Annotated in this window: 47 protein-coding genes, 3 pseudogenes and 1 other annotated feature (1 of these 51 running past the window's edge); of the genes and pseudogenes, 25 read left to right on the top strand and 25 right to left on the bottom strand. The window is 63.1% G+C overall.

From position 1 onward, the window contains the following. From ABMA59_RS26225 to ABMA59_RS26210, 4 genes are all read left to right on the top strand, one after another. Positions 1 to 6,112, top strand: the 3' portion of a protein-coding gene (locus tag ABMA59_RS26225; RefSeq protein ID WP_349008331.1) for a hypothetical protein. The gene continues 1,424 nt to the left of window position 1, outside the view; the window shows 6,112 of its 7,536 coding nt (coding positions 1,425–7,536); its start codon lies off the left edge, out of view; its stop codon occupies positions 6,110 to 6,112. Positions 6,113 to 7,257: 1,145 nt separating this feature from the next. Beyond that, positions 7,258 to 12,858: a hypothetical protein gene (locus tag ABMA59_RS26220; protein ID WP_349008330.1), complete on the top strand. Its 5,601-nt coding sequence runs from the start codon at positions 7,258 to 7,260 to the stop codon at positions 12,856 to 12,858. 35 nt (positions 12,859 to 12,893) lie between these two features. Then, entirely contained in the window at positions 12,894 to 13,163 is a 270-nt protein-coding gene (locus ABMA59_RS26215; RefSeq protein ID WP_349008329.1) for a hypothetical protein, read from the top strand. Between the two features lie 12 nt (positions 13,164 to 13,175). Further along, a complete protein-coding gene (locus ABMA59_RS26210) occupies positions 13,176 to 14,090 on the top strand; it encodes a hypothetical protein (RefSeq protein ID WP_349008328.1) in 915 nt (304 codons plus the stop codon). A gap of 313 nt (positions 14,091 to 14,403) precedes the next feature. On the opposite strand, the pseudogene ABMA59_RS26205 reads toward ABMA59_RS26210, so the two are convergent. Next, a pseudogene (locus ABMA59_RS26205) lies at positions 14,404 to 14,706 on the bottom strand (integrase core domain-containing protein); the annotation flags it as partial. Positions 14,707 to 14,749: 43 nt separating this feature from the next. Between ABMA59_RS26205 and ABMA59_RS26200 the strand changes: the two are divergent. Then, a complete protein-coding gene (locus ABMA59_RS26200; RefSeq protein ID WP_349008327.1) occupies positions 14,750 to 16,123 on the top strand; it encodes an IS30 family transposase in 1,374 nt (457 codons plus the stop codon). Between the two features lie 40 nt (positions 16,124 to 16,163). Here the strand turns inward: ABMA59_RS26200 and ABMA59_RS26195 are convergent. Continuing rightward, a pseudogene (locus tag ABMA59_RS26195) lies at positions 16,164 to 17,088 on the bottom strand (IS3 family transposase); the annotation flags it as partial. Beyond that, positions 16,691 to 16,807, bottom strand: a sequence feature (AL1L pseudoknot). (Overlaps the previous pseudogene by 117 nt.) A 69-nt stretch (positions 17,089 to 17,157) precedes the next feature. Here ABMA59_RS26195 and ABMA59_RS26190 point away from each other — a divergent pair. Next, entirely contained in the window at positions 17,158 to 17,820 is a 663-nt protein-coding gene (locus tag ABMA59_RS26190) for a hypothetical protein (protein ID WP_349008326.1), read from the top strand. Positions 17,821 to 17,875: 55 nt separating this feature from the next. On the opposite strand, the gene scpB is transcribed toward ABMA59_RS26190, so the two are convergent. Both scpB and ABMA59_RS26180 read right to left on the bottom strand, forming a co-directional pair. After that, positions 17,876 to 18,565: an SMC-Scp complex subunit ScpB gene (gene scpB, locus ABMA59_RS26185; RefSeq protein WP_349008325.1), complete on the bottom strand. Its 690-nt coding sequence runs from the start codon at positions 18,563 to 18,565 to the stop codon at positions 17,876 to 17,878. Positions 18,566 to 18,570: 5 nt separating this feature from the next. Continuing rightward, complete coding sequence (locus ABMA59_RS26180) at positions 18,571 to 19,521, bottom strand: DUF1403 family protein (protein WP_349008374.1); 951 nt, start codon at positions 19,519 to 19,521, stop codon at positions 18,571 to 18,573. 195 nt (positions 19,522 to 19,716) lie between these two features. Between ABMA59_RS26180 and ABMA59_RS26175 the strand changes: the two genes are divergently transcribed. Then, complete coding sequence (locus ABMA59_RS26175; RefSeq protein ID WP_349008324.1) at positions 19,717 to 20,955, top strand: site-specific integrase; 1,239 nt, start codon at positions 19,717 to 19,719, stop codon at positions 20,953 to 20,955. 39 nt (positions 20,956 to 20,994) lie between these two features. On the opposite strand, the gene ABMA59_RS26170 is transcribed toward ABMA59_RS26175, so the two are convergent. Genes ABMA59_RS26170 through ABMA59_RS26160 form a run of 3 tightly spaced genes read right to left on the bottom strand, consistent with a single transcriptional unit; the run spans position 20,995 to position 21,936 of the window. Continuing rightward, positions 20,995 to 21,309: a hypothetical protein gene (locus ABMA59_RS26170; RefSeq protein WP_349008323.1), complete on the bottom strand. Its 315-nt coding sequence runs from the start codon at positions 21,307 to 21,309 to the stop codon at positions 20,995 to 20,997. Between the two features lie 16 nt (positions 21,310 to 21,325). Further along, positions 21,326 to 21,685, bottom strand: a complete 360-nt coding sequence (locus ABMA59_RS26165) for a nucleotidyl transferase AbiEii/AbiGii toxin family protein (RefSeq protein WP_349008322.1) — start codon at positions 21,683 to 21,685, stop codon at positions 21,326 to 21,328. Next, complete coding sequence (locus tag ABMA59_RS26160) at positions 21,685 to 21,936, bottom strand: hypothetical protein (RefSeq protein ID WP_349008321.1); 252 nt, start codon at positions 21,934 to 21,936, stop codon at positions 21,685 to 21,687. The genes ABMA59_RS26165 and ABMA59_RS26160 overlap by 1 nt, the downstream gene beginning before the upstream one ends. Before the next feature lie 209 nt (positions 21,937 to 22,145). Here ABMA59_RS26160 and ABMA59_RS26155 point away from each other — a divergent pair, with 209 nt between their 5' ends. The 5 genes from ABMA59_RS26155 (at position 22,146) to repC (ending at position 27,314) form a co-directional block, all read left to right on the top strand. Further along, on the top strand, positions 22,146 to 23,057 hold the full coding sequence (locus tag ABMA59_RS26155; protein WP_349008320.1) for a hypothetical protein: 912 nt from the start codon (positions 22,146 to 22,148) through the stop codon (positions 23,055 to 23,057). Between the two features lie 38 nt (positions 23,058 to 23,095). Further along, on the top strand, positions 23,096 to 23,230 hold the full coding sequence (locus tag ABMA59_RS26150) for a hypothetical protein (protein ID WP_349008319.1): 135 nt from the start codon (positions 23,096 to 23,098) through the stop codon (positions 23,228 to 23,230). 495 nt (positions 23,231 to 23,725) lie between these two features. Beyond that, a complete protein-coding gene (repA, locus tag ABMA59_RS26145; protein ID WP_349008318.1) occupies positions 23,726 to 24,940 on the top strand; it encodes a plasmid partitioning protein RepA in 1,215 nt (404 codons plus the stop codon). Continuing rightward, a complete protein-coding gene (gene repB, locus ABMA59_RS26140; protein WP_349008317.1) occupies positions 24,937 to 25,950 on the top strand; it encodes a plasmid partitioning protein RepB in 1,014 nt (337 codons plus the stop codon). The genes repA and repB overlap by 4 nt, the downstream gene beginning before the upstream one ends. A gap of 155 nt (positions 25,951 to 26,105) precedes the next feature. Then, the gene (repC, locus tag ABMA59_RS26135; RefSeq protein ID WP_349008316.1) at positions 26,106 to 27,314 is read left to right on the top strand and encodes a plasmid replication protein RepC; all 1,209 of its coding nucleotides are present in this window, start codon (positions 26,106 to 26,108) and stop codon (positions 27,312 to 27,314) included. A gap of 166 nt (positions 27,315 to 27,480) precedes the next feature. Here the strand turns inward: repC and ABMA59_RS26130 are convergent, their stop codons facing one another. Beyond that, on the bottom strand, positions 27,481 to 27,633 hold the full coding sequence (locus tag ABMA59_RS26130; protein WP_349008315.1) for a hypothetical protein: 153 nt from the start codon (positions 27,631 to 27,633) through the stop codon (positions 27,481 to 27,483). 296 nt (positions 27,634 to 27,929) lie between these two features. On the opposite strand from ABMA59_RS26130, the gene ABMA59_RS26125 reads away from it, so the two are divergent. Continuing rightward, positions 27,930 to 28,529, top strand: a complete 600-nt coding sequence (locus ABMA59_RS26125; protein WP_349008314.1) for a cold-shock protein — start codon at positions 27,930 to 27,932, stop codon at positions 28,527 to 28,529. Positions 28,530 to 28,803: 274 nt separating this feature from the next. Here ABMA59_RS26125 and ABMA59_RS26120 read toward each other — a convergent pair whose 3' ends face one another. After that, positions 28,804 to 30,000, bottom strand: a complete 1,197-nt coding sequence (locus ABMA59_RS26120) for a DUF1173 domain-containing protein (RefSeq protein WP_349008373.1) — start codon at positions 29,998 to 30,000, stop codon at positions 28,804 to 28,806. Positions 30,001 to 30,213: 213 nt separating this feature from the next. On the opposite strand from ABMA59_RS26120, the gene ABMA59_RS26115 reads away from it, so the two are divergent. The 9 genes from ABMA59_RS26115 to ABMA59_RS26075 all read left to right on the top strand — a co-directional run bounded on the left by ABMA59_RS26115 (position 30,214) and on the right by ABMA59_RS26075 (position 37,740). Further along, the gene (locus tag ABMA59_RS26115) at positions 30,214 to 31,410 is read left to right on the top strand and encodes a DUF932 domain-containing protein (RefSeq protein WP_349008313.1); all 1,197 of its coding nucleotides are present in this window, start codon (positions 30,214 to 30,216) and stop codon (positions 31,408 to 31,410) included. A 181-nt stretch (positions 31,411 to 31,591) separates the two neighbouring features. Beyond that, positions 31,592 to 31,966 (top strand): DUF2958 domain-containing protein, encoded by a 375-nt coding sequence (locus ABMA59_RS26110; RefSeq protein WP_349008372.1) that lies wholly within the window; start codon positions 31,592 to 31,594, stop codon positions 31,964 to 31,966. Continuing rightward, positions 31,966 to 32,742, top strand: a complete 777-nt coding sequence (locus ABMA59_RS26105) for a hypothetical protein (RefSeq protein ID WP_349008312.1) — start codon at positions 31,966 to 31,968, stop codon at positions 32,740 to 32,742. Before ABMA59_RS26110 ends, ABMA59_RS26105 begins: the two co-directional genes overlap by 1 nt. Continuing rightward, positions 32,739 to 33,080, top strand: a complete 342-nt coding sequence (locus ABMA59_RS26100; protein WP_349008311.1) for a hypothetical protein — start codon at positions 32,739 to 32,741, stop codon at positions 33,078 to 33,080. The genes ABMA59_RS26105 and ABMA59_RS26100 overlap by 4 nt, the downstream gene beginning before the upstream one ends. A 217-nt stretch (positions 33,081 to 33,297) precedes the next feature. Further along, positions 33,298 to 33,498, top strand: coding sequence for a hypothetical protein (locus ABMA59_RS26095; RefSeq protein ID WP_349008310.1), 201 nt, complete (start codon positions 33,298 to 33,300; stop codon positions 33,496 to 33,498). A 118-nt stretch (positions 33,499 to 33,616) separates the two neighbouring features. Beyond that, on the top strand, positions 33,617 to 35,764 hold the full coding sequence (locus ABMA59_RS26090; RefSeq protein WP_349008309.1) for a ParB/RepB/Spo0J family partition protein: 2,148 nt from the start codon (positions 33,617 to 33,619) through the stop codon (positions 35,762 to 35,764). Between the two features lie 72 nt (positions 35,765 to 35,836). Further along, entirely contained in the window at positions 35,837 to 36,313 is a 477-nt protein-coding gene (locus ABMA59_RS26085; RefSeq protein ID WP_349008308.1) for a hypothetical protein, read from the top strand. Between the two features lie 85 nt (positions 36,314 to 36,398). Next, complete coding sequence (locus ABMA59_RS26080) at positions 36,399 to 36,791, top strand: hypothetical protein (RefSeq protein WP_349008307.1); 393 nt, start codon at positions 36,399 to 36,401, stop codon at positions 36,789 to 36,791. Positions 36,792 to 36,879: 88 nt separating this feature from the next. Further along, complete coding sequence (locus tag ABMA59_RS26075; protein ID WP_349008306.1) at positions 36,880 to 37,740, top strand: DUF1419 domain-containing protein; 861 nt, start codon at positions 36,880 to 36,882, stop codon at positions 37,738 to 37,740. Between the two features lie 292 nt (positions 37,741 to 38,032). Here the strand turns inward: ABMA59_RS26075 and ABMA59_RS26070 are convergent, their stop codons facing one another. From ABMA59_RS26070 to ABMA59_RS37295, 15 genes are all read right to left on the bottom strand, one after another. Next, complete coding sequence (locus ABMA59_RS26070) at positions 38,033 to 39,250, bottom strand: SfnB family sulfur acquisition oxidoreductase (protein ID WP_349008305.1); 1,218 nt, start codon at positions 39,248 to 39,250, stop codon at positions 38,033 to 38,035. 34 nt (positions 39,251 to 39,284) lie between these two features. After that, a complete protein-coding gene (locus tag ABMA59_RS26065) occupies positions 39,285 to 41,207 on the bottom strand; it encodes an ABC transporter ATP-binding protein (protein ID WP_425475988.1) in 1,923 nt (640 codons plus the stop codon). 4 nt (positions 41,208 to 41,211) lie between these two features. Beyond that, positions 41,212 to 42,051: an ABC transporter permease gene (locus tag ABMA59_RS26060; RefSeq protein WP_349008303.1), complete on the bottom strand. Its 840-nt coding sequence runs from the start codon at positions 42,049 to 42,051 to the stop codon at positions 41,212 to 41,214. Further along, on the bottom strand, positions 42,048 to 43,094 hold the full coding sequence (locus ABMA59_RS26055) for an ABC transporter permease (RefSeq protein WP_349008302.1): 1,047 nt from the start codon (positions 43,092 to 43,094) through the stop codon (positions 42,048 to 42,050). The genes ABMA59_RS26060 and ABMA59_RS26055 overlap by 4 nt, the downstream gene beginning before the upstream one ends. Before the next feature lie 4 nt (positions 43,095 to 43,098). Further along, on the bottom strand, positions 43,099 to 44,697 hold the full coding sequence (locus ABMA59_RS26050; protein WP_349008301.1) for an ABC transporter substrate-binding protein: 1,599 nt from the start codon (positions 44,695 to 44,697) through the stop codon (positions 43,099 to 43,101). Between the two features lie 265 nt (positions 44,698 to 44,962). Next, on the bottom strand, positions 44,963 to 45,934 hold the full coding sequence (locus ABMA59_RS26045; RefSeq protein ID WP_349008300.1) for a Bug family tripartite tricarboxylate transporter substrate binding protein: 972 nt from the start codon (positions 45,932 to 45,934) through the stop codon (positions 44,963 to 44,965). Positions 45,935 to 45,938: 4 nt separating this feature from the next. After that, positions 45,939 to 47,489, bottom strand: coding sequence for a tripartite tricarboxylate transporter permease (locus ABMA59_RS26040; RefSeq protein ID WP_349008299.1), 1,551 nt, complete (start codon positions 47,487 to 47,489; stop codon positions 45,939 to 45,941). Continuing rightward, positions 47,489 to 47,944, bottom strand: a complete 456-nt coding sequence (locus ABMA59_RS26035) for a tripartite tricarboxylate transporter TctB family protein (RefSeq protein ID WP_349008298.1) — start codon at positions 47,942 to 47,944, stop codon at positions 47,489 to 47,491. The genes ABMA59_RS26040 and ABMA59_RS26035 overlap by 1 nt, the downstream gene beginning before the upstream one ends. Before the next feature lie 5 nt (positions 47,945 to 47,949). Continuing rightward, complete coding sequence (locus ABMA59_RS26030; RefSeq protein WP_349008297.1) at positions 47,950 to 49,044, bottom strand: ABC transporter substrate-binding protein; 1,095 nt, start codon at positions 49,042 to 49,044, stop codon at positions 47,950 to 47,952. A 14-nt stretch (positions 49,045 to 49,058) separates the two neighbouring features. Continuing rightward, positions 49,059 to 50,282, bottom strand: a complete 1,224-nt coding sequence (locus tag ABMA59_RS26025) for an SfnB family sulfur acquisition oxidoreductase (protein WP_349008296.1) — start codon at positions 50,280 to 50,282, stop codon at positions 49,059 to 49,061. Further along, positions 50,279 to 51,352, bottom strand: coding sequence for an LLM class flavin-dependent oxidoreductase (locus ABMA59_RS26020; RefSeq protein ID WP_349008295.1), 1,074 nt, complete (start codon positions 51,350 to 51,352; stop codon positions 50,279 to 50,281). Before ABMA59_RS26020 ends, ABMA59_RS26025 begins: the two co-directional genes overlap by 4 nt. Then, positions 51,349 to 52,347: an ABC transporter substrate-binding protein gene (locus ABMA59_RS26015; RefSeq protein ID WP_349008294.1), complete on the bottom strand. Its 999-nt coding sequence runs from the start codon at positions 52,345 to 52,347 to the stop codon at positions 51,349 to 51,351. Before ABMA59_RS26015 ends, ABMA59_RS26020 begins: the two co-directional genes overlap by 4 nt. 23 nt (positions 52,348 to 52,370) lie before the next feature. Continuing rightward, positions 52,371 to 53,111 (bottom strand): ABC transporter ATP-binding protein, encoded by a 741-nt coding sequence (locus ABMA59_RS26010; protein WP_349008293.1) that lies wholly within the window; start codon positions 53,109 to 53,111, stop codon positions 52,371 to 52,373. After that, positions 53,108 to 53,974: an ABC transporter permease gene (locus ABMA59_RS26005; RefSeq protein ID WP_349008292.1), complete on the bottom strand. Its 867-nt coding sequence runs from the start codon at positions 53,972 to 53,974 to the stop codon at positions 53,108 to 53,110. The genes ABMA59_RS26010 and ABMA59_RS26005 overlap by 4 nt, the downstream gene beginning before the upstream one ends. A 933-nt stretch (positions 53,975 to 54,907) precedes the next feature. Then, positions 54,908 to 55,111 (bottom strand): hypothetical protein, encoded by a 204-nt coding sequence (locus ABMA59_RS37295; protein ID WP_425475987.1) that lies wholly within the window; start codon positions 55,109 to 55,111, stop codon positions 54,908 to 54,910. 443 nt (positions 55,112 to 55,554) lie between these two features. Between ABMA59_RS37295 and ABMA59_RS25995 the strand changes: the two are divergent. The 3 genes and pseudogenes from ABMA59_RS25995 to ABMA59_RS25985 all read left to right on the top strand — a co-directional run. Beyond that, a pseudogene (locus tag ABMA59_RS25995) lies at positions 55,555 to 55,776 on the top strand (toprim domain-containing protein); the annotation flags it as partial. Positions 55,777 to 56,021: 245 nt separating this feature from the next. Further along, positions 56,022 to 56,963 (top strand): DUF2493 domain-containing protein, encoded by a 942-nt coding sequence (locus tag ABMA59_RS25990; protein WP_349008291.1) that lies wholly within the window; start codon positions 56,022 to 56,024, stop codon positions 56,961 to 56,963. Between the two features lie 310 nt (positions 56,964 to 57,273). Continuing rightward, the gene (locus ABMA59_RS25985) at positions 57,274 to 57,498 is read left to right on the top strand and encodes a hypothetical protein (protein WP_349008290.1); all 225 of its coding nucleotides are present in this window, start codon (positions 57,274 to 57,276) and stop codon (positions 57,496 to 57,498) included. 47 nt (positions 57,499 to 57,545) lie between these two features. Here the strand turns inward: ABMA59_RS25985 and ABMA59_RS25980 are convergent. Beyond that, the coding region (locus tag ABMA59_RS25980) for an ATP-binding protein (RefSeq protein WP_349008371.1) at positions 57,546 to 57,671 on the bottom strand (126 nt) is incomplete at its 5' end.

The following is a 57,671-nucleotide window of genomic DNA, read 5'->3' as shown; positions in this document are numbered from 1 at the left end:
CGGATTGCCGCATTCCTTCCTGCCAACGCTGACGTCGAGCCCGCAGACCGTCCGTCTCACATTATGCTCGCCGCCCGTGCCGGTTCCGCTCTGGGGCAACTCCCGGCGGCGGCGCATGCAGCTCAGCCTGGCCGATGCCGGCGACCTCGTGGAAAGCGTCGGCACAGAGGCGATTTCCCCGGCCCTTGCTATACAACTGCAATTTGACATGAAGGCCGCCGAGCTTTCCTTTTTCGACACATCGGGCGCAACGCTTTCGCTCACGCTTAGGAAGGCAGCCCGGCCGGCGCTGGGTGCAGACGACCGCGCCGAATTCTATTTCGCATCCTACAAAATGCGTACCACCGCGGTAATCTCTGCCGCGCCGTGGATGGGTCGGCTCGCGTCGCTGGCTTTTTCGGGCGGCACTTATTCAAAACTGACGGAGGGGTCCGGGCAATTGCGCATCGGCGGCCACGGGCAGGGGTCCGGAGCTTCCGCGCGCGGATTGGTGCTGCTTTATCCGAACGGTCGCGTCGCTTCGCAATTCGACGTGGCGATCCCGCTCGACGCCGTTTCTCAGGTTGGCGTCGACACCGGACGATTCGATCGATCGGGACGCTCCGCGCCGCTGCTCATTCCTCTGGTCGACCCCGATCAGCAGAAGCCAAAGTCGATTGAGCCCGCCGCTCCCACGTTCTGGCTCCAAGCGATTGAAACGATCTATCCGCGCGAAGACAGGCAACTTCACGCCAAACTCACGGACACCGCCACGGCGCAAGGCGAACGCGCCTTCGTCGTGCTTTCAGCCGAACCCTTCTCGATACTGCGTTATGCCAGCCGGCCACTCAGCGATCGCGGCGATGAAAGCTCGGCGTCGGTCGCTGACTACAGCGGCGACACCCGCATATGGGAATTCAAACGGACAGCGGACCATTACCACTACATGCTGCCGCCGCAATCCGTCGGCGAAAGCGCCGACAAGCCTCGGCGCCTCGAAATCCATGATCTGCCCGAACCGTGGGGTGAATCGCCTCCACGTCCGTTCGAAACGATCAAGAAGACAGATGGATCGATTGACGTCACCTGGGCCGACCTGCACCGGCGCGCCGTCGAGCTTCGCTATACACCGTGCGCCGAGTTCTGGATCAGGCCGAGCGATGTCGAGCGCGGCTATTTCATGCCTGAATCGCAAAGTTACGAGATTTTTCGCCAGAGCGGTGCATACGGTCTCGGCTCCGCGCTAGCCTACCTCAAGGCAGAATTCCTCTATGGCATGCCGGTCGGGCTCGACATATCCAAGGAAGACGGCATCGCGCGCGGCGCCCGCGTGGCGGAGATCGAGGCGCTTACCGGTCGCCCGCCGGGGGAAGCCGGCCCGGAAGCAGACCCGGCTTTGTCCGGGCGCTGGAACGCCTTGCGCGCGGCAGCTGCTTCTCGCCCGGAGCGGCTCGAGATCTGGGCGCGCGACCTCGACTCCACGGTTGACTTCACGCCTGCACGTTTTTCCGCCGGTGCCCGATTTGCCCTGCGTGCCACGGCCCTGCACCGTGCAGCGTTGAAGTTCGACGACAACGAGGATCGCGATCTCGAATTCGTGCCGCGTGTCGGCGGCGTCTTTCCCGAGGCCGGGGCACCCCAGGATCCATCGCTGCTGCGCCACCATCCCGCCGGCCTGAGCGGAGGTGCGCTGTGGCCGGTCGAGTCGCTTAACCTCTTCAACATCCTGTGCAAACAGCCGCAATCGCGCGGCGGCGTCATCGAGGGCATCGCGCTGTCGCCACTGGGCGGCGACGCGGCGCAAAGAGCGGAGTTCCTCGGCGGCAAAGTCACGATCATCAGCAAGACCCGCAACGGTCATGTCGAGCGGCAGCAGGTCGAGGTGCTCGGCCGCATCTGCGCCTTGTGGCACCGCGCCAAGCACGTCGTCGTCTATGAGCGCACGACCAACCCGTCGGCGCAGTTCGCGCCCAAGGTGAAGGACGACCCCAATCGCACGCGGTCGCGCCGTCCGATCTTGCGCAAGGTGCGCGAGTACATCGAATTGTTGCAGCCCGAGCGCGCCTATCCGGACTTTTCACAGGTCGCGCCGCGCGCTTCGGGCTTCCTTGACCGCGTGCGCTTCAACGCCGCCATCATCAATGTCGACAGCGCCTGGAGCAGCGACGTCGGCGACTTCGGCTGGCGCATTCCGCTGTGGAATCGGCAGAGCGCGCGCGAGCGCCCGCAAGTGTACCCTCTGCCGGACATTGCTTTCGTGACGAGCGCCGAGGGTGACGGCGACCGGCCTGTGGTCGCGCAGGCATGCCTCGATCCCGACTACCTGACATTCTTTGCCGATTTCAAAGTCAACACCAGCGACACCGACAAGTGGATTCCGCGCCTCGATCTCGACTATCCGAACATGCCCGCGGCGAAGGCGATCGCCGCGGTCGCGGACAAGCGATCCGTTGATCCGAAGGAAAATGCTGGCGATCAAGCCGAGGGCCGCCGCCGCGCGGTGGGACGGTTCCTCCCCGGCCTGCGCCAATTTACCTGGCGCCTGACACCGGCCGCCCGCAAGACGGCCATCAATGCCGGCCGTGCGAGCAAGCCTGTGTTTGTCGGCCTGGATTCGGTCAGCTTCATGCGTGCGGGCCACGCCGAGGAAAAGCAGCAGGCTCTTCCGGCGGATTTATCCACGCTGCTGACGGCGGGCACCGGCTTCAAGCCGGCAGCGCCCGCCATTCCAGGCGGCCTTAATTATTGGGGGCCGGACGGCACCGGCGCGACATTCGACGGGGCTGCGGAGTTCGCCGCTTTCTTAAAAGAGGGAGGGGCCTTCCTAGACGCGGTGAGTAAAGGGAATGGTAAGGAGGCGAAAAAGCTGCTCACCGACTTCGAAACCGACGTCAATGGCTGGGCAAAAATCAAGAACGGTCTTCCCGCCATCGCCAAGGATTTCAAAGACACCAGTCTCGGCGCCTTCACGTCAACGCTGAAGTCGGGCGGCGCGTTCTGCGACAAGCTGAAGACGGACGCGATCGGCACGCTCAAGCGCAAGCAGATGCTGGTGCGCACGGCGCTGGCCGACTGGCTGCGCGACCTCGAAGACGCGCTGGTCGATGTCGACAACGCATTGGGTGGCCATGGTACCAAAGAAGCTGCTATCGATGCTCTAGCTGAGAACATCACCGACTTCATCAGACCGATCTTCACCGAGGCATCGGCCGATATCGGCGACCTAAGCGAAGGCGTTGAGAAGGCGCGCGGAGCTGTCGCCGACGTCGAAGCCGAAGTCGAGGCTGTAATGCGGCGCGCCCGCCAGCGTGTCGAGCAGTTCGCGGTCGGCTATGACGAGGACAAGCCCTGGTCGGACAACCGGCGCAAGGCCTTCCGCGACGGCTTGCGCGCCTGCCTGAGCAGCGTTGCCGACGATGTTCTGGCCGCAGTCGAGGAGACACGGCAACGCCTCGCCGTGGAACTCAACGACATAAGCCAGTCGATCGCCGGCCATGTCGCCAAGCTCGTCGCCGAGGCTTGCCAGATCGCAGACGACGCGCATCAGAACGTCACCGAGTTGTCGAAGCCGCTCGACTCGTTCCTTGGCCCGATCGATACCGTTCTGGCGAAGCTGGTGGCTGATACCGGCAGCGGCACGCTCAAGATCGATGCCTTGATCGCCGACACAACAAAAATCGTCGACGCAGCGCTCCAGACAACCGTCAAGGCCCTGCTCGAAAAGGTTAAGGCCGGCATCGCCACCGCCCAGCAGGCGGTCATCGATGCACGTGGCGCGGTTCAAAAGGCGGACGAGGCGGCCAACGCTGCGGCTGGAGACATCGCCACCGCGATTGATCAGCTGAAAGTGGCCGTCAAAGCGGTCTCGGATGTTCTTGAGGAGGACGCCGGAAAGTTGGTGGCCGCCGCCGAGCAGATCGATAGCGGCGTTGCCGCCCTGCGCGACGACATTCGCAACCTGTTCGGGTCACTTGTGGGTTCCTTCGACGGTCTGTTGCTCTGGTCCGATCAAGTGCTCGGCAGGATCGGTCTTGCCACCGATGCGGTGGTACTGCCGGCGATCGACTGGACGCGCGCCGAAATGGAGCGAATCCAACTCGCCCTGCGCGCGGTGCCGCCGGTGGTCGACGTGGTGGCCGCGGACGCGCAGGCAGCGCTGTCGGCCGCGCAAGACCTGCTCGCCCCCGGCGCGCTGGTTGAGACGGTTATCCGCGATAAGGTGCTGATCCCTCTGCTGACACGACTCCTGCAGGGTTTGCCGGACCCGCTCGATGCGGGTCTTGTGGCCGAGGTCGAGACGGTTCGCAACGCGCTCGTGGACTTCGAGGATGCCGTCGGCGATGCGCTCGATGGTCTGACCGAAGCAGCTCTCGGCGCGGTCGACGCGGTCTCGGCAGCTTGCGGCGAGGTGTTCGAAGGCATCACTGAAGCCGAAAACTACCTGAAACAAATGGCGCAACGGGCCGAAACCTACCTCGCCACAAAAGTTTCCGAGGCGATCAAGCCCCTGGAAAAGGTGCTCGCGGCCGCAGGCGATGTCATTAACGACGTCGAGGACATACTGGCCACCGCCAGAGCCTTCGACCGCACGGTGCGGGCCTTGCACAACGACTTTGCGCGTGTCTATGCAACCGCCGGTGCTTTCACGGACCGCGTGTTCGACGCCGCGAGCCGGATCGACGAAGGCGGCATCCTTGCCGCGCCCAATAATGTCCTCAAGCTCTATTCGGCCGTGACCAGCGCACCGGAGCTGGCGGCGCTCAAATCCGACATCGATCGCATCCGGTCCGGGTTCGACGAACTCAGCGATATTATCGACACCACGCAGGCCAACGCCCTCTTCAACCGGCTCGGCGACGAGTTGAAGGCGCTTGGCCTTTCCTTGCCATTCGACAGGATCGGCGAAACGCTGCTGCCGGCGGATCTGTCCGGCATCGACATCGGCAGAGTGTTCAGAAGCTTCGGCGGCGCCAAGCTGGACACCGTGCTCAAGAAATACAAGCTGCCGGCCGGCGTCCGCGACGCGATCCGCATAACGCATGACTTCGACAAGAAGCAGGCGCGCGCTTGGGTGCAGGTCGACGTCAACGCGCCGATGCTCGGCCGCCGGAGTTTATTTTCCGTCGGCATCTTCTCAGCCGACTTCGTCGATATGGTTCTGACCGGCCAGGTTCGCTTGGAGGCGTCAAAGGATATCGACCATGTGACTCTCACCGGTTTCGGCCGCATTGACACCGTCATCGACCTCGTGGTCGGCGGCCAGACGATGGTTTCTTTCACCAAGTTCGCATTGAGCTTCACCAAGGAGGGCGGACTCAAGATCGATTTCGATCCCACCGGCATTCGCCTCAACCCGCAGTTCAAATTCATTCAGGATTTCCTGTCGACTCTGTTCGGCGATCTCGATCCGGGCGGTGTGAAGCTAATCAAGGAAAACGGCATTCCGGTCGGCGTGGAGCATGAATATATCATCCCTCCAGTGGCGCTGAATTTCGGCACCAGCGGCGTTTCCAACATCTCGATCGAAAACCGATTCAGGCTCGTTGCTTATCCAGATTTCATGATTGCCGACCGGTTCAACCTGTCGACGGTGGAGCGTCCGTTCATCTTTTCGATCTTCATCATCGGCGGCACCGGCTACATTCAGATCGAGGCGCAGTACCGGCCGTTCGATTCTGAACTTTCGGTGATGGTTGAGGCCGGGGCGGGCGGCTCGGCCCAGCTCGCCTTTTCGTTCGGCCCGTTTTCTGGCCAAGTCTTCATAACCCTTTCCGGAACGCTGAGCTATCGCAAGGTGATCGGCAAACCCGGCGGAGGTCTTGCGATCTCGGTGGTCATCGTCATCGCGGGCCATGTCGATGTCGCGGGTATTGTCACGGTCGGCATCACGCTGATGCTTAGGCTCACCTATCGCGACAATGGACAGGTGGACGGCGACGGCTCGCTCTCTGTCACGATCCGCATCTCCCGGTTCTTCAAGCTGACCGCGCGCGCCAACATCAAATACAAGCTGCGCGGCGGGCAGTCGCAAACGCAGGTGTCGTCCGGAGTCGGCGTTTCTCCCGTGGTGGCGGCCGGCAACTCCCATCCCATCGTGGCCGCATCGCAGCGGCTCCAACAGGCGGGAATGTGACCATGGCGCTTACCCCGATCCTCTACTGCCAGGTCGATCCGGAGCCGGAGCGTTTCTACGCTGCCGACATCGCCGACCCAAAACTGCACTTTGCCGTAAATTTGAGCTTCGAGGTCACCGACGATACGCCGATGCCGATCGATGAGGCCATTCTGGCGATCATCGAGGACGATTCGAAGGAACGGTTCGACATCGTGCTTGGCCGGCTCGCAACGGAGCTGACGCTCTGGGCCTACGAGCTCGTCAGGGATGCCAGCGGACAGCTGCATCTGACTGATCCGCAGGCGTTGGCGCCGATCTCGGCGCCCCAGCAAGGCAAGGCCGGACAGATTTTTCCCTGGCTGAACGAGGAAGCGCGAAAAGTTTCGGCGCGAGACCGCTTCTGGTCGGCGCCGCCGCGAGAGGTCGATCGGCCGGTCGACGTAAAACAGGCCGGCGCCGCGGCGCGTCTTCGCGCCGTGCAGTCCTGGAACGCGCCGGTTGGCCACGTTCACAACCTGACGCATGTCGCGCCGATGCCGGCTTCGTGGTTCGCGCCGCCGCTTCTGCCACTGCCCTCGCCGCAGCCGGATGAGCGGTTGGGCATCGTCATTGTTCCAATCCTCGGCGGCAATGCGCCGCCCGACCTCTCCGCCTGGGATGCCAGTCCCTCGTCAAGTGCGTCGACACCTCTCCTGGCCGCTTTCAAATACCCGATCGACCAGACGCTACCCGATTTTACCGGCATCGCCTCAGTAATGCCGTTGGGAAACACCGACGGCCTGGACCCTTCGAAGGTCGACCCCGGGATCGGCCCGGACGGCTATATGTTCGTCGAGCCTGATGCCGAGAATGTGCGGCGCTTTCTGCAATGGTTCGAGGGGCGTGCCGCCTCGCTGCTCGCGGCAAATACAGCGCTTTCGCCGCGAAGGCACGAGGACGAGGACCAGTTCGCCACATTTCTTGGAATTCGACCCCCTCCAGGCATTCCGCCAATTCCAAAAGTAGTTTTCTATTGGGACCACCTTATGTGGTTCGCGGTTTCGCGCCTGCTCGCCGCGCTCGATGCACCGCTGACGGCGCTGCTCAAGCCGGTTCTCGACCCGGATTTCGCCAAGAAGGGTCACGACCTGCAACTGACTTTCGACGCCGAAGGCGAAGGTCCGTTGCTCGCCCCGTTGGTGACGGCTATCCGCGTTCAATTCGACGGGCTGGCTAGCGAGGGTCGCGGTTCATTTTTCAGTTCCACCGACACCGATCCGGTCAAGATCTGCGCGGCGATCCGCACGATCCTGCGCAAGCATTGTCCATTGATCGCAGGCGCCCCGGACGCCGGTGCGCTTGCCTCTGTCCTGCAGTCCATTTTCGATTTGCCCGATGTCCCCGCTAAGCCTGCTACGGTCAACACAGACCGCCAATTCCTGTCGGCCATGCTTGCGGCCTATACGACGTTTATGACGGCGAGCGGGCAGCCAAAGGAGGATGCCCGGAAGATCTCAGACGAGGCGCTCGGCCACATCAATACGATGTCCGCCGACGGCTTCCAGACAATGGCGCGGCTGGTCGCGGAACTGGAACAGTCGCTGCTCGATGAGAAGGGGGCTGAGCGGGCGATCGTGGCTATCCTTCTCAGCACGGAACATGGCGGCAAAACCCTTGCCGGCTTGATCGTGGACAATCTTGCGGGGACACCAACCGCCGAAGAGCGGACATCGGCGGTGACGGCCATCGGCGATGCCTGGACCGCCTATCGAGGGTTGCTCGACGGACCCTTCAATGGTGCGGAAGCGGTCCGCCAGGCGTCCAGCGATACGGCCGTCAAGGCGCTTCTCACCTACTCGATCCAGCGCGCCAGCAAACCTTCTGGCCAGTCGCCGTCCGGCTACCTTGCCGGCATAGCCAAGCGTGGCGCCTATTACGAGCGGCGTTTCCTAAACGACGAAACGACCGCGCAATGCTTTGACCCGATGCTGCTGGCCTTCGTCAGGCCACCGATCGAGTTGCTTGCCGACCCTGACGGCGTCGTTGATTTCTTGCGACAGCAGCTCCAAGACGCCTATAAGGCGGCCCTTGCACCCATCGATCTGCTATTTGACCCCAAAGCCCGCTTTGTTCCGGATGGCGCGCCGCAGGCCCTGCCGATCCAAATTGCAGGACATGTCGACGGGTCGCACATCGATGCCTTCGCAGCAGCCTTTAACGGCATAGGCTTGGCCATCCGCAGGCTGGATGGCACGCAGGACCGCTGGGCGCATGCCAACCTCACCGATCTGACCTGGCAATGGCCCTCCGAAGACGACGCCCATCCCGGACCCGAGGTCGCTTTCAAGAATGCCATCCATCCCATGCTGCCGGCCGTCTCAGATGGCCGGGGGCCGATGTTCATCGACTACGACGGCGTCCCCTTCGCGGCATCCGTGGATTCCTCCTCCGCGGTCGAGAATGGCAATGAAACGGCCGATCCGCGCAAACCCTTCTATTGCCACGACCCGCATTTCTTCGAGAAAAAGGACGATCCTTTCGCCAAGCTGCCTCGCCTCGCCTATGGCCGCACCTTCGAAAGTTTCGCCTTCATCACCAGCAATGCCGGCGCGATGCCGCTACAGCTGCAGTTCGCGGCTGACTCCCCGTGGCTTCCCAGGCCGGACTTCGACAATCTACCCCTGGACAAAAAGTTCGTCGGCCGGAGCGACTATCAGCGTCGAACGGCGATCGCTCAGGTCGCTGTCGAAGAAACGGCGCCAACCGCCAAGACGCCGCAGCCCGACGGCGTTGCTCCACTCTCCGAAGACTATCCACGCATTGTCGTGGTCGCCGAGAAAAGCACTCCTGGGCGGCGGGACATTTTTCGCAGCGGCGATGGCATCGGGACGATGGAACTGCCTGCGGACGGGCAGAAGGCAGCGTGGCCGCTTGCCAATGCGTGCCTTGGAGGAAAACCCTCGACTTTAACGCTGACCTATTTTGACCGGCCCGCGCTTGGCCCCGAGGATACTGGGACCGCCTCGGTTCAAATCGACCTGACCGGCATCGCCGGCGGCGGCGAGATAGGCATCGAGATCGCGCTCGCACGCCGCCAGGACGGCCGCTGCGACCTCGTCGTGTCTGTCGACGATAAAGAAATCGATCGCAAGGATTTTCCCATTTCCGACGGTTTGGGATGGCTTCGCCTGACCCTCGAAACAAAGGACAACGCGGCCGCGTCCCTGGCGTTTGCCGACCCCGCTGGCCAGAAGCCGGATAATGTATCCGCGCCGTTGTTCCTTCTTGCGCCGGAAAGCATAGGCTGGCGCTCTTGTCCTGTGACGCGGAACTTCTCAATTGCGACGCCGCGCGTGGGCTATCCAAACTTCATGCGCTGGCTGAGCAATGCAGACCTTAGCAAGCGGGCGCTGCCGGGACGGGATCTAGAAGACGAGACTGATAAAGCCTTCAAATTTCTGACGGCGCTTCGGCTCGCATACGATCTGCGCCATCTCGACGAGAAGCTGGCGGCCGCTCTTGCCAATCTACCGGACCTGGCGGTTGTAGCCATTCGCTTCGAACTGGCGACGACAGATGCCTTGACGCCGGACGTTCCATCGGCACGCACGACTTATGTACGTCTGGATCAAGGGCTCGAGGACCCAACGAAAACAGCACTCAACGACTTCCTCGACACATGGGCCTGGACGCCGCCCGCCGACGGCACCCCGCCAAGTGAAATCGTCAAGTTGCTAATGAAGAATGTCCTGCAACCTTTGGACGGCCGCTTCCGGCGCACCCTGAACGTGTCCGCGGGTCAGCCGTTGTCCATCGCTGCAACTCCAAACGGGTCGACGGTTACGGCGACCATTCCTGGCGGCATGTCGGCCCGGCTGATGCTCGATGCGGAGGTTCTCGCGGAGGACTTTCTGCCGCAAGGCGGTCATCCATCCGTATTCCATCCGGGGCTCAAGCAATATGCGGCACGCGTCGTCGAACTCGATGGCAAAGCGCCGTTGGCATTTCCCGCCGCGGCGCTGCGTTTCGAGGTGATGTGGGACGGTATCGGCAAGCCGGAAACATGGGCCCAGACTTGGCTGCCCTTGGCAGCGGCAGCGATAGCAGCGCGGCCATTGCAGCGGGCACGCCGCTATGACCTGGTGGCCGCCGAGTCTACGTCATGGAGTAAGGACGAGCGTCGCCGCTGGCGGCTGATCGGCGAGATCGACACGGTGACACAGCGCTGGCGTCCGACAGGCCGGCCGATCTATCACCACATTGCTCCCGCGACGTATGCAGCGGACAAAAGCGCGCCCGGCAGCGCTGCAGCCATGCAGCTGCAACTCGACAAGCTTGACCGGCTTGCTCAATTCGAATCGGATGCGTTCTTCGATCGGCCGGACATCGACGCCAACGCAGTTTCCCAAAGGCTTCTGCCGCTGCCTTCCGCCACGGTGCTTCAGGAGCATCCATGGGAGGCGCCATCGGCCACCTACTTCCGCCACCGCTTCACGCTGCGTTCGCGCTACGCCGGCGCTCTGACCGATGCGGTCAAGCGCCAAACCGACGCTTGGCCCCCAAAGACTCCCGCCGAGCCGAACACCGTTCACAATCGGGCGAGCCACTGGACGATGCGGGTGGCGGTCTTGGCCGAACTCTCCCGCGCTCTGCTCCCGACACCGCAGTTGCGTGCGCTGATCCCGCTCACGACTTCCGTGAGCGGCGATGAAACGGCGAACCCGGCGCCGCCGGTCGCCGCAATCCTGCAGGAGCCGCCTTTTGCGCGTGGCGGCCTGGCCGACCGCATATCCGCCGAGATCAAGACCGGATTCGGCTATGGCTTCCTGCCTGACGCCGAACGGGCCGAGCCCGACAAACGCGTCGCGGCCGCAAACCATGTTGAGATCCTGGATTCGCGGAAGGAAGCTGGGCCGACCCCCTATCTCGATTACCGGGCGATAAAGCCCGAGATTTCGCGCGGCATGGCGCTGGTGGCGGAAGGCCCCATGGGTCTTACCTTCGACAATGCCGACTCGGCGGCCCCGGCGCTGCCGAATGCCATGATCAACTTGCGGCCGGTATCGCTCGCCGGCAAAGAACCGCCCCTAGAAGAACTTTTTCTCGGCGTCTCGATGCGTCGCTATTTCGATCCATACTGGATCGTGGGCGGCAGAGACGCGGATGTTCGCGCCGGTTGGATCGACGCCGAAGCCTGCTGGTGGATCGACCTCGGTTCGCCGACGCGCTGGACGCACGACATTGTCATCAACATGCGTGTCGGCGGCAACGTCCCACAGAACCTGCTGATGTTCACGCCGACAGCGGACAGCGAGCCCCAAAATGTCGAGGCATTCGCCGCCAAAGTATCGCCCGCCGCCGTCGACGGCGTCGGCGGAACGAACACCTGGATCGAATTGCTGCGCGCCATCAAGGCGGAGGTCGGCCGTGTTTCGGTTCTCCATCAACCGGTTGCCCCTGGCCGCTACTGCGCTACCGTGTTCGCGGAAAGACAGGCCGACACGGCGACCGGACGTGACAACGCCCCGCTGGCGCTCGCGAGCGTGGAATGGTCTCCACCGGCACTGGCGCAGGGCGAAACGTCCCCGGACAGAACGGCGGCGCCCGTTGAGATCTTTATCGGCGAGGCCGGTCTCACCGCGCGTGAAACGTCCGCCAGCCCGTCCACAATGCTGAAATGGACACGGACCAACCGCGATTTCGAGATGATTGACGTCGGCGCTTCCAAAAAACATCCGTGGCCTGGGCCGGGCCGTGTCAACGTTCAGGATTTGGTCGGCGCATTGACACCTGATCATTACCAGGTGAGCCTTTACGAGCGCCGGGGGACGGAGCCGCTATGGCTTGCCGCCTCGACGCTTCGCAGCCAGTTTCCGCTCCACGCGCACAGGCACCTGGCCTTCCTCTCGATCCGCTATCTGAAAGAGATGGGGCGTCCCGCGGAGATTTTCTGCCGCACCGCGCTCGCCCTGGACAAAGCGCCTTTTCTCGTCCGGAACGACGGGCGATATAAAGAAGGAACGACGGCAGATCCCAAGACACTCTTCCAGCCGCCCGAGCGCGCCGTGCGCGTCATTGAATTCGAGACGCCCGCTCAGATCCTTTGCAGCACCGATTTACCGATGCCGGCGCGCTATCGCTCCGCCTATTTCGACCTCGTTTCCACAGGATTCGGTTTCGACACGCCCGAGGCGATAACGGCTGGCGATGTCATGAATCGCAGCCTGCGCTTCTTCCTGCGGCCGGTCGGGACGGACGCCCACCTCGCGGCGCTGCGCGATCTGACGATCAGCCTCGGCCAACCCTATAAATCCGATACTGAGCAGGGCACCAAGCCTGCCGAGTACACCATCTCCATTAAACCCGAGGAGACCAACAAGCCGGTCACCCTCGGTGTCGTCATGGACATTGACGCCGGAAAAAAGGATGGAAACATCGGTCCTCCCACCGTGACCTTTTCCCTGCTGCGAGCCGATGGTTCGCTGGTCAATGTCGCGGCTAAGATTGGCGAACCGCTCGTCATCCACGACAGCACCGCGCAAACGCCAGGCCTCGTAATGAAGCTCGAGGCGACGGGCGGCACCGGGGAATTCTGGGCCGATGTCTCCCTGCTGCATTCGCGCCGACCGTCAGCACCGGCACTGTTCGACTTCGACTGGCTGTTTTCCCAGTCGTCGGAAATCGATCCTGTCGCCGCGGTCAATGCGGATGGCCTTGCGACAATGGCGGAGGCCCAGGCGCGCCTTATCAGCGTCTCGCCTGCAATCCCTATCCTCCGGCACTAGCAAGGCATGTCGATGATCTTGCCAGGCGATAAATCATGAATCCCGAGGCGGCCATATTGCTGGGAAGCGCTGCGAGCGGGGCCGTGAACGGGTGGCTGTGCTTCATGGTGGCCGGCTCGGGGTGGAGGACCATCGGCAGGCAAACGCTGAAATCGACGGGTTTCGCCGTCGCATTGGTTGGGGGCAGCGCGGCCTTTGCTTTTCTTTTCGGTGGCGCCGCGAGCGCACTGGCGGATGTTTTGGCCGCAAGCAGTAGCGCCTTCGCACGCCTTGCATTTGACGAGAAACTCAAAGGATCAACCTAGCGGAGGGTGGCTATGTCGGCAGTCAATCTGGGGGCCCTTGGCTTTGGGCTCATTATTGGGTGGTATGTTTACTACATAAACCGATACCGCAAGGGCGACGTCCAGCTTGGCGACATTACCACGCTTATCGCGGCGATCGGTGGAGCGGCCGTGCTTGCTCTGTTTCCAGAGAAGACAGACCTCTTCGGCTTCTACGGGATCGGTTTGGCGATCGGATTTTTCGGCTATTTCCTGTCGCTCATCTTCATGGTCGGCTCGTCTAAGAATTTTTCCGTTGACTGGTTTCTGGACGGCCGGCGCAAGGATCCGGAGCCGGGCTATTCCATCCCTGGGGATGTCGCCCCGACGGTCCATCCCATGATTGCGCCTCTGGCGCCAGCCGCGACGGCGGGCGGTGCGGTGACGCAGCAATTTTTCATAGGTCAAGAGCAATCCCGGCCTTCGGCGCTGCCCAGCATTGGCCTCGCGCATCTGCGCCTCGCCGCCTCAACCATCGACCAGCCTACCTGTCAGGCGATCGTCTATGCGGAGAGCGGCACGATCGAACTCCTCAAGGCCGGCGACGCCGCGGGTCTCCAGGAAGCGCGCCGCTTCATCGCCGGCGTTGCCTATAAACGGAACGGCTCGGGCGTTGCATCGCCGAAATATCCCACCGACGATGAACTCAAGCAGCCATTCATTAAGAAAGCCTGGGACAGTTGCGGAAGCGCCGCAACGGCCGCGGCCGGCGACGACGTCGGCGATTGCCGCCACTTCGTCATCTGGTATTCGGACGATGGCAAGACACCGTCAAAAACTCCGAGCGCGATCCCAGCCAGTTGGCCTTACGACTATACCGACAAGATCACAAAAGACTGGGGCCCGTACAAGGTCAACGTCCTCGGCGGCAGCAACATCTACATCATCAAATATTGTGGCGTGCCGTGACCACCCGAGCGGACCAACGGCAAGCTGCTTAGGGGTAAGACAAGACGCGCTACTGGTCGTCGATGATCAATTGATGGTGCGTGCAACGATCTCAAACAACACGAAGAAGGTCTCGGCCGCGTTGCATTTGTGTCTCGGTTTCCGTCGATGCCATTTTCGCCGGGATGACAGGCCAAATGGCAAACAGAATTAGCAATGCCGTATGGCCGACATCGTCGACACAGCTGTTTGCGCAGACTTGCCATCTGATCGGGCCTGGACCAAGCTTCGGGAATGAACCGCGCCGGGTTTGCCGGAGGCCGTTTCGTTTGAGTCACGCCGCCATGGCCGGTTCTTTCAGCATGGCGTAGTAGCGTTTCTCGGCTTCGGCCGGCGGGATGTTGCCGATGGGTTCCAATAGCCGGCGTTTGTTGAACCAGTCGACCCAGTTCAGCGTGGCGAACTCGACGGCCTCGAAGGATCGCCATGGTCCGCGCCTATGGATCACCTCGGCCTTGTAGAGGCCGTTGATCGTCTCGGCGAGAGCGTTGTCGTAGGAGTCTCCGACGCTGCCGACGGAGGGCTTGATGCCTGCTTCCGCCAGTCGTTCGGTGTAGCGGATGCTGACATATTGGGCGGATTCAAGCGGTCGTCGCAACACCTGAATGAAGGAGGTTGCGATGGGCATTCGGAAGCGACGATCACACCGTTCTGGACGAGCGCCGTTGCCGTCGCCGGGACGGCCGCCAGTAGCGGGGCGATCTGAACTCCAACGATTCTGGTTGGGGATAGCGCAGGGGATGACTAGCGAGGATGCTGCGCTGGCGGCTGGTATGTCGCAGCCTGTTGGAACCAGATTGTTCCGACAGGCGGGCGGCATGGCACCAGCGATGTTCAGATTTTCGACCAAGCCGCCATCCGGGCGGTACCTCTCGTTTGCGGAACGTGAAGAGATCGCACTTCTTCGCATTCAGGGTCTTTCGAGACGCGAAATCGGACGCCGACTTAGCCGATCCGCCTCGACCATCTCCCGTGAGCTACGACGCAATGCCGCGACGCGCAGCGGCGGCCTGGAATATCGTGCATCGACAGCCCAATGGCACGCCGAGCGATCGGCACGCCGGCCCAAACCGACCAAGCTTGCGCTCAACACAACCTTGCGCACTTATGTGGAGGAGCGACTGGCCGGCGTTGTCATAACCCCGAATGGCGCTGCCGTTCCTGGTCCCGCCGTTGCGTGGAAGGGCCGCCGGCATGGCCCGCGAAAGGATCGGCGATGGGCCAGCGCTTGGAGCCCGGAGCAGATTGCCCGACGTTTGCCGATCGACTTCCCGGACGACAAGACGATGCGCGTCAGCCACGAAGCCATCTATCAAGCCCTCTTCGTTCAGGGTCGGGGAGCGCTACGCCGCGAACTGTCGGCCTGCTTGCGAACGGGACGCGTGCTGCGAGTCCCCAGGGCGCGCGTACGCAGGCGAGGCAAGAGCTTTGTCTCGCCGGAGATCATGATCAGTCAACGCCCCGCCGAAGCGGCCGATCGCGCCGTGCCTGGTCACTGGGAGGGAGACCTCATCCTTGGTCTTGGAAGCTCGGCGATCGGCACACTGGTTGAGCGTACGACACGCTTCACGATGTTGCTGCATCTTCCCCGGCTTGCGGGTCATGGCGAAGCTCCGCGGATGAAGAATGGTCCTGCTCTCGCGGGACACGGAGCTGAGGCCGTGCGCGATGCGATTACGCGCACCATCATCACTTTGCCCGAAGAGCTGCGTCGTTCGCTAACCTGGGATCAGGGAGCCGAAATGGCTCAAAACGATCGTCTTAAGATCGACGCGGGTGTCCAAGTCTACTTCTGCGATCCGCAAAGCCCATGGCAGCGTGGCACCAACGAGAATACCAATGGGCTGCTGCGTCAGTACTTCCCGAAAGGCACCGACCTGAGCGTGCATAGCGCCGACGAGATCGCCGCCGTGGCCGCGGCCCTTAATGCCCGACCGAGAAAGACCCTGGGCTGGAAAACGCCGGCAGAGGCGCTTGACGAGTTGCTGCCATGAGGGAAGACAATCGGTGTTGCGACGACCGCTTGAATCCGCCTTGAGAGCCCCTGTCGGAGTGATGCACGAGGCCACCACGATGGACGGGCCGCCGTTCGTGCAGGGCCTGTTCGAGAGCATCAAGGACGAAGCTCGCATGGGCGGTCCGGCTTACTCGCCAGCCGACTATGCGACGGGCATAGGCATCGATGACGAACGCGACGTAGACGAAGCCCGACTAGGTGCTGACATAAGTGAAGTCCGACAGCCAGAGCCGGTTCGGCGCCGGGGCATGGAAGACCCGGTTCACATGGTCGCGCGGACATGGGGCGGCCTTGTCCTGCACTGTGGTTCGGACGGGCTTGCCGCGGATGACGCCTTGCAGGCCGAGATCAGCCATCAGGCGCTCGACTGTGCAACGTGCGACACTGAGGCCTTCGCGCTGCATCTGACGCCAGACCTTGCGCGCGCCATAGACCTCGAAGTTGTCGGCGAAGACACGCTCGATCTCCGGTTTGAGCTCCCGCTTGACCCGGGCCGACAGCTTCTCCGGATCGGCGCGCTTGGCGACATGTCGTGGTAGGTCGACGGGGCGATCGGCAGCACCTTGCAGATCGGCTCGACCCCATAGACCTCGCGGTGACCATCGATGAACGCGATCATCGTTTGAATGGGCGGTCGAGCTCCGCCTGCGCAAAATAAGCGCTCGCCTTGCGCAGGATCTCGTTGGCCTGCCGAAGCTCCCGGTTCTCCCGCTCCAAAGCCTTCAGCTTCGCGGCCATATCGGCCGGCACACCTGCCCTCTTGCCGGCATCGACCTCGACCTTCTTAACCCACTCATTCAGCGTCTGCCCCGTGCAGCCGATCTTGGACGCGATCGACAGGATCGCCGCCCAGCGAGAGGGGTGTTCATGTTCGTGATCCAGCACCAGCCGCACGGCGCGCTGGCGTACTTCCGCGGAAAACCTGTTCGTCGTCTTGCTCATGATGGCTCCACCTTCTCAGGAGTTGGAGCCTTCGGCAAACCCGGGGCGGTTCAGGAGACGGAGACGGGCATGAGCGGAAAAAAGATCAGAAACACTAAGCAGCCGAATAGAGCAGGCTCCTTGACATCTGAACCCGCCATAGTCCCTTCCGAAATGGAGGGGCTTCAAGTTGAGCTCGCAAGGGCACAGCTTGCCAAGACAAAGACTGAATGGGAGCAGTTAAAGAGGCCTTGGTACAGAAATGGGCTAGAGATTTTGAAAGTCGCTGGTGCTATTGCCGCCTTGGTAGTTGCTCTTGCAGGGGGCGCACTCCAGATTTGGACAGGGGCGTTGACGGCACAGAACGCCAGCCTACAGGCGCAGACCGACCGGGCTCAAATTCGTCTCAATTCGGTAAGCTTGTTCGCCTCTCCACTAAAGGAAGTTCCTGACGAACTGATTGGCGACCTTCGGGATCCGACTCTCAAAATTACCGTCGTTGGATGGAATAAGGGGGATAGCGAAGCGTGGAAAAAGGAAAAGATTTCTGACGCCCTTTTAGTTCGCGCAGCTCTCGATGTCGGATGCAACGATTTTGGGTCGGCGCAACAGGATTTGGATGGAGCGAAAGATAATGACGTAGATCATGCAACCAATATCGACGACTACAAAAAGGAAGTGACGGATCTACAGATCCAATACGACGATGCCGTCGCCAACGGTCAAAATTTTGATGCGTGTTCATCGCCTTGAGTTCGATACCCCGAGCCAATCCCAGGAGGCCGCACTTTCATCGATTTGCTGCGGGTCACACAATATCGCCATCGTTGAGCGAAGTTGCTTCTGCCGCGAATAGGATATCGCCTGCTAATAGTCTTTCCTTGCTCAGCAGCCCGGCATCTTCGAGTGCCTCGAAATCCGGCAGGTCGCGCAGCGTGTCGAGCCCGAACCCCAGCAGGAATTCCTTCGTCGTGACGTAGGTGTAGGGCGCGCCGGGCGTTGGGCTCCGCGGACCCGAGGCGATCAGGCCGGCGCCGCGCAGATGGCCGATCAGGTCCCGAGAGATCTCTTTCCCAAAAAACGACGACAGTTCGGCGCGGGTGATCGGCTGAAAATAGGCGATGCACATCAGCACCAGCACCTCGGACTGCGTTAGATCATCTGCGCGTTCTTTGCCGCCAACGGCCGCACGGATGGCATCGGCATAGGCCGGCCGGGTGAGATGCTTCCAGCCGCCGGCTACGGACACCAGGTCGTAGGGCCGGCCGCGCAGCTCTTCACGGATATCGTCGATGAGAAGGTCGATACTACAGCTTTTGCCAACGATCCGCGCCAGCGTTTCTCGGCCGACCGGCTCGCTGGCAGCGAAGATTGTCGCTTCGACCCGGTTCATCCATTCGCGCCAGCGCGCCTCCGGCGGCAGGTGATCCAACTCCCGATCAAAGAGGCTTTCGCCTCCCTGCTCCCCCCTTTGTCGCCTGGCCGCAGTCTCCGCCATCGTCTTCACAACCCGTAAATACGGAAGGTCGGCCGGCCCGACAGTTCACGCACCCCGCCGAGCTCAACCAGCCTATCGAACAGGCGGCGCAGACCGCGATCGCTCATGCCCGAGATCTTTTCCGAACCGACGATCGCGTCGTCGGACAGGAGTCTCTCGACGACGGCGTCCGCCGCCTTGGCTCTGAGTTTGGGCGCGACGGCGAGCAGCTTATCCGCCCTGCGCCCGAGCTCGGCCGACAGGTCGATGGCGTGCAACGCGGCACGCGTCTGTGCCGCGAGCAGACTCTTCGCCCGGTCAGCGTCATCCTCGATGCTCACCGCCGCAATGTCGATTCCTGATCGGCGCAAACGCCTGATACCGATACCCGCAATCACCTCCGCACCCAGCAACGGCACGGCATTCGCCCAGCCCAGTCGCTGCGCCAGCAGGGCGTCGGCGAACCAGGCTCCAAGGGCGCACCCATAGCCGCGACGCTCAGCGCTCGCGACGGCGCCGATCATCATTTCCACCGTACCGTCACTGGCAGCCAGCTGGCGAAGCTCGTCAGCTAGGTCGCTAACCGACGCATCTTCGGCGATATGGCCAAATTCCTCCAGCACCCCAGCGAGGTTTCGCTCGGTCACCAGATCCTCTGAGTGCCCGCCTGCCAGCCGGTGCCAGACCAAGAACATGCGGCCTGCAGGGCCGACATCGTCGCCCGGTCGCGTCAGCAGCACGGCATCGCGCAGCGCCGCTTCATCCTCGACGCGCCCCGCCTGCTTTGCCGTCACCGCGGCCGACGAAAGGGCCAGACGTTGCCGCCAGGCGCCGGCCCACCGCTCCTGCCGGCGGACCACCGTGTCGAGTGCGCCGATGGCAACGCCCGCAACGAGTGCCACATCCTCAACGTCTTTGCCCGTAACGCTTTGGCCATCGGCGACGGCGCGGCGAAGCCAGGCTGGCACGGTCGTCATCGGCATGGCCGTACCTGCGCCAAGGACCGAGGCATGGTAGCGCGGAGTGGATTTGGGACGAAGAATCATCGCCCGCAGGATGAATCGCGGCGGCGCTTTTGGCAATCATTTCGCACTCAAACCGCCGCACCTGTCGCGATTCAATAATGACCGATAATGTTGCATTATCGTTCGTTTTGTTCTTTATAGAAGATAATGGCCCAAAACGTCGAGCAGAAGCCGGAAAATCGCCTCGTGCGACCCTCCGGACCGTCCCACACCACGGGGGCAGCGGATGATGTTTCCGCCCCGCCGGTGTCGGCCGAGACTGCGGCGGCCCAGGGCGCAACCGACGAATTGCCTGACATTGTCGATCTCGTCATGGAGATGGGCCGGGCGCCGGAGGAGCCGCTGGCCGAAGCCCAGGCACCCTCCCCTCCCCTTCCGGCCGTCCCGATCGCGCGCCTGCCGGCGCATCTCGACGCTCTCGCCGATCGGGCGCGTGGTTATGTCGAGGCGGCGAGTTCCGCCAATACGCGTCGCGCCTATGCATCCGACTGGAAGCATTTTTCGAGCTGGTGCCGCCGGCAAGGGGTTGAACCGTTGCCACCGGACCCGCAAACCGTCGGCCTCTACATTACCGCCTGCGCCTCCGGGACCGCAACCGGCGACAAGAAACCAAACTCCGTTTCCACCATCGAGCGCCGGCTGTCCTCGATCTCCTGGAACTATTCCCAGCGTGGGCTAACGCTGGATCGCAAGGACCGGCATATCGCCACCGTGATGGCCGGCATTCGCAACAAGCACGCCGCCCCGCCCCGGCAGAAGGAAGCGGTGCTGCCTGAAGATCTGATTGCCATGCTTGAGACGCTCGACCGCGGCACCCTGCGCGGGCTGCGCGATCGTGCCATGCTGCTGCTCGGCTTCGCCGGCGGCCTGCGCCGCTCCGAGGTCGTCGGCCTCGACGTCGGCCGGGATCAGACAGAGGATTCGTCCGGCTGGATCGAAATCCTCAACAAAGGCATGTTGCTGACGCTGCGCGGCAAGACCGGCTGGCGCGAAGTCGAAGTCGGGCGCGGCTCATCCGATGCGACCTGCCCTGTCGTGGCGCTCCAGACTTGGCTGAAATTCGCGCGGATCGTCCACGGCCCCCTGTTCCGCCGTGTGACGGGTCAGGGAAAGGCCGTTGGCGCCGATCGGCTCAACGACCAGGAGGTCGCGCGCCTCGTCAAGCGGACCGCACTCGCCGCCGGCGTCCGCGGCGATCTGCCCGAAGGCCAGCGCGGCAAGCTGTTTGCCGGACACTCCTTACGGTCGGGCCTCGCGTCTTCGGCGGAGGTCGACGAACGCTATGTTCAGAAGCAGCTTGGCCATGCGAGCGCCGAGATGACGCGAAAGTACCAGCGCCGACGTGACCGGTTCCGGGTCAACCTCACGAAGGCGTCGGGGCTTTAGAAAGGCCCCCTCGCCTCCCCGCTCGTCGATGACAGGGGATCAAGGCCGCTTAGTCGAAGACAACACCTCATCAAGCACAGCCAGCGCTGCATCCAGACAACCGGTCGCTGACGCTTCGTAGGCAGGCATGATCATCAGCTGCGCGACGGCAAGGTCGACAAACTCCGGATTCAGCTTCTTCAGCCGCTCCCTGGTTTTTGAAACCTGCTCTGGAAAAGCTTGAAGAGCAATGACTACGGGTTCCAATTGAGACCGCGCTGCGGCAGCGATGTCGAAGATATCGCGCGGCGTGGCATCCGACCCGCGGTAGTAAACCTTCTTAGCGATGATCTCAGGGACGGTCTCGAGGCGCACCGCCCTGCCCTCCACTTCACGTGTGGACGGGTTTTTCTGTCAGCGGTCCGGCAACGATAAAGTCGATCTCTCCCACACCCTCGAAAGCGAATTTCAGAAACCGAAGCCCATCACCTTGGTAGTCCGATGGCGCCACATCAAAATGCAGGCGACTTCTGGATGGATCAATGAAGCCGAGCAATTGTGGGTCATCCAAGAAGATATCGACGTCATGGCTTTGACGATGACCAATCTGGATCATCAACGCCGTGCCACCACCAAACGACCATTCGACATCGTAGCCGCCAGCATTCTCTCGAAGCTGATCAAGCAGGCGGACGGCGATACGAAAAAGCCGTCGCCATTCCGAAGGACGCCGGCCATCCTGTCCGGGCATCACGCAGCGAGGGGATAGCTCTCGCCGGACCAGGCCGAGAACGCAACGGCAAACGCTTTCAGGTCGGGGGCCGGGATATGGTGCAGGGCTGCGAACTCCATCTGTAGCGCCGGGGAAACCTCACCAAGGAAGGTGCTGACATGTCCCGGATGCTGTTTAGCGAGATCAAGGTCCGCAAGGCACTGCGCAAGCGCCGCGTCGTCCAGCTGCATGCTGTAGGGCGCGTTCACGGTCGTCAGGACGGATGCCAAATGCTTGCTCATTGTGACCATAAAGTAATCTTTTCGGGCTCCTGACACAAGTTGCGGCCGCCGTCGCCGTCGGGAAGGCTGATAACGTTGCTATCGACAATGTATCTGTGATCAATGGCGATTGATCTCGCGCAGCAAGTCCGACAGAATCGCACTGATCACCGCCAGTGCCATGCCGCGTAGCCTCTACTCGGACGGGAACTCCGAACATGTCCGAAACCCCGATCCGTCTGCCCGACGCCGCCACGGTGGAAGCCGTGCTCGCCGGCCTGGACCCAGCCTCGGCCGACTCGGATCTCGCCCCTGCCCTTTCGGCCGCATTCCCCGGCTTCGCGTTCTCGACGGCCGTGGTTGACGATTTCTACTGGCGCGAAGCCCGAACGGTCTTGGCGGCTGACGGCGCCCGGCTCGGCGATCATCGTGAATGGGTCGAGCGCGAACTTGTCGCCCACGACGGCAATCTTACGGCCTTTTGGAACCGGTATCGCGACAGTGGGCTTCGTTTTGCCGAATGGCGCGGCGCCGCGGTGTTCGCTTTCGCCCCTACCGGACCAGGCGTCGCCGACTTCGTCCAGCTCTCGCTCGGCCGTGAGATCGAGGTGTTGGCCGGGCCGGTCGTCGATCCAGGCTACCGCCCCTGGAGCGCCGACGATCTCCTCGATCCGTCGTGGGTCAAGCGCGATCCGGTGATGGATGCGCCGGTGCTTGATGGCCCGGTGTACCGGCTGCAACGTCGCAGCGGGCTTGTCCATATGCGCAGTTTTCTGGCCACACGACAGCGCCTGGAACGCGAGGAGCGCGAAGCTCGTCGTCCGGAACTGGAGGACAGAGCCATCCGCGAGGTGGGGCGCGATTATGTGAAGGAGACACCGTTCCTGGATCTCAATCCGGAATGGTTCGATTTTGTCCCGCGCGAGGTCCGAATGTTCCAGGACTGGGAGCGGTCCAACGCTTCCGCGCAGCGGATTTTCGAGCATTGGGCCTTCGACGTCACGGATATCACGACCAGAGCCGACGAAAGCTCAGTTTCATCCCGCGGCCGCTCAAGATGCCTGCCGAAAGGTTGCTCAGCGAAGACGGTGCTTCCATCCACCGCGTTATGGAGCGCATCGAGGCGCTAGACGCCGGGGCCGGCCTGCCCTTCGCTTGGTTTTTTCTAATGACCCACGGCCATTGGGTCGATTCGGACATCGGCGAGGCCGTCGCGGCAGGGCTGCGCGCTGGCCGCGTGCGGCTGCCCGACCGCGACGCTGGCGTCCTGCTCGACTGGGCGGACAATCGGTACATCTTCTGAAACTGCGACCGACGCCTGACCATCAGCGGGCTCGATCCGCTATTGTTCCTCAATCCCTGACTGCACCCAGTGATTCCGCCCCCCGGGACATGCAGCAATCGCATGAGGGATCCTTAACTAGGCCGCGTGCAATCATAGTTGCGCTGGATTGCAACGGAGATCGCCGTAGTCTCTACGATGCGGCCCAACCCCAATGTCTGCCTCCGCCTGATTCATTAGTTCAGTGGTTGCGGCCAATTCAAAGACGGTTTCCGCGATAGGGTGAAATTGGGCAAGTGCACGCGGGCTGTGCGGCGCGAACTCGAAGTCGACCACCCTCCGCTATCGATTTCCCAGCATTGCGTGTTCTCAGCTGAGAACTTGGATACGCTGCCTGGCTAGATACAATAAGCGCCATCAGCGTTAACCCCTCGTTAACCCTTAATTCATTGACGCCCCCTGAGACTCACGGCATCTTACGCTCAAATTCCGAAAAGACCGTATCGAGCGTTTTTTATGCCTGAGAGCATCACTGTAGAAGCTACCCGCGGTTCTGCTCCGAAATCGCTCACGCGACTGATCGAGGGCGACGCAGATATCCTAAGCGCCCAGCTCCAGCAACTGCGCGCACGGGCCTTCCCGCCGTCGGCCGAGAAAGAACTGCGAAAATTCATGGCCGGCGAGGCGGCTAAACTAATCGGCATCAGCGATGCCTATTTGCGAACGCTCGTCCTCGACGGAGTTATCCCTGAGGCGGAGAAGAACGCAGCAGGCCGTCGGCTCTACTCGCTCAAGCAAATTCACGACATCCGCGATCATCTAGGGAAGAACAAGAAGGGATATGTCCCGAGGCGCGCGAATGGTGATAAGTTGCAGGTGCTCGCAGTAACGAACTTCAAGGGCGGATCTGGGAAGACCACGACCAGTGCGCACCTAGCGCAGTTTTTTGCGCTTCGAGGGTATCGGGTCTTGGCTGTTGATCTCGACCCCCAGGCTTCGTTATCTGCACTGTTCGGGATCCAGCCAGAATTCGATTTAGAGGCTAACGAAACAATTTATGGGGCGATCCGCTACGACGAGCAGCAACGACCGCTCCGGGACATTGTACGCAAGACTTACTTCACCGGTCTCGATATCGTTCCAGGCAATCTCGAGCTTCAAGAATTTGAGCACGAGACCCCGCGCGCTTTGACGGAGAAGTCGCGCTCTGCGGACAAAATGTTCTTCACGCGAGTAGCTACTTCGCTTACCTCGGTCCAAGGCGATTACGACATTGTCGTTCTCGATTGCCCGCCATCGCTAGGCTATCTGACACTGTCAGCCCTCTGCGCGGCCACCTCGGTACTGGTGACTATCCATCCGCAGATGTTGGATGTGGCATCCATGTCGCAGTTCCTGCACATGACGGCGGGATTGTTCGACGTGGTTGAAAGGGCAGGGGGCAATGCAGGCTATGACTTCTTTCGCTATGTGCTGACACGGTACGAGCCTAACGACGGTTCGCAATCCCAAATTGCAGGTTTGCTCAAGGGTCTGTTCGGAGATCGAGTATTGACCAACGCGATGGTCAAATCTGCAGCCATTTCAGATGCGGGGATCACGAAGCAGACGCTCTATGAAGTGGGCCGCGAGAACTTCCATCGTCAAACCTACGACCGCGCCATCGAGGCACTGGATGCTCTCAACAGTGAAATCGAAGCGTTGGTGTCACAGACGTGGGGACGCAAATGATAAAGAGACGCGACGCCCTTAAGGAATACCTCACGCCAATCACCTCTGAGTTCTCATCTGAGAACTCGCCACCTAGGCCTCGACCACAAGTTTCCTCTGGAGCCCTCCAGAGCATGAACGAAGCGATATCTGGCTTCACGCAGGAAGCCAATGAATTGCGCAAAGCGATGGCACGCGGCGAAACAATCGTCGATATCGACCCATCAGACATCGATTCATCTTTCGTGAAGGATCGTCTTGATGATTTCTCAGGGGAAGACTTCGACGCTCTCGTCCAAAGCATTCACGAAAACGGGCAGATCCTGCCTGTTCTAGTCCGCCCTCACCGCGAGAAAAGCGGCCGCTATCAACTTGCATTTGGGCATCGTCGAGTCGCCGCTCTTCGTCATCTTGGCGGGAGGGTCAAGGCTTTCGTACGAGAGTTGACGGACGATGAACTGGTAATTGCACAGGGCAACGAGAACCTAGAGCGAAAGGATCTTAGCTTTATCGAGAAAGCACTGTTTGCGTTTCGCCTTGAAGAGCTAGGGATGTCGCGCGCCGTCATTATGTCCACTTTCGGGACCAGCTCGAAAGGCGTGCTATCAGAAATGATTGCGCTCGCACGGAAGCTGCCAGTAGAACTGATCGAGGCGATTGGTTCAGCTCCTGGTGTCGGGCGGCCACGGTGGGACGCCCTCGCAGCGCAGCTTGCAGCAGCCGGTGACGTAGTTTGGAAGCAAGCTGTCGCAACAGCAAACTTCAAAAAGCTGACGAGCCCAGAGCGGTTTGAAGCCATCCTTGAGGCACTCAGGGACACCAGCTCGCAGGATTCAACGCCAACCCGTGATCCCACGTACTGGGCCCCTAAAGACAAGTTAGTTAGCGTCACCGTGAAGGCGACCGCGAAGAAGGCGGTTGTGACCTACGAAGCCAAGGACGGCCCGAGCTTCGCAACCTACATCGCACAGCGACTCGATGACCTCTACGAGGCCTTCCGGGAGTCGGAAAAAACATCAACAGGAGTTTGAAAACCGCAAAAGAAAAAGGCCCCCGAACGTCACCGCTGCGGAAGCCCTTCTCAGATCTAGACAATCAGAGAGTCACATTTCCGCGAATCACTGTCAAGAGTCTCGGCGTCGATTTGGCGAGCAGATTTCTTTTGCCTGATTGAAGGTGAAGGAAAATGGAGAGGGAAATTGCAACGACTCCCTTCGGGAGCCGGCCGATGTCGCTTGCCCTCATGGCAGCGCAGATCGGAGCCAAGGAGATTCCGGAAGGCAAAGCGATCGACAAATGGCAGGTCTATCGCGATCTTTGCGAGGGAAAGAGCATCGTAGGAGTAGGCGATCGCTCACTGGCCGTCCTGGCCGGCTTGCTGTCGTGCCACCCGGACGATGAACTGTCGGAAGAAAACGGGCTGATCGTCTTCCCGTCGAACAGGCAACTGTCGCTGCGCTCGCATGGCATGGCAAACGCCACGCTGCGCCGGCATCTGGCCGCTCTGTTACAGTATGGCATCATCCTGCGCAGGGACAGCCCCAACGGCAAGCGATATGCCCGCAAGGGCAGGGGAGGGGAGTTGGAGGACGCCTTTGGCTTCTCCCTGGCGCCTTTGTTGGCCCGCGCCGAGGAGTTCCGCGCGGCGGCCGAGCACGTCCGTGCCGACGTCCGTGCGCTGAAGCTCATGCGCGAGCGTATCACGCTGCAGCGTCGCGACATTACCAAGCTGATCGACGCAGCGATCGAAGAGGGCGCACCGGGCGCCTGGCAAGCCCTCTGGGGACGGTTCAGGACCGTTGTAGATCGGCTTCCTCGCAAAGCGACCATCAGTGAACTCGAACCGCTCATGGCGGAGCTTGATGCGATCCGCGATGAAGTCGATATCGCATTGAATAAGTTCATAAATATTACGAATCCGAGCGCCAATGAGTCTCAAAATGAGCGGCAGCAATCTGATTCAAACCCCGACTCCTATTTTGAATTTGAACCTGCTTTTGAAAAAGCCGGGGCGACCGCTGAGCCAAAACCACGACCGCAGGAGACGCCAAAGACGTATCAACTAGGACTTGTACTGAAAGCTTGCCCCGATATTGTCGATTATGCCGCGGCGGGAATTGCCAACTGGCGCGATCTGATGGCGACCGCCGCCCAGGTGAGAGGCTATCTCGGCGTTTCGCCGTCGGCCTACGAGGACGCCTGCCACGTCATGGGGCCAGAGGTCGCGGCGATCGTGATTGCCTGCATCCTGCAACGGGCCCAGCACATCAATTCGGCGGGCGGCTATTTGCGGGCGCTAACCGAGAAGGCGAGGGCAGGTCAGTTTTCTGTCGGACCCATGCTCATGGCTGCGTTTAAGGCGAATGCGTCCTCTCCGGATAGGAAGGCAGGGTAGATGTCGACCCACCGTCTCAGGCCAGAACGCCGCCAGGACCAGACCGCGGTCCTGTCATCCACGCCGGAACGGATGGAAGGTCCTCGAGGATATTCGCGGCCTTTGCCCATTTTGCGAAATTGTCACGCGCGGAACTCAGCGGGTGGCTTCCATCCAAGGCGGAGTATCAGGCACGCAGAATCGTTTCGTAGGGAAGGTTCTGCAGTTCGACTGGCCACTCTTCCAGGAAATCGATGGCGTCACGAAGGGAGGCAATTTCGTCAATCGTGAAACTGCCGCCCTTTACGAAAACAGGACTGTCGAAAAGCTCGTCGTTCATCTCATCCTCCGGCTGTTCTCGCCAAGCATGCACATGCCAGTCGAAGATATGAGTTGAGGGGCACCGGGCTTCAAGGCGCGGGTCGCTACCTGCTCAACGGTCGCGCCAAAAAGCGGGCCACCTTGGAGGACGTCCGCAATTCCGTGTCGACGCATCGCGCGTTGTTCAAGATGGTCGCTTATCTCGGTGCGTCGCGATCCCTTTGAGCAAATCGTCATTTGACAGAGTTACGCCCGTCGATCGAAATTTATCTTGCGGCAGGATGCAGTGTGCTCTCGATATGAGCCGAGGCGAACATGGGAAAGTACAAGGATCATCGCGAGCGGCGCGGAAAGCGTCACGGCAATGACCTTGGTGCAAATTCGGACCAGGCTCAGGAGCCGAGCTACTTTCAGGCCTCGTTACGTGAAACATCCGACCCCGTCGACGCCAACGTGCTGTGGTTCAACGCCGACAAGGGATTTGGGTTCGTCAAGCTGTCGGACGGCACCGAAGCCTATTTGCACATTCGTGTGTTGGAGGCGGCCGGGGGCCACGATCTTTCGGCAGGAACCCATCTGAAGGTTGCGGTGGAAGACGGTTCGCGAGGCCGTCAGGTCGTCAAAGTACTAGACATCGGCGAGCACAACTCAAGCGCCGCCGTTCACGAGCGCGAAACCGGAAACTCCGCCGTCAAGGGCGCCGAGCAGTCGGAAAGCGAAGGCATGGTAAAATGGTACAATCCCGAAAAGGGCTTCGGCTTCATCGCACCCGAGAGCGGTGAGAACGACGTCTTCGTTCACGCGACCGCTCTAGCGCGCTCCGGGCTCAGCGTTCTGGAGCAGGGGCAGAAGGTCCAGTTTCAGGCAGGGCAGGGGAAGAAGGGAATGGAGGTCCGAACCATTCGCCTTGCATAAACGCCGAGCAAAACCTGACTATGAAAAAGCCCGCTGCCGGGAGGAGGTGGCAGCGGGCTCGATCTATGAATACGGCGCGGGAGGAGGTGCACCGCATCCAGCATCGGCATCGCATCTGGGAGGAGTAGATGGCCAATAGTGCGATCATACTCGACAACACGCATATTGCAACGCACAATTCTCTACCGCATTGCAAAGTGAAGACCAGTCGACTGGCAACCGCTCAAGGCCTTTGCAACTGGGAAAAATGCCGGGCAGACTCGCCGTGCCGAGTTCACCGGCAGGGCAGCGGAGGAATCTCGCCCTCCGCCGTCCGCCAGATCCACGCGCCGATTTCTGGCCGTGAGGCAATCAACTCCTCCAGCGCCTCGTCATACGCATCATCGGCCGAGGGCGGAACGACGTAAAGCGCGACCGGCTGCGATTGACGCTGCAGCATCGCAGTCGCGCTCGGCTGTTCGGCCGGCAGATTGTAGCGCAACCCTTTGACGCTGCGGTCGCGCAGCCTGGCCAGCGCGTCGACCAGTCTCTTCTCATAGGCTGAGTCGTAGGGTACCCAGTTCTCCGCCACGACCATGAGAGCCATGTCCTCAACAATCGCCAGACCGGCCGGTGTGAGGCCGAACGTTAAGATCGCCATCAGGTGAGAAGGCTCGTCCGCCTCCCACAGCGCCAGTTCGCTCTCGAAGCGCCCGTGGAGACGCCGGTACAGACCTTCGTCGAGCAGCAGCGGAAAGTCGGGCAGGTGCTTGACGACAAGGCGGTGGCCGCTACGTGTCGGAGCGAAATCCTTCACCTCACCCACCAGGATCATCAATTTGCGTGGTCCGCTTTTCGGTGGCAATGCCGGAACCAGCGCTGCGGCCCGACGCTGTTCGATTGCGGCCTTATCCGCCGCGCGGAATGGCTCCGGCACGAACAGCATCTCGGTCAGCGTTCCGCCCTTCACCGTCATCTGACCCGCGGCCTCGATCAGGTGCCAGCGAATATTCCACCAGTGACGCTTGCCGGCCCATCGCGATGTCCAGGCTGTGAGCTCGGCTTGGTGCCAGAGATAATGGAGTACGCTGCGTAAAGAGAGCTTTTTCACGTCCCCGGCCACAGTATCGCTGCCATTGGCTCCCGCAGTGGGCGCAGCTCGTCTACCTATCTTCATGAGGCTGAAGGCAACTTTCAGCGCCGACATTCCACTTTCGGGATCGACCTGGATAGCGCTGCCCATCAACACGCCGAGCCCCGACAACTCGTCCGGTGGCTCATAGGATGGGCAGGCGGGATCATGCCCGCCGCCTGACATCGGCATGCGCTTGACAATGTACTGGTCGCCGACCTGGGCGATGTACATAGCCAGTCCACCATCCTTGCAAAGGCAAAGTGGTCGGATTCGCTTACGGTAAGCGTCAGCTAACGTGTTCTGGAAACCTGTCGCCGTCTCCTCGATGATCTGATCAGCCAGTCTGAATCGTCGCATCGCCTCCATCGCTCCGGACGCCGCCGCATCCCCTGTCGAGCATTGATTCACGGTTTCTGCGGCGATGCAACCGTCATGATGCTCCTGCTGGCGCCGCCGCGGTGGCGCGCTTCGCGCGCCGGCGGGCACTTGTAGAGGCAGAGGGGAGGCCGGGACGCGATGGCGGGTCGAGGCCGGGAGAGAGGCTCCCGGCGCCCGTCACGGAGAACGACCATGACCCATATGGAAATCCTGGCGACAACGCGCAGCGCGCCCAACGGCTACAAGGTCGACGTCAGCAAGGGCCAGCGCATCGGTCGCGTGTCGTCGGAATGGTTCAATCGGCCGGACGACGAGCGCTACCTGTCGCTCACCGACCTCAACAATGCGGTGAAGCGGCGGTCAGAACGCAGCAAGACGCGGATTGTGGAAAGCGAAGCGATCCGGGTGGAAGCGTCTCGCGACAATCCCGAGCGGCTGACGTTGATGCTTCCCGATGCGCATGCTCCCGTTGCGCCGACGCACTGGAGTTTCGGACAGCTCGCCAGCCTGGTAGGCGCACCTGCGACCTATCTACGCCAGCTTCCGGCAGCGCTTGCCGGAATCAATCTGCAGTATGGGCTTTCGACCCACCGGGCCGAACAGGTCAAGACGCTCGAGATCGAGAACGGCCGCCTCGAACTTCGGGCGGTGACGGGTCCGGACTACGGTAGAATTTTCGACTCAGAACTGATGGACGCGGTCCAGAAGATTGCCGGCAACGGCACCGGCGATACGCGCTGGAAAGTGCCCGGTCTGCTCGACTGGTCGACGAGCATCTACAATCCCAATGTCGATATCTCGAAGGATACGACCACGCTTTATGCCTCGGACCGCGACATCTTCGTGTTCCTGGTCGACGATCTCAACCCGATTGAAGCCGGTCGCCTGCCAAACGGCGAACCGGATCTATATTTCCGTGGATTCTATGCCTCGAACAGCGAGGTCGGCTCGAAAACCCTCGGAATTGCAAGCTTTTACCTGCGTGCCGTATGTTGCAATAGAAATTTATGGGGCGTCGAGGATTTCCAGGAAATCACTATCCGGCACTCTAAATATGCTGCCTCGCGCTTTGCGCTGGAAGCCGAGCCGGCGCTGATCCAGTTCGCGGAATCCTCGCCCATGCCGTTCGTCAACGGCATCAAGGCAGCGCGAGAGCGCGTCGTCGCCCGCAACGACGACGATCGAACAACATTCCTGCGCAAGCGCGGCTTCTCGAAGGGCGAAACCACCAGGATTATCGAGGCCGTGCTCACCGACGAAGGCCATCCGCCGGCAACGGTCTTCGACTTCGTTCAGGGCATCACGCGCATCGCTCGCGACAAGCAGCACCAGGATGTGCGGCTCGAGATGGAAGGCAAGGCCAAGAAGCTCCTCGACCTCGTCCACTGAACCTGCCCCGACCGGCAATCCCGCATACCGCACGCCGCCATCCCTTTCATCGCCTCTTCAAGGCGCCGGCCTCCCAGCCAGGAGGCCGGTGCCTTTCGTCGTGACGGCTGCGAGATCGAAAGGTGGGCTTTCGATCGCCCGTCAGGGAGCGCGATCCATGCAGGATACCGCCAACACCCGAATGCCGCTGCTGACACCGGAGCAGCGCGAAGAGCTTCTCGCCAATGGTCGCCACAGCGGGCGCGACCATGTTCCGGTGGCCAAATTCTTCAATCCCGTCGGCATCGGCACCTGGCTTGCCACAGAGGTTGATGGAGACCAGGACACTTGTTTCGGTCTCGCGGACCTTGGTTTTCCGGAGCTTGGAACCTTCAGTCTCGAAGAGCTTGCGGCGCTCGAGCTGCCTTTCGGCATGCATATCGAGCGCGACGTCTTCTTCGCCGGCGCATTTCCGATTTCGGCCTATGCCGAAGCAGCCCGTGAGACCGGCAGCATCACTGCTGGCATCCGCATTCTTTCCAACGCCGCGCGGGCACAGCACGGGGAGGGGACCTGATGCGGTTCCGTCCCTGGCCCAAACCCGAACCCTATCGCGACACGTCGCGCAAACGCGCAGCCTTCAAGCGCAAGCAGCGACTTGAACGGGAAGCGCTTCCGCTCTTCGCCGACATGATCGCTGCAGGCCAGCATAGTGTCGAGGAAGAAATGGCTCGCCGTCACATCTGGTGGGACGAGCGCGAACGTGAGCAGCGTGCTCTTCGCGCCGCGCGCGGGCGCGACGCCCGCGCCCGGCTGTTCGCGCTGCCTAACGATCTTCGTGACACGGTCCGCGAACTCTGGCGCAGCTGTCCCTGTCCGGCGGGTCCCACGTATCTGCTCGATCTGCTGCACCAGATCGTGGTCGGTCGGGTCGACCCGCATCGGCCACCCTGGGTGTTCGACGGCAAACTCACGGCGCGCACCACGCCGAACCCCGAAAAGTTCGATAAAGCCTTCCGCCAGATTGGCCATCGAAAAGTCGGAGGCGGCCCGAAGGCCACGCCGGCCGACGAGTTCCTGTTCTGCGGCAATCTCGGGTCGGGCATCCTGTTCCTGCGCACCCGCGTCCGGCTAAACGACCCGCATGAGAGCTACTATACCTCGTCCAGCCACCGGCTGCGCGACTCTCATGTCGGCCGGGCGGGTCATTGGATCGATCTCGAGGTGCGTGGCGACTGCTCAGATGCCGAGCTTGAGCTGATCCGCCGGCTTGCCCAAGAGGCTGACACGCGGCCGGTCCTCATCCGCCGGGTCGATGCTCTGATACCGACAAGCGGGGAGACGGCGCCATGATGAACCATCCCGAAGCCTGTACGACGCTGACCCGGATGGAAGCCCGACTGCACGAAACGCGGCATAACCTGGTCGAGCTCGAACGATCTCTGCGCGATCGCGCGGAAGAGAAGGCGATCAGTTCGCGACCGAAAATGCGTCGCTACAATCGTCGGATGTCCAACTGGACGGGCAAGGATGAGGAAGCTTACCTCCAGATCCTGGATCAACTGACCGACGCCGCGGCATCCGACCTTGATCGGCTGCGCCGCAAGATCGAGCGCCAGGATGCGGCCATCGTCGCGCTGCGCCAGAAGTACCGGGTCAACGCCGCGCGACCCATCTTCACGCCTCTGTAGGCAGCGGTACCAACCCCGGCGACCAGCGCTGTTGAAATTCCAGCCATTCCCTCGGCAGAGGGAGTGACTTTCTTGGTGACGGTTTCCAGGCGGGATTTTCTTCCGTCGGCCGTCACGGAGATCAGGTCATGCAGCAATTCCTATCCACCCCAGACTATTCCGCCGACATCCCCGGCATCGAAACCGTGCTAGCGCCGGCCGAACGTAGGACTGCGGCATGAGCGGCCGTCCCATTCTCCAGCTCTACACCACCATGTCCGAGTTCGAATTGCTCCATGAGCGCCACGATCGAACCCGCAGCACGAGCAAGACGGTCACCGTCGATCGCCAGGCACTCATCCATATCCTCATGGACCACGCCCGAATGCTCGAGGCGCTGCGCAAGGCTGGCCGGGTCGAAATTGCCGAGCTGGATTGAAGCCGGTGGCCTGCGCCGGCGCCGCGGCCGCGAGAGGCAGAGGGCGGAGGGGTGGGTTTCAGACGGGTTTGGAGGTTCGGGGAGAGACCCTGGACCGCCCGTCATGGAGACCCTGACCATGGCAAAAAGCGCCATTCAGAAGATCGCAATGAACCCCTCGGAGAACATCGCCTACGACAAGCTCGTCCTGTCGCAGGAGAACGTCCGCCGGGTGAAAGACGGCGTCACCATCGAGCAACTCGCCGAGGATATCGGTCGGCGAAAGCTGCTGCAGAGCCTGAACGTCCGGCCCCTCCTCGATGGCAACGGCGAAGAAACTGGCACCTACGAAGTGCCCGCCGGCGGCCGCCGCTATCTCGCGCTCGGCATTCTGGTCAAGCAGAAGCGGCTGGCAAAGAACGAGCCGATCCCCTGCATCGTCAATCGCAGCGGAACGACGTCGGCCGAAGAGGACTCGCTCGCCGAGAATGTGCATCGCGAGAATCTGCATCCGCTCGACCAGTTTCGTGCGTTCAAGGCACTGAAGGAGCAGGGCCTGGACGTCGAGGAGATCGCCGCCCGTTTCTTCGCGTCGGCGCCGACGGCCAAGCAGCGGCTTAGGCTCGCTTCGGTCTCGCCAAAGCTGCTCGAACTCTACGAGAAGGACGAAATCCGCCTTGAGCAGATCATGGCATTCTCGATCTCGGATGACCATGCCCGCCAGGAGCAGGTCTGGGAGCGCATCTCCGGCAACTCCCACATGCAGGAACCGTACTACATCCGGCGACTGCTGACCGAAACCACGGTCCGCGCCGACGATCGCCGCGCGGTCTATGTCGGCCCCGAGGCCTACGAGGCAGCCGGCGGCGTCATCCTGCGCGACCTGTTCGAGCAGGACTCAGGCGGCTGGTTCCAGGATGCGGCGCTTCTCGAGCAGCTGGTCTTCGACAGGCTGAAGACCGACGCCGAGACCATCCGCGCCGAGGGATGGAAATGGGTCGAAGCGGCAATCAGCTTCCCCTACGGCCACACCTCGGGCATGCGGCGGGTCTATGCCGAGCCCGCGGAGATGAGTACCGAGGAGAGCGCCCGCTACGACGCGGCGAAAGCGGAGTATGATGCGCTCGACGCCAAATATGCCGAGATGGAGGACGCCGACCAGGAGATCGAGGACAGGCTCGATCAGCTCGGCGCCGAACTCGACGCTTTCGGTGATCGTCCCCAGGTCTACGACCCGGTGCAGAAAGCTATCGCCGGAGCGTTCCTGACCCTCGGTGCCAACGGTCACTTGCAGGTCCAAGCTGGCTTCGTGCGCCCCGAGGATGAGCCCCGGGCGGAGACGGGCGATGACGACGAAGGCCCGGAAGACGATGATCGCGATGTGCCGCAATCCGACGACGACGGCGCCAATGGCGTCGTCGTCAACGGCCGGTCAACAAACGGCGGATCCGATGCGCCCGACGAGCCCGAGGAAGAAGGCATCAAGCCTCTGCCGGAACGGCTTGTCTTCGACCTCACGGCACAGAAGACGCTGGCGCTGCGCAACGCTCTTGCCGGTGACGTCGAAATCGCCTTCGTCACCGTTCTCCATGCCCTCGTATTGCAGGTGTTCTACCGCTTCGCCAAGGACAGCTGCCTCGAGGTTACTCTTGCGAGCAACAGTTTTGGCCAGGTCCAGGGACTTGCCGAGACGCCTTGGGCAAAGGAGATCGGCGAGCGGCACGAGGCTTGGGACCGGGACCTTCCCGACGAGGCGACCGATCTTTGGGGGTTCCTGCTCGGTCTCGATGAAGCGAGCCGCAAGGCGCTGTTCGCGCACTGCGCCTCGCTCTCGCTCAACGCCGTGGTCGAGCCCTGGAACAAGCGGCCGGGCGCGCTTGCCCATGCCGATGCGCTCGCAGCAACGCTTGGCTTCGACATGGTCACAGCCGGTTGGGAACCGACCGTCGACAACTATCTGGGCCGCGTCACGAAGACTCGCATCGTGCAGGCGGTGCGCGAGGCACGCGGCGCGGATTCCGCGCAGCTGATCGATCATATGAAGAAGGATCTGATGGCCCGCGAGGCCGCCCGCCTTCTCGAAGGGTCGAACTGGCTGCCCGAGCCGCTGCGCCGCGATGGCCATGACGCGGTAGTCGACCCTGGCCAGACCGTCAGCGGTGAAGTGTCGGACGAGACGGCTCTCGACGGCGATGCCGCCGAGTTGCCGGCCTTCCTCGCGGACACATCGTCCGAGGAACCGACCGTCGCCGACGACGAAACCGACCACCTTCAGGCCGCCGAGTAAACGGCCTCCCGCTTCGCACCGGGCCCGGCATGCCCACCAGGCCCCTTTTCGTTTTCAGACATGGAGATCCGTATGTCAGCCCATATCGTCTACGATTCCGCCCCGTTGGGGAGCGTCATCCGCTATTTCGACGGCACGGCGAAGCCGCCGACCCGTTTCCGAAAAAAGCTCGCCGGGTGGGAGAGCCGCAATGGCTCCGGCCGCGTCGTGAAGAAAGAGCCGCCGCGATCGCGCGCGACCTATAGCTCGCCCGCATATTTCACCCTGCATGAGGGTGATTTCGATCAGGGCGGCATCGTCGTTGTCTCGGCCCGGCGCACCTACTCGGTTGAGAGCGACCTGCGTTTCGAGGTCGTCGAACGTCCCGCCGTCGGCAGCGTCCGTGTCCTGCAAATGCTCGGCGACAGTCCGGAACTTCTGCATCTTGCCGAGAACAGGAAAGCAGCGGAGCGCTGGCTCGCCAGCAACCGATACAGTCGTGCCTTTCTCGAGGAGGTGACGGCCGACGAGGTTGGCGCCGATGTCGTCGAGGGCCGCGCAGCAGCCTGACGTTTCCACAACATCAACTCAACCGAAGAAAGGCCCGGGATCGCGCCAGCGACCGCCGGGCCTGTCTCGTTTCATGGAGATCGACATGTTCGACTGGAACAGAAGCTGCTCCTATGACGAGCACCAGAAGAGACGTTTTCACACGACGGCCCGTTCGCGGCTGAAGAAACTCGCCGCCGAACTTGGCCTGCCGTCGGGATCTTACGACCTGCGCTCGAACAAGGCGGGCATAGCCGTTTCTGGCGAAATTACCCTTCACCATGACCGGGCATACATCCAGGTCGGCCAGTTCGGAATGTCCTCCGGCCACGGCATCCTGATACGCACCTGCAAGGGCCGTAAGGACTATTCGGGCGGCGCCAATCACTTCGTCGCGCTCACGATGCTCGACAATATTCCGGCGCTCGCCGCCGCCGTCCGCGCCATCACAGGCGTCGGTCATTTCTCGGGACATTCCGCGGATCGCCACGCCGCCTGAAACCGCCCGCCGATCCCGTCATCCATCGACCGTCTCTCGCCGCGGCACCTCCCCGCGGCGGAAGCGTCGCCCGTTCCGGAGACATGTCATGTCCACCCATCCCCCGTTCCGAAAGGTGTTTGCCGGAGTCGCAACACGTTCGCAGATGTTCGCCCTTTTCAACCGCCACAGCGACAAGCCCGGTGTCGATCCCCTATCCGGCAAGGCCTATGCGTCGGAGTGGTTCGAGATCGAGGCCTCCTCGTACCATTTCATGCTCGGACTTCTGCCACCGCTGTTTCAGCGAACCGGCATGTTCGGCATGTCCGAATACAAGGCCGGCAATGTCACCAGCGTCTTCTTCGCGGTCAGGATCCGTGGCCGCGAACGGTGGTTCCATGGCTTCTGCGACCTCTCCGACAAGCGAAGCCCCGACGCCATGCGGGCAGCAATAGTTGCCTACGAGACAGGCGCTGTCGACGGCATGACGCGCGAGGAAAAACTCGAAGCGATCTGGTCCGCAATAGATGCGGACTTCAGAGGCATCGCCGGCGAGACCAATCCGGACGCCTGGCCGCCGGAGCATCATGGCAAGCGGACCATCCTTAGCTACGTTGCCGGGAAGGGCACCACCCTCAAGCTGCTGGAGGATCTGACCGACGAAGAGATCGACAGCCGCATGCCGGCAGTCCACGCACGGTCGAGGAGGGGAGGGGCAACGATGCGGAACCATCGTAAGCCACCGCCGCCGGCGGACAACCCAGGCTGGGAGACGTACTCGATTTACACTGCCGACCTTGGAGTTCCGGACAGGTGCCAATATCGGCGCACGCCGCTCGGCTCCCCAAACGTCGCCGATCTTGTGCGGCCCGGAGACACTGTCTCGACCTCCTACGGCACCGGCGGCGTCGTGGTTGAGGTGAAGGAATACTTGGCCCTTAAGAGGAAATATGGCTGCTTTCGAACTTAAGATGAACCCGCTCCACGGGAGAGCCGCCACTGCCTAAAATGGCTTAGTGTATACTGCCGTTAAGCGGGTAGCGGCATGCAAGCCGACCATGAGTTCCCTCACCGCTAGGAAATCACCGTGGCGACCCCCGCCGACCGATGCACCCATTTCGACGCTTCGCCGCGTTCTGGCTCGCCCGACACGACCTTAATCATCATCAGAACGCGATAGACCTGCCACCATCAATGGGCAGATAGCTGGTCATTGGAAGTGTCCTTCACGGGCTTCCATATATCCTCATGTCCTCGGAAGTCTAGATGTAAGTGCCCGCCTCGGGCACGACGTCGTTCAGGTAGTAGTTGCCGATGTGGAAATACTTCCAGCGCAGCGGGTCGTGCAGCGTGTGCGTCCGCGCGTTGCGCCAATGCCGGTCGAGCCCGAACTGCGGCAGCGTGGCCCGAGCGCCGGTAATGCCGAAGAACTCCGTCGAGACATCCACGGCCACTTCGCCGGCCACCACGCGAGCGTCCGCAATCGCAAGCCGGGCGTCGATGATCGACTGCTTCGACGGCGCGGCCCGCATCGCGTCCACCGCGGCGGCAGCGCGCCCGAGCATGGCGGCGGCGGTACGCACGCGCAGGCTCAACTTGCCGAACTCCGCCACGACGAACGGCTCCCTGGCGTGCTCGTCATACGGGTTGCCAGTCCATGGCCGGTTGTGCTGGTGGATGTAGCGACGCGCCTCGCCAAGCACCTCCTCGGCGATGCCGACGTCGATCGCCGTGTGGATCAGCTGCGCGTTGTACATGAACGATTTCGCGTCCACCTCGGTTTTCGAATAGGGGAAGACGTGTTCGTCGGGCACGAAGACATCGTTGAAGATGGTCGTACCGCTCGCGGTGGTGCGCTGGCCCATGCCGTTCCAGTCGTCGACGACTTCGAGGCCCTTGGCGTCCGCCGCGGTGAAGAACATCTTCGATGCGCCGGTTTCGTCCGCCGCGATGAACGGGATCCACTGCGCGAAGATCGCGCCGGTCGAGTAGAATTTTCTGCCTGTAATCCGCCAGCCGCCGGCAACGCGCACCAGATCATGCGTGTGGACGCCTGGCTTGTTCTTCGTATTCTCGGAATGAGCGTTGCCGATGCGGTCACCGGCCAGGACGCGCTCGAAGAAGAAGCGCTGCTGCGCCTCGGTGCCGTTGGCGATGATCGCCAACCAGCAGAAATGGTTCTGCGGGATCTGCCCTATGCTGGGATCGGCGGCGCCCAGCAGCCGGAACGCCTCGGCGACCGTCGCGGCCGAGACATCGGCGCCGCCATGTTCGCGCGGCACGCAGATACCGAAGAAGCCGGATTGGCCCAGCTTCTCGATCTCGGCATATGGGAGAATGCGCTCGCGGTCGCGCTTGGCGGCGTCCTGGCGGAACTCGTCGGACAGGGCTGTGACCACCTCGAGCGCCTCGGCGTCGCTGCGGATGATGTGGGCGCGGCTCTCTTGCGGGACGCGGGCGATGACGCTGGTTGCAGGCATTCTGGACTTCCAATCCGGGTCGGTCGTTATCGGGTTATGCGGCGAGCGCCGTCTCGTCCGGCTCGGCGTGGACGAAATGATCCGGCGCGACCTGCCGGTAGGCGCGTTCGGGCGGCACGTAGTCGAGCGGCCGCACAGTTGAGACCGGTTCGCTCGGCGCGCGCAGCGAGTGCGCCCGGCGAAGGTCCGGATCCGGGTTCGGCACCGCAGCCAGAAGCTGGCGTGTGTAGGGATGCTGCGGATTGCCGAGCACCGCGCTGCGCGGACCGATCTCGACGATCTCGCCGCGATACATCACCGCGATGCGGTGGCTGACGCGCTCGACCACCGCGATATCGTGCGAGATGAACAGGAAGGCCGTCTTGAGGCTCTCCTGCAGGTCGAGCAGCAGATTGACCACCTGCGCCTTGATCGACACGTCGAGCGCCGAGACCGCCTCGTCCGCAATGATCAGCCTTGGCTTCAGCGCAAGCGCGCGGGCGATGCAGACGCGCTGGCGCTGCCCACCGGAGAATTCATGCGGATAGCGAGCGGCCATGTCAGGCGACAGGCCGACCAGGCGCAGCAGCTCGACCGCCTCGTCGCGCGCTTCGCTCTTCCTTGCATGGCGATGAACGATGATCGGCTCGGCGATCGCGTCGCCGACGTTCATGCGCGGATTGAGGCTGCCATAAGGGTCCTGGAAGATCATTTGGATCTGGTTGCGCAGCGGGCGGGTCGCGGCTGCTGGGCCGGCGAGCACATCCGTTCCCTCGATCAGCACCTGGCCCGCATTCGGCTTCGCCAGACCGACAATGGAGCGCCCGGTGGTCGACTTGCCACAGCCAGATTCGCCGACCAGCGCCAGAGTCTCGCCCGCATTGACGATGAAGGAAACATTCTCGACCGCATGGACGCGGCCTTGCGCCTTGGTCAGGAGACCGCCGGCGGAGCGGAAGCGCATCACGAGATTGCGCACTTCCAGAAGTGGCGGATGCGCGGCGGCGACCGTGTCCACCACTTCGGCCGTCGGGCCAAGAGCGCCCGTGATCGGATCGACCGTCGGGAAGCGCGCCGGACGCTGCAGTCCTTCCATCGAACCGAGGCGGGGCACGGCGGCCAGCAGGCGTCGCGTATAGACATGCTGCGGCGCCTTGAAGAGTTCGGCCGTCCGCCCATGCTCGACGATCCGGCCGTCGAGCATGACGATCGTCCGATCGGCGATCTCGGCGACGACCCCCATGTCATGCGTGATGAACAGCACCGAGCTGCGGATATCGCGCTGGACCTCCGCGACCAGGTCGAGGATCTCGGCCTGGATCGTCACGTCGAGCGCGGTGGTTGGCTCGTCGGCGATCAGCAGTTTTGGTTGGCACGCCAGCGCCATGGCGATCACCACGCGCTGCCGCATGCCGCCCGACAGTTGGTGCGGATACTCGTCGAAGCGCTGCCGCGCCGAGGGAATGCGGACACGGTCCAGGAGGCGCAGTGTCTCCGCCTTGATCGCGTCGCGCGACAGGTTGCGGTGCAGAAGCAATGCCTCGCCGATCTGTGCGCCGATCGAGAGGACCGGGTTCAGCGTCGACATCGGCTCCTGGAAAATCATCGCGACATCGTTGCCGCGAATCTGCTGCATGCGCCGTTCGGACAGGCTGAGGAGGTCCTTGCCCTGGAGCAGTATCTTGCCGGCCGACCGGCTGGAGGACCCGTCCAGCAACCGCATCACCGACAGCGCCGTGACGCTCTTGCCGGAGCCGGATTCACCGACGATCGCGACCGTCTCGTTCTCGCCGACGCTGAAGCCGATGCCCTTGACCACGTCACGCCAGCCGCCGGCCGCGCGGAACGCCGTCGTCAGGCCTTGCACATCGAGGACGGATTTTGAGGGGGCCACCTCATGCGCGGCGTGGACTATACCGGGCGCTGCGTCAGTTGATGCATCTACGGCCAACGAGGCGGTATTCCAGGAAAAGGTCATGGCGTCACGCGGCCACGTTGCGGCGGGGATTGAGCAGGCCGTTCAGGCCGTTGCCGACGAGGCTGAGCCCCAGCACAGTGATGAAGATCGCGGCGCCCGGGATGGCCGTCATGTACCATTCGCTGCGCAGCACCTCGCGGCCGGCGCCGATCATGCTGCCCCAGGTGACGAGGTTCGGATTGCCGAGGCCGAGAAAGGCCAGCGCCGACTCGGTCAGGATGGCGCTGCCGGCGACGATCGAGACCATCACCACGGCCGGAGCGAGCACGTTGGGCAGGACATGCCGGAACAGGATGCGCGAATGGGCGAAGCCCATGACCCGCGCGGCCTGGACGAAGTCGCCCGAGCGGATGCGGAACGTCTCGGCGCGCACCAGCCGCGCGACCTGCGGCCAGCCCGTGACGGCGATGCCGAAAACGATGTTGGAGATCGAGGATCCCATGACCGCGACGATGGCGATGGTCAGCAGCAGCGACGGCATGATCTGGAAGAGTTCGGAGATGCGCATGACCGTCTGGTCGATCCAGCCGCCGAAATAGCCGGCCGCGGCGCCGATGATGAGGCCGACGATTGTGGTCACGATGCCGGCCAGGAAACCAATCTCGAGCGAAACGCGCGCGCCGTGGACGATGCCGGAATAAATGTCGCGCCCGAGCATGTCGGTGCCGAGCGGGACGGTTGCGTCGTCACCAGGCCAGACAAATGGCATGCTGACGATGTCGAGCGGATCGTTGGGCGCGAGCAATGGCGCGCCGATCGCTGCCCCCAGAACCACCAGCAGGATGACAGACCCCACCACGGCGGCAGGGCCGGACCTCAGGAAGCGGCGCGCCGCGCGGATCATTGCGACAGCTCCACGCGGGGGTCGAGCCAGGCATAGCTCAGGTCGGTCACGAGGTTTACCAGCAGCACAAACAGCGAGCTGATAAACAGGATGCCGAGCAGGAGGTTGTAGTCGCGCGCCGTCACGGCGCTCAGCGCCAGTTGCCCGAGGCCCGGCCAACCGAACACCGCCTCGATCGTGACCGAGCCGCTGAACAGCGCGCCGAACTGCAGTCCAGTCAACGTGATCAGGCCCAGCATCGCATTGGGCAGGATGTGCCGGAACACGGTGCGGGCGGGCGACGCGCCCTTGGCGCGCGCGGTGCGGACGAAATCCTGGTGCTTCAGCTCGGACACGTTGGTCCGCATCAGGCGGGTGTAGATCGCGAGATAGTAGGCGGCGAGGCATGCCACCGGCAGCGCGAGGTGACGAATGCGTTCCGTCACCGCGTCCCAGCCCGTAGCGCGGGAGCCGATCTCGTACATGCCGCTCGACGGCAGCCATTGCAGCTGTACTGAGAAGACGACAATCAGCATCAGCCCGAGCCAGAAGAGCGGCGTCGCAAAGCCCATTGTCGCGATGGCGGAAATCAGCGAATCGACGAATCGCGAGCGCGTCAGCGCTGCGATCGTGCCGAGCGCGCTGCCCAGCACCGCGGCGATGAAGATGGCGGTGAGGACGAGGACAGCCGTCGCCGAGAGCCGCTCCAGCACCAGGCTCAGCACCGTCTGCGCGTTGCGGTGCGACCAGCCGAGGTCGAGCTGCAACACCTTGCCGACATAGGTCACGTATTGCGTCAGCAGCGGCCGGTCGAGGCCGAAATCCTGGCGTAGCTTTTCAGTGAACTCCACGGAATAGGCGCCCGCCTCGCCGGCCATCACGTCGGCGATGTCGCCCGGCGCCAGGCGCAGCAGGAAGAAATTGATGGTGATGATCAGGAAGACCACCGGAACGATCTGCAGCACGCGATAGAGCCAGTAAGGCGGCCGCGGAAATGAGCGGAGGAGGCGCGCGAGTGTGCGTCCCCCCGCGTCCGGTCCGGCGTCCGCCTGCGGCTGCGTCACGCGGTCAGTCCTTGAACGAGGCCGAAGCCAGCGAGGCGAAAGCGCCGAACGGCCCGTTGTTTATGCCCTCCAGCCGCTTGGAGCGGACGCGGAAGAACTCCAGCTCCAGGAGCGAGATCGACGGCAGCTCGGTCTGCGCCAGCTTCTGCAGTTCGACGATCAGCTGGTGGCGCTTCTCGACATTCGGCTCGACCAGCGCCGCCTCGATCAGCCGGTCGGCTTCGGCCGAGACATACGCCGAAGAATTGCCGCCGGCCGGGGTCTCCTTCGCCTTCGACCAATAGCGTCGGAACGCGGCGCCGATCTGCGGGTCGGAGAAGGTTGAGTAGTAGAGCGACGCGGTATCGTAGTCCCGCTCGACGTTCAGCTTCCGGAAATAGGTCGCAACGTCATAGCTCTTCAGCTCGACCTGGATACCGACGCGTTTCAGCAATTGCTGGATCAGCTGCGCGGTGCGGGTGTAGTCCTCGCCATAGGGGATCGGCATGTTGTCGAAGGAGAGCCGGACGCCGTTGGCGTCCTTGCTCAGGCCCGCTTCGTCGAGCAGTTGCTCGGCCTTCTCGACATTGAAGTCGTACTGCTCGGTGTCCGGCGTGTAGAACCGCTCCTGATAACTGGCGATCGGTCCGGTCGCCGGCTTGGCGTAGCCGAAGAAGCCGTTGTTGGCGAGAAGCTTGCGGTCGAGCGCATGCGCGATCGCCTTGCGGACGCGGACATCCTTGAAGAACTCGCGCTCCAGGTTGAGATTGAGGAAGTAGATCGGCGCGATCGAATCCCAGCCGCTGCGCTCGATCGAGAGGGGCGAGTCCGCCGAGGCCTCGATGCGCTTCGCTTCCACGAGCGGAATGGCGAGCAGCGGCGCGTAATGCGCCTCGCCAGTCTGCAGCGCGATGGCGCGGGCGCCGGCGTCGGGAAGGAAGCGAAAGGTGATCTCGTCGAGATAGGGCTTGCCCTGGTCCCAATAGTCGGGATTGCGCTCGACCGTCAAATGGCTGCCGCGCACCCATTCCTTGAACCTGAACGGGCCGTTGCCGACCGGCTTGATGTTGTATGGATTGGTGAGCGGGTCGCCGTCCTTGTAGAGATGTTCCGGAATGATCTGCGTCTTCGCGCCGTCGATCACCGACCAGAAGGCCTGCGACGGGGTGCTGAAGTTGAGCACGACCATATTGTCGTCCGTTGCCTCGACCGAGCTGATGCTGCGCAGCGTCGGGCCGGAGATCGTGTTGGTCTTCTGCGCGACCTCGATCGAGAATTTCACATCCTTCGCGGTCAGCGGCGTGCCGTCATGCCACTTCACGCCCTCGCGGACATGGATCGTGACCTGCTTGCCGTCGTCGCTCTGCTCCCAGGACGACGCGATCTGCGGGATCAGTTCGCCTTTTTCGCCATAGGACACCAGCCCGTCCGAGACGTTGAGGATGATCACGTGCGAGGGATGCGTGCCCTGCAGCACCAGAGCCGGCGGCTCTGGCACCAGCGAGACAACGAGGTGACCGCCCTTCTTCACGTCTTGCGCCATGGCCTGCTCCACCAGGCCGGGCAGCAGCGTCACGCCGGCGAGCGCGCCGGATAGCCGAAGGAAATCACGTCTGTTCGTCATCGTTGGCTCCGTTGTCGGTCTGCATGTCGCCGCGATCCGCGACGCTGTGCGATGAAAGGTTGCTGAGAGCGGCTCATGTGCCGCGTCCCTGGAAGAGGGAATTCATGACCTTAAGTCTACAGATTTGATCGGCTATGGAAGAGAAGGCAGCCTAATGTTGGCGGCACGCGTGGAAACTTGTTCGCTCTCGCGGAGATGTCGCACACAGCCGCCTCGGCAACTCGATTGGTCCGGGTCGCCGAGGCTGTTTCCGCTGTCGGGAGCGTCAGTTCACCGGCGGGATGTTGTTCGCCTTGATCACTTCGGCCCAGCGCGTGATGCCCGATTTGATGACCTCGCCCAGTTCCTCCGGCGTGCCGCCGACAGGCTCGAAGGCCTGCTCGATCAATTGCGCGCGAGCCGCCGGATCGGCGATTACGGCGTTGATTTCGGTGTTGAGCTTGGCGATCACGTCGGCGGGCGTCCCGGCGGGCGCGACAAAACCCTGCCACGAGGTGAAGTTGAACTCGGGCACGCCCTGCTCAACGAAGGTCGGCACGTCGGGGAGTGCGGCGCTGCGTTCCGACGGCGAGACGGCCAGCGCCTTCAGCTTGCCGCTCTTGATGTGCGGCAGCGCCGGCGCCAGCGTCACGATGATGCCGTCCGCATGCTTGCCCAGCACGTCGGTCAACGCCGGCTGCGCGCTCTTGTAGACCGCCGGCGTCACGTCGATGCCGGTGATGTTCTCCAGCAGCAGCACGCCCAGTTGGCCGGTCGTCCCGATGGCCGGCGACGCCAGCGAGACTTCGCCCGGCTTGCTCTTCGCCAGCGCCAGGAATTCCTGCAGATTGTTCGCCGGAATGTCCTCGTTCACCGCGAGGACCTGCGGCGCGGAGATCGCCTGGATCACTGGCGCAAAGCTCGTCTCGGCATGGAACGGCAGATCCGTGAACAGCGTCTGGTTGATCGACAGCGAGTCGCTGGTGCCGAGCAGCGTGTAGCCGTCGGGTGCGGCGTTCGCCACCAGTTCGGCTGCGATGTTGCCGGCGCCGCCTGGCTTGTTCTCGACGATAACCGGCTGGCCGACGCGCTCGCTCATGTATTTGCCGATGATGCGGGCGAGGATGTCTGGACTGCCCCCGGGCGCGGCCTGGATGATGATGGTGATCGGCTTTTCAGGGAACTCGGCGTGTGCCGCCATGGGCGCTGCGAGGACGGTGGTGAGGGCCAGTGCAAGCGTGGTCAGTTTGAGGTTCATGGGATCATGCTCCTGTGTCAGCGGGGATTGAGGTTGTGGGTTGCGCGGGCGCCGCGCCGGACGCCTTGCGGAAAACGGTGGCGGCAGGCCGCCAGACCAGCGTCGTGATAATCAGCACCGCGACGCCAAGCAGCGTCGCGCTGATAGGATGGGTGACGAAGACGGTCACGTCGCCATGCGACAGCACGAGCGCGCGGCGGAGATACTCCTCCATCATCGGGCCGAGGATGAAGCCCATCAGCAGCGGCGCCGGCTCGCAGCCCGTCTTGATGAAGAAGTACCCAAGGACGCCGAACAGCGCGGTCAGCCCGACGTCGAACACGCTGTTGTTCAGGCTGTAGATGCCAATGGAGCAGAGCAGCAGGATGAGCGGGAACAGCAGCGCGTAAGGCACCTGCAGCACGCGAACCCAGACGCGGATCAGGTTGAGGTTGAGGAACAGCAGCAGCACGTTGCCGATCAGCATCGAAGCGATCAGGCCCCAGAACAGCTCCGGCCGCGTCGTCATCACGTCTGGCCCGGGCGCAATGCCGTGGATCATCATCGCGCCCGCCATCAGCGCCATTACCGCGCCGGACGGCAGGCCGAGCGTCAGCAGCGGAATGAAATTGGTCTGGGCGGCGGCGTTGTTGGCGGCCTCGGGCGCAACGACGCCTTCGATGGCGCCGTGGCCGAAGCGCTGCGGCGTGCGCGAGATCTTCTTCTCGAACGCGTAGGCGGCGAACGCGCCGACCGCAGCGCCTGCACCCGGCAGCACGCCAAGCGCCGCGCCAATGCCCGTGCCGCGCAGGATCGGCTTCCAGGACTGGCGCAGATCCTGCCGCGTCGGGAACGCGTTGCGCACCTTCTGCGCCAGCTTGCCATCGACTGTGCCCTGCTCGAGATTGGCGATGATTTCGCCGAAGCCGAACAGGCCCATCGCGACGACGACGAAATTGACACCGTCGCGCAGTTCCGGCTGGCCGAAGCTGAAGCGCGCGATGCCGGTGTAGACGTCGGTGCCGACGATGCCGAGCAGCAGCCCGACAAAGATCATCGCGACCGCCTTCAGCATGCCGCCCTGGCAGACCAACACCGACGCGATCAGACCGACGAACATCAGCGAGAAATAGTCGGCGGGACCGAATTTCAGCGCGACCGAGACGAGCACTGGCGCCAGCATCACCACGACCAGCGTGCCGAAGATGCCCGCGACGAAGGAACCGATCGCCGAGATGCCAAGCGCCGACGCGGCACGGCCCTGCTTGGCCATCTCGTGGCCGTCGAGGCAAGTCAGCACCGCCGACGTCTCGCCCGGCAGCTTGAGCAGGATCGCGGTGGTGGAGCCGCCATACTGGGCGCCGTAGTAGATGCCGGCCAGCATGATCAGCGCCGCGACCGGATCGAGGCCGAAGGTCAGCGGCAGCAGCAGCGAAATCGTCACCACCGGGCCGACGCCCGGCAGCACACCGACCAGCGTGCCGAGCACCACGCCGACGAAGCAGAGCAGCAAATTGACGGGCTGGATCGCAACCTCGAGGCCGCCCCAAAGTCCCTGGATAGCTGAGAAATCCATCACCAAGGCCACAGCTTGAGAGGGATCTGCAAGGCGTATCCAAAGGTGCCGACGGCGAAGGCAGCCAGAACAAGCGACGCAGCAAATGCCTGCCGCAGCGGGGCCTGGCGGGTCAGCGCCAGCGAGACGCCAACCAGCAGAAATGCCGCCAGCGCCAGCCCGAGCGTCTTCAACGAGACCGCGAACAGGACCACCGGCGCCAGCGCGCCGATCAGCGGCCGCCAGGCGATGGTCCCGGCCGATACTGGCGCGACGAAACCACGGGCGATGACGGCCGCGCCCAGCACGGCCAGAATCCCGCCGGCCAGCGCCGGGAAGAATCCCGGCCCGATATCGCGCAGGCTACCCATCCCGTAGCCGAAGGAATGGAACAGGAAGAACAGCCCGAGCGTAAGGAAGAACAGGCCCGCGAGCCCATCGGCCGATAGTATGCCGCGTGTCTCGCCAGCCTGCATGTCTGCTACTTCGCCTCGTCCGCGAGGCGGCGGGCCTCGGCGAGCGGTTCATGGGCGATCCAATCCGGCACGCTGAAATCATTCGGGATGAAGCCGTATTTCAGCAGGAAGTTCTTCTGGTCTTCCAGCAGGCCGATCAGTTCCGGCGTCAGGCTGGGCTCCAGCACGCTGGCCACCTGCGGTGAATAGGCGGCATCGACCCATTCCTCGGCGATGCTCGAGTCGCGCGCGATCTGGCGTTTCGCGTCCGACGGATTGGCGGCCGCCCAGCGCGCCGTCTTGATCGCCCGGGCCAGGTAGCGCGCCACCACGTCCGGCCGGCTGTCGAGCAATTCGCCGCGCACGGTGAAGGCGACCGGGGCCAGATTGTTGATGCAGCTTTTCTTGTCCGTGTAGGCACTGACATCCGCGACGACATGCGCGTCGAGCAGGGTCGCCAGTTCCACGCCCTGGCTCGACTGGTAGATCGCGTCCACCTCGCCTGTCAGCAGTGCGCGCAGTTCCGGGCCTTGCCGCTTGCGCGTAACGCGGGCCGAAAAATACGAACTGCTGAGCGCGCCGGCTTCCGGCGGCTTGCCGACCAGCGGCTCGTCCAAGACGATGTCGACAAAGGTCACGTCCTCATAGCCGAGCCCGACGCTTTCTAGCGCCGTGACGTAGCCGCGCAGTGCCGTGGCGCGCGGAAAATCGACCGGATCGTTCGGCCGCTTGATCAGGCCGAGGCGCTTGCCCTTCAGGTCCGCCGCCGTCTTGATGCCCGACCCCGGCAGCGCAAGAACCGACGAATAGTGCTCGATCCAGGACAGGCCGATGACGCGGAGATTCTGCCCTTTCGACTTCGACGTGATCGGCGGAATGTTGCCGCCCTCGCGGAACAGATTCGGATGCGACTGGTCGTAATGCGCCTCGCGCACCTTGCGATCGGGGTGCGAGCGGATCGAGTGCAGCGTGACGTCGGAGCCCTGGAACTCCTGCTCGTAGTCGCCGCGGGCGAGAGCGATGCTGGCGGCCGAGGGAACCGGGCAGACGGTGTACCAGACGTCCTGTGAAGTCTGCTCGGCGGCCGACTGGCGCGAACCGATGGGCGTGGCGATGTTCATGGCAAGGTCCTTTCCTAGACGATGAGGGCTTGGCGGGGCGGCGTGCGGCCGTTGAGGACGAAATCGCCGATGTAGTGGTATTTCCACACCTCCGGATCGTGGAGCGTATGGGTGCGGGCGTTGCGCCAATGGCGGTCGAGATTCCACTTCTCGTCCGCCGCGCTGGTGCCGGCGAGCGCAAAGAGATCGTTCGCCACCTTGACGCACACGGCCGACGCGGCTGCCTTGGCGGCGGCGACAAGGATCGCAAGCCGTATCGTCGCGGCCTCGTCCAATGGCGCAGCCAGAACGCGATCGAATGTGTCGGCTGCGTGCAGCAGCAGCGCATGCGCCGCCTCGATCTCGACGAACAGCTCGCCGACACGGCGGATGATGTGCGGATCGTCGCCCGCCCGTTCGAGGTCCGCCCCATACCAGGGCCGAGAGCGCTCCCGTACATAGGCCGTGGTGTCCGCCAGTGCTTCCTGGGCGATGCCGATGTCGACCGCGACATGCATGATCTGCCCAAACGCGAGCCTGGTCGTCGGGCGGGAATCGTATTGCCAGATCGGTACGATGTCGCGCGCGGTCACCGTCACGTCGTCGAAGATTGCGGTGCCGCTGGCGGTGCCCCGCTGGCCCATCGAGTTCCAGTCGTCGATGATGTCGACGCCCGGCGCGTGGCGCTCCACCATGACCATATGGGCGCGGCCCTGCTCGTCGAGCGCGGCGACCGGCAGCCATTGCGCGAACAGCGCGCCGGTCGTGTAGAACTTGCGCCCGGTCAGCGCTTGGCTGCCGTCGGGCCGCGTCAGGATTCGCGTCTTCATGTTGGCGTAGCCGCCCTTTGGCGTGCCGCGCTCCGACAGTGCATTGCCCCAGAGCTGCCCGGCCAGCACGCCACCGTAAAAGAATTTCTGCTGCTCCGGCGTGCCGAGCACCCGAACATTCTCCAGATGTGAGAAATGGTTCTGCGGGATCTGCCCGATCGCAGGATCCGCCGCCGAGATGATGCGGAACACCTCGACCAGCGTCCGGATCGACGTTTCGGGCCCGCCGAAGGCGCGCGGGACGGTGATGCCAAGCAGTCCGGTCGCGCGCAGGTCCTCGATCTCGGCGACGGGACGCCTCCGCTCCGAATCCCGCGCCGACGCGCCTGGACGGATGCGGTCGGCATAGGCCTTGGCGATGTCGATCGCCTCGGCCTCCGAGGCGACAACATGCGCTGCGCGGTGCAGCGGGGACGGACGGACGTTCATTCCGCCGCCTCCAACTGCGCCGTTTCGCGTTCGCGCACACGGGGAATGACGTGCTCGGCAAAACGCCGCATCTCGGTGAGCAGCGGCTGGAACTGCAGCATGAACAGGTCGATGCCCGCCGCGCGGAAGGCGATGATGCGCTCCGCCACCTGGTCGTAGCTGCCGACCAGTCCGGCATTGGTCCCACCATTGGTGCCTACCACCGGCACGCCCGCGTTGACTTTCATCATCTGCACCGCTGAATCCGTGCCGGCCTTGAGCCGCCCGGTGTTGTTGCGGGCGACCAGTGACAGCAGGTGCTCGAACTCGGCCTTGGCCGCGGCTTCCGTTTCGCGGGCGATGACGAAGGCCGAGAGCGCGAAGCGCAGCGGCGCCTTGGTCCGCGACCGCGACAGCAGGTCAGCGATCAGCGCGGTCGTGTCGGCCAGGTTGCGGCCGTTGATGAAGTAGACGTCGGCCTGCTCGGCCGCCAGAACGCGCGCGGGCTCGGACTCGCCGCCGAAATAGACTGGCACGCCGCCCGCTCTCTGCGGCCGGGGCCGGAGGATCAGGCCGTCGACACCGACAAAGTCGCCGCCGCGGCTGACCGTCTCGCCAGCTAGCAGGCCACGTACGATCTGCAGCCACTCGGCCGAATAGTCGTAGCGGGTGTCGTGGTCGAGGATCGGCAGTCCGAGCTGCTTCATCTCCGGCACGAACCAGCCGCTGACCAGATTGATGCCAAACCGGCCGCGGCTAATCTGGTCGATGCCGGTCGCCAGTTTCGCCAGAATGCCCGGATTGTAGAGGTAGGGCTTGATTGCAGCGATGATCTCGATCCGGCTGGTCGCCTCCGCGATGCCCGCGGACGCCGTCCACGCCTCGAGCACGTCCGCTTCCGGATCGCGCGGACTGATCGTGTGCTGCGCGATCAGCGTTGCGTCGAAGCCAAGCTTCTCCGCCTCCACCACGACCTCGCGGTTGTGGTGGTAGCTGGCGTCCGGCAAATCTTCGGGGTGGCTGTCCGCCCCGAAGAAGCCGTGGTGCGGCGCCCAGACACCGAACCGCACGGCGTTGTGCGCTGGGCTCACTGGTTCACCTGCGGCGCGACCGGCGCCGCGATGGCGTCGTTGAAGTCGGTCAGAAACAGGTCACGCACATCGAGCTTCTTGCGGATAATGCCTGTCTCGAAGATCTCGTCCGCATAGGCTTGCTTGGCCGCGAGGAAGGCGTCATCGATGACCGCGAGCCCGTCCGAATTGTTGTCGAGCGCGGTGCGGACCGCGTTCTCGGAGACGCCGAGCTTGGGCGCGACCAGCTTCACGTACTCGTCCGGATTGGCCTTCGCCCATTTGATGGTCTTCTCGTATTCGCGGATAAAGGCGCGGATCGCCTCGGCCTTCGTCTCGACCGCGCCGGGCGTGGCGAAGATGCAATAGAGGTTGCTGATGTCGTACTGGTCGCCGCGCGCCAGCACATAGCTGCCGGGTACCTTCTCCAGTATCTGCGCGGCGGTCGGCGAGTTCTGGGAGGTCGCATCGACCTGTCCGGTGACAAAGGCCGACACGGCTTCTGCTCCAAAGATGTTCACCGAAGTGAAATCCTCGTCCTTCAAGTCGTGCGCCTTCTGGAGATGCACGACGAACAGCTTGTGGTTGTTATTCTGGGCATAGGCGATGCGCTTGCCCTTCAGGTCGGCGAAGCTCTTGGCCTGGACTTCCGGCCGCACGATCAGGTTGGTGTTGTGACCGTTCGACCCGGTGCAGGCGACCACCTTGTTCTTCGAGCCGTTGGCCGCCATCTGGATCGGCCCGATCTCGCCCTGGTCCTCGATATCGACGGCGCCGGCGAGGATCGCATCGTTCAGGTCGGCGCTGTTGGGGAAGTATTTGTACTCGACCTTGACGCCTGGCAGTTGCACATCCTTCTGCCAGAGCGCCGCGAAATAGCCGAAAGCCTGCGGAACGCCGACCTTGAGCACGACATCTTCGGCAAAAGCCGAGGAACTGATCGTCAAGGCCGCGATGGCGCCGGCGATGCCGGTAAGCATGCGGCGTCTGGGCGTGCGGCGAGCGGAAACAGTCATATCAGGTCCTTTCAAATTCGGGATCAGAGTGAGGGGACGCCGAGCCGACCGAGCACACGCTCGCGCTGCCGTCCGAAGGTTGCGTCCAGCCGGTTGCGCGGCCGCGACGCCGGGATGTCGAACTGGTCCAGCACCCTGCCACTGCCGAGCACGACGACGCTGTCGGCGAGGGTCAACGCCTCGTCGACGTCGTGGGTCACGAGCGCCACCGTGAAGCCGTGCTTTTTCCAAAGGCCGAGCAGCAGAGCGTGCATACGGATACGGGTCAGCGCGTCGAGTGCGCCGAACGGCTCGTCCAGCAGCAGCACAGAAGGGTCGCGGATCAGGGCGCGGGCAAGCGCCACGCGCTGCCCCTCGCCGCCGGACAAGGTGGCCGGCCACGCTTCCGAGAGCCGGCGCAGCCCGACCTCTTCCAGAACCGCGAGCGCCTTGGCGCGCCGTTCCGCACCGGATACGGGAAGACCGAAGGCGACGTTCTCCCAGACCTTTAGCCAAGGCAGCAGGCGTGAATCCTGGAAGGCGATGGAGACGTTGCCGTCGACGCCGACGGAACCCGAGGTGACGGTCTCCAGACCCGCGAAGAGCCGCAGAAGCGTGCTCTTGCCGCAGCCGGATTCGCCGACGATGGCAAGGATCCGGCCACGCGGCACGGAAAGACTGACGCCGTCGAGCACGGTACGCTCGCCGAAATCCTTGCGCACGGCGGCGGCGCTAAGCGCCGGCGCCTCGCGCTCGACCGCCGTATGCCTTGCCACGGCGGTCATTTCAGGAAACTCCGGTTCCACGGCAGCAGGCGCTTTTCCAGCAGGCGCACCAGCGCCTCCATCAGCAGGCCGAGGATGGCGTAGAGGACGAGGCCGAGGATGATCCAGTCGGTCTGGAGCGCATTGCGGCCTTGCGCAACGAGGTAGCCGATGCCGCCCTGAGCGTTGATGCCTTCGCCGATGACGAGGCTGAGCCAGGCGATGCCGAGCGAAAGCCGCAGGCCGACCAGCGCCGACGGCAGCGCGCCCGGCAGGATCACCCGCGAAAGCAGTTCCCGCCGGCTGGCGCCGCACATCCGGGCGAGTTCGGCGAAGCGCGGATCGATGCCGCGAATACCCTTGTAGAGATTGATGTACAGCGGAAATACCACGCCGATCGCCACCAGCCCGACCTTCACGCCCTCGTCGATACCGAGCCAGATGACCAGCAGCGGCGCGGTGCCCAGCGACGGCATGGCGCGTATCATCTGCAATGGCGGGTCGATTGCTTCCTCGCCGAAGCGGGAGAGACCCGAGACAACGCCGAGCACGACCGCGACCGATCCGCCGATCGCCAGCCCGAGCAGGACGCGCTGCAGCGAGGTGAAGACATGGGTCAGGATTTCGCCGGTACGCGATAGGTCGACGAAGGTCGCCCAGACCTGCGACGGCGGCGCGAGGACAGACGGATCGACCCAGCCGGCGAGGCTCGCATATTGCCAGATCGCGATAAGCAGGATCGGTGTAATGCTACGGCGGACAATAGACCACGGAAATCTGCGCAGAGCGACACGCGACAGGTATATCGTGGGTGCGGCCCCAGGCGCTCTCGGAGCAGGATGGCGACGGTTGCTCCCGATAGAGTCATTCTGCGCGAACGCCACATGCTTCTCCGATTGCCGAGCTGGATGCGAGTAATGTCTATGGAATTAGTATATTTAATAAGGTGAGGTTTTCCAAAGTTCGCTGCCGTATCGGACGCATCTGCCGCGAAAGCCGCGCATCAAAGATCAAAATTCCGATCCGCAACGCTCCGGAGTTGATCTCGACGGGCATCTGACCTCCGCATCCTCAAGTGGGGGCACCAATTTCGTCTGCTGTCAGTGAATGGCGCATACGATCCTACGACCAAACGAGGGCACTTCTCGGCCGGAGGTAGGCACCGGACAAGTGCGGGTTGAGAAACGTTGGGTTCTTTCTTCCGCGATGCTGGAGGGAGAGCGGGGCCGCGAGGAGTGCGGCCCGGCCGGCGCAGAGAGTGTGCCGGAGGGCAGATACACTCTCGCTCGAAGGACATCTCCATGAACATTGTCACGCCCACACCGGCCGTCGCGCGGACGGCCACTCCCCTTGCCGCGGCAGCATCCAATACCCTCGATGGCGCCCAGACTATCCACCAGGCGGCCATCCAGCTTCTGCCCTTCCTGGAACAGGGTAAGTCCGTCACCACCGCCGCACTGCGCGTCGCCATGACCGACAGCTTTGGCGGTACGGATGCGCAAGGTTTCTGGGTCTGGAAGGACGCCTATGAGGCGCTCGAAGCCGTCCAGATCCTGTTTCTGCGCCGCTTCGGACCGGCGATCCTGTCCCGGTCGACATCGCCTGCGGCGACACTGGCGATGATCAAGCGCATCGCCGATCTCGTTCCGACCCACACGCGTCGCTCCGACGAGAGCCAGGCCATGCAGCAGCTATCGACGCCGCTGCCGCTCGCCTTCGTCACTGCTCACGCCGCCGCGATCGTGTCTTCGGATCTCGTTCTCGAACCTTCGGCCGGCACCGGCCTTCTCGCCCTTCATGCCGAGATCGCTCGCGCATCAATAGCGCTCAACGAGCTTGCGGCGACCCGCGCCGATATGCTCGGCCTCCTCTTTCCCAACATTCCCGTCTCCCGGCACGACGCCGCCCATATCGACGACCATCTCGACCCCGCGATCAAGCCGTCCGTCGTGCTGATGAACCCTCCGTTCACCGTGGGCGCCTATGTCGATGGTCGTGTCGCCGACGCGGCTTGGCGCCACCTTTCCTCCGCATTCGCACGCCTGAGCGCCGGCGGCCGTCTAGTCGGCATCACAGGCACCGGGCTGTCGCCCGAAAACCCCAAATGGCGGTCCGCCTTCGAGCGGCTGCAGCAGCAGGGCAGGGTGGTCTTCACCGCAGCGATCGACGGCCGCGTCTATGCCCGCCACGGCACCACCGCCGAGACCCGCCTCACCGTCATCGACAAGACGCCAGCGTCGGATCCGTTCAGCTTCGTCCCGTCGCCGGGCAAGGCCGGAAATCTCGAGACGCTGCTTTCCTGGATCTCCGACCTGCCGCCTCGGACACCACGGGGCTTTCCGGATTCGATCGGGGCCTTGTCGAACGGCGTGCTGCGCAATGCTGCCAAGCAGATGGCAACTCGATCCGCAGGGCGCGCTGCTTCGATCTCCGTCTCAACCACTGCTCAGAAATCTGCCCGGTCCGCCGGCCCTACATCGCCGCCGATGCGGACGCCGCCGGCCGGCATGGCATCGAGCGTCTCGGCCAGCGCGCAGGCGCGGCCGGAATCCTCGCTCTGTCACTGCAGCCGCAGCTTGGCGACTTCAACGACGATCTGCGCCATCTCGGCCCCACTCATCTCGCGGCATGGCTCCGCGATCAGCTCGTCGCTGAGGATGCCCGTCGCTTCCTGTCGTCCGGATGAGCGGCCCAGGCCGGCAGGCGGGCAGGGCAGCGTCACTGGGAATCCTGCAGGCATGGCGGCAGTCCATCGGAGAGGCCGTTCCCGCGGCCTGCCTGAGAGGCGATCCCTGCCACCCCCCGGCCACGGCCGCAACGGCTGCGCCGTCCTCCGCTTCGCTTCGGCCTTCGGTGCGGCCGCGCCCGGGGCGCGGCCGGGCATCGCTGTCAGGCCGCGATAGGCGCGGCCCCAACCGACGGAGACACGCCATGACCTACGAGCTTCCTTTCGACGACGCCTACGAGCCCTATCACGCCTCCTCGCCGACCGACCGCGTCATCCTAGAACTACAGATGTACGGCCATCGTCCGCATCAGGACGAGCCCGATCCCCGGCCGCTGCCCGACGACGAGGTGATCCGGGCTGGTCTCGCCGGGATCGTCGAGACCTTCGGCGGCATGCTCGGCGACACCAGGCTCGAACCCGACCTCGACGACCTGCTCTGGTCCTTCACCAACGTTTTCCACCGCGCCGCCGAGCGCGTCGCCCGCAGCCTGGACCGTAACGAGAACGCCCAGCGCTCGAGCCAAGGCGAACAAGACGGTTCCGAGGTCAAGTCCGTCGAGCTGGAACGGCTCACGGCCGAGGGCATCACCTACATCGAGCGCCGCAATGTCCTCGAAATCATGCGCGACGAGGCGGCCGACCTCTACGAGGCGGAGACCGGCTCGGCATGGCGGCCGCGCACCGGCTCCAAGGTCTCCCATCAGGCGATGACCGCGGCAGTGATCGACAGCCGAGACTTCCTCGCAGCACGACGCCGCGCCGAAACCGAGGTGCTGGTCCCGGCCGGCACCAAGATCGCCTTCGCCGGTGGTCTTGAATGCAACGATCATGACCGGATCTGGGACGCGCTCGACAAGGCCCGCGAGAAGCACACCGACATGGTCCTGCTGCACGGCGGCAGCCCGCGCGGAGCCGAACGCATTGCAGCGTGCTGGGCTGAAAACCGCAAGGTCACGCAGATCGCCTTCAAGCCGGACTGGAACCGGCGCGCTAAGGCCGCCCCGTTCCGCCGCAACGACCAACTGCTTTCGGTGATGCCCTACGGCTTGATCGTCTTCCCCGGCTCCGGCATCACCGAGAACCTCGCCGATAAGGCCCGCCGCCTCGGCATCCCGGTCTGGCGGTTCACGGATGGTGGCGCGTGAGCGTCCCTTCCCTTTGCCACGTCGAAGAACCCGACCGTCCGCGGTCGGGATCTTCTTGTGCACCCTTCCGTTCCGGCCTGCCGAATTCAGCGCGGAGGCCGGTCGGCAGGTGGCTCAGGTACGCGAGCGGCTCGATTGTCCTCTGACCGGTCCGGGCGCACCGGCCTGCGGCCGGCCGGGCTCTAGTCGCGGCGTGCCGCCGCTCCCCGAGCCGGCTCCGCCGTCTCGGCCTTCGGTGACGATCCCTCGCGCGGGAGAGTGAGAGGAGAGCCGGGTCGGCGCGGTTGATTTGAGAGAAAGGAGAGCGACCATGGCGATGATATTTCTTGGCGGTTCCCGCGACATCTTCGAACTGCCCGTCCCCGCGATCGAGCGGATCGGTGCGATCGTCGCGGCCGAGCACGGCGTGCTGATCGGTGACGCGCCAGGAGCCGATGCCGAGATGCAGGGCCTGCTCGCCGGCTACAATTACGAGCATGTCGGCGTCTTCCATGCCCGCGCCGAGCCCCGCATGTTGATTTCCGCGAAGAACTGACCCGGGGTTTCCACTGAGAACTGACCCGGGTGGATGATGGGTCTGGGTCAGGTCGGGGTCAAGTTTTTGGTTTTCTCCTTCGCGGGTTTGACGGGTTTTGCCGAACTGTTCCTGAAGCGGAAGCTGTCGTTTCCGGTCTCCAGGATATGGCAATGGTGAGTTAGGCGATCGAG

The sequence above is a fragment of the Mesorhizobium yinganensis genome, assembly GCF_040081985.1.
GTDB classification, from domain to species: Bacteria; Pseudomonadota; Alphaproteobacteria; order Rhizobiales; family Rhizobiaceae; genus Kumtagia; species Kumtagia yinganensis.
Note: the sequence above shows the minus strand (reverse complement) of the source record. Positions and strands in the feature narration are given on the sequence as shown.

What these genes read in the sequence shown, in the direction of transcription:
- ABMA59_RS26215 (WP_349008329.1), top strand. Translation starts at nt 12,894, where the DNA reads ATGAATCCCGAGGCGGCCATATTGCTGGGAAGCGCTGCGAGCGGGGCC.
- ABMA59_RS26210 (WP_349008328.1), top strand. Translation starts at nt 13,176, where the DNA reads ATGTCGGCAGTCAATCTGGGGGCCCTTGGCTTTGGGCTCATTATTGGG.
- ABMA59_RS26200 (WP_349008327.1), top strand. Translation starts at nt 14,750, where the DNA reads ATGGGCATTCGGAAGCGACGATCACACCGTTCTGGACGAGCGCCGTTG.
- ABMA59_RS26190 (WP_349008326.1), top strand. Translation starts at nt 17,158, where the DNA reads ATGAGCGGAAAAAAGATCAGAAACACTAAGCAGCCGAATAGAGCAGGC.
- scpB (WP_349008325.1), bottom strand. Translation starts at nt 18,565, where the DNA reads ATGGCGGAGACTGCGGCCAGGCGACAAAGGGGGGAGCAGGGAGGCGAA.
- ABMA59_RS26180 (WP_349008374.1), bottom strand. Translation starts at nt 19,521, where the DNA reads ATGACGACCGTGCCAGCCTGGCTTCGCCGCGCCGTCGCCGATGGCCAA.
- ABMA59_RS26175 (WP_349008324.1), top strand. Translation starts at nt 19,717, where the DNA reads ATGGCCCAAAACGTCGAGCAGAAGCCGGAAAATCGCCTCGTGCGACCC.
- ABMA59_RS26165 (WP_349008322.1), bottom strand. Translation starts at nt 21,685, where the DNA reads ATGCCCGGACAGGATGGCCGGCGTCCTTCGGAATGGCGACGGCTTTTT.
- ABMA59_RS26155 (WP_349008320.1), top strand. Translation starts at nt 22,146, where the DNA reads ATGTCCGAAACCCCGATCCGTCTGCCCGACGCCGCCACGGTGGAAGCC.
- ABMA59_RS26150 (WP_349008319.1), top strand. Translation starts at nt 23,096, where the DNA reads ATGACCCACGGCCATTGGGTCGATTCGGACATCGGCGAGGCCGTCGCG.
- repA (WP_349008318.1), top strand. Translation starts at nt 23,726, where the DNA reads ATGCCTGAGAGCATCACTGTAGAAGCTACCCGCGGTTCTGCTCCGAAA.
- repB (WP_349008317.1), top strand. Translation starts at nt 24,937, where the DNA reads ATGATAAAGAGACGCGACGCCCTTAAGGAATACCTCACGCCAATCACC.
- repC (WP_349008316.1), top strand. Translation starts at nt 26,106, where the DNA reads ATGGAGAGGGAAATTGCAACGACTCCCTTCGGGAGCCGGCCGATGTCG.
- ABMA59_RS26130 (WP_349008315.1), bottom strand. Translation starts at nt 27,633, where the DNA reads ATGAACGACGAGCTTTTCGACAGTCCTGTTTTCGTAAAGGGCGGCAGT.
- ABMA59_RS26125 (WP_349008314.1), top strand. Translation starts at nt 27,930, where the DNA reads ATGGGAAAGTACAAGGATCATCGCGAGCGGCGCGGAAAGCGTCACGGC.
- ABMA59_RS26120 (WP_349008373.1), bottom strand. Translation starts at nt 30,000, where the DNA reads ATGCGACGATTCAGACTGGCTGATCAGATCATCGAGGAGACGGCGACA.
- ABMA59_RS26115 (WP_349008313.1), top strand. Translation starts at nt 30,214, where the DNA reads ATGACCCATATGGAAATCCTGGCGACAACGCGCAGCGCGCCCAACGGC.
- ABMA59_RS26110 (WP_349008372.1), top strand. Translation starts at nt 31,592, where the DNA reads ATGCCGCTGCTGACACCGGAGCAGCGCGAAGAGCTTCTCGCCAATGGT.
- ABMA59_RS26105 (WP_349008312.1), top strand. Translation starts at nt 31,966, where the DNA reads ATGCGGTTCCGTCCCTGGCCCAAACCCGAACCCTATCGCGACACGTCG.
- ABMA59_RS26100 (WP_349008311.1), top strand. Translation starts at nt 32,739, where the DNA reads ATGATGAACCATCCCGAAGCCTGTACGACGCTGACCCGGATGGAAGCC.
- ABMA59_RS26095 (WP_349008310.1), top strand. Translation starts at nt 33,298, where the DNA reads ATGAGCGGCCGTCCCATTCTCCAGCTCTACACCACCATGTCCGAGTTC.
- ABMA59_RS26090 (WP_349008309.1), top strand. Translation starts at nt 33,617, where the DNA reads ATGGCAAAAAGCGCCATTCAGAAGATCGCAATGAACCCCTCGGAGAAC.
- ABMA59_RS26085 (WP_349008308.1), top strand. Translation starts at nt 35,837, where the DNA reads ATGTCAGCCCATATCGTCTACGATTCCGCCCCGTTGGGGAGCGTCATC.
- ABMA59_RS26080 (WP_349008307.1), top strand. Translation starts at nt 36,399, where the DNA reads ATGTTCGACTGGAACAGAAGCTGCTCCTATGACGAGCACCAGAAGAGA.
- ABMA59_RS26075 (WP_349008306.1), top strand. Translation starts at nt 36,880, where the DNA reads ATGTCCACCCATCCCCCGTTCCGAAAGGTGTTTGCCGGAGTCGCAACA.
- ABMA59_RS26070 (WP_349008305.1), bottom strand. Translation starts at nt 39,250, where the DNA reads ATGCCTGCAACCAGCGTCATCGCCCGCGTCCCGCAAGAGAGCCGCGCC.
- ABMA59_RS26065 (WP_425475988.1), bottom strand. Translation starts at nt 41,207, where the DNA reads ATGACCTTTTCCTGGAATACCGCCTCGTTGGCCGTAGATGCATCAACT.
- ABMA59_RS26060 (WP_349008303.1), bottom strand. Translation starts at nt 42,051, where the DNA reads ATGATCCGCGCGGCGCGCCGCTTCCTGAGGTCCGGCCCTGCCGCCGTG.
- ABMA59_RS26050 (WP_349008301.1), bottom strand. Translation starts at nt 44,697, where the DNA reads ATGACGAACAGACGTGATTTCCTTCGGCTATCCGGCGCGCTCGCCGGC.
- ABMA59_RS26045 (WP_349008300.1), bottom strand. Translation starts at nt 45,934, where the DNA reads ATGAACCTCAAACTGACCACGCTTGCACTGGCCCTCACCACCGTCCTC.
- ABMA59_RS26040 (WP_349008299.1), bottom strand. Translation starts at nt 47,489, where the DNA reads ATGGATTTCTCAGCTATCCAGGGACTTTGGGGCGGCCTCGAGGTTGCG.
- ABMA59_RS26035 (WP_349008298.1), bottom strand. Translation starts at nt 47,944, where the DNA reads ATGCAGGCTGGCGAGACACGCGGCATACTATCGGCCGATGGGCTCGCG.
- ABMA59_RS26030 (WP_349008297.1), bottom strand. Translation starts at nt 49,044, where the DNA reads ATGAACATCGCCACGCCCATCGGTTCGCGCCAGTCGGCCGCCGAGCAG.
- ABMA59_RS26025 (WP_349008296.1), bottom strand. Translation starts at nt 50,282, where the DNA reads ATGAACGTCCGTCCGTCCCCGCTGCACCGCGCAGCGCATGTTGTCGCC.
- ABMA59_RS26015 (WP_349008294.1), bottom strand. Translation starts at nt 52,347, where the DNA reads ATGACTGTTTCCGCTCGCCGCACGCCCAGACGCCGCATGCTTACCGGC.
- ABMA59_RS26010 (WP_349008293.1), bottom strand. Translation starts at nt 53,111, where the DNA reads ATGACCGCCGTGGCAAGGCATACGGCGGTCGAGCGCGAGGCGCCGGCG.
- ABMA59_RS25990 (WP_349008291.1), top strand. Translation starts at nt 56,022, where the DNA reads ATGACCTACGAGCTTCCTTTCGACGACGCCTACGAGCCCTATCACGCC.
- ABMA59_RS25985 (WP_349008290.1), top strand. Translation starts at nt 57,274, where the DNA reads ATGGCGATGATATTTCTTGGCGGTTCCCGCGACATCTTCGAACTGCCC.